Origin of the sequence: Gelidibacter gilvus, assembly GCF_004115975.1 — a bacterium.
In the GTDB taxonomy this organism is placed as follows: Bacteria; Bacteroidota; Bacteroidia; order Flavobacteriales; family Flavobacteriaceae; genus Gelidibacter; species Gelidibacter gilvus.
In genome coordinates, this window is sequence record NZ_SDDZ01000012.1 from 1 (window position 1) to 57671 (window position 57671).

46 protein-coding genes (1 of these 46 running past the window's edge) are annotated in these 57671 nt (G+C 35.7%); 20 read left to right on the forward strand and 26 right to left on the reverse strand.

Annotated features, from left to right (window positions below):
- Positions 1 to 110: 110 nt before the first annotated feature.
- From ESZ48_RS15290 to ESZ48_RS15340, 11 genes are all read right to left on the reverse strand, one after another.
- On the reverse strand, positions 111 to 1142 hold the full coding sequence (locus tag ESZ48_RS15290) for an ATP-binding protein (protein WP_129018378.1): 1032 nt from the start codon (positions 1140 to 1142) through the stop codon (positions 111 to 113).
- Positions 1143 to 1476: 334 nt separating this feature from the next.
- Positions 1477 to 3375 carry an ATP-binding protein gene (locus ESZ48_RS15295; protein WP_129018379.1) on the reverse strand — a complete coding sequence of 633 codons (1899 nt, stop codon included), beginning with the start codon at positions 3373 to 3375 and terminating at the stop codon, positions 1477 to 1479.
- Positions 3376 to 3380: 5 nt separating this feature from the next.
- Entirely contained in the window at positions 3381 to 4562 is a 1182-nt protein-coding gene (locus ESZ48_RS15300) for an SIR2 family protein (RefSeq protein ID WP_129018380.1), read from the reverse strand.
- A 108-nt stretch (positions 4563 to 4670) separates the two neighbouring features.
- Positions 4671 to 5873, reverse strand: a complete 1203-nt coding sequence (locus tag ESZ48_RS15305; protein ID WP_129018381.1) for a restriction endonuclease subunit S — start codon at positions 5871 to 5873, stop codon at positions 4671 to 4673.
- Complete coding sequence (locus ESZ48_RS15310; protein WP_129018382.1) at positions 5866 to 7413, reverse strand: class I SAM-dependent DNA methyltransferase; 1548 nt, start codon at positions 7411 to 7413, stop codon at positions 5866 to 5868. The genes ESZ48_RS15305 and ESZ48_RS15310 overlap by 8 nt, the downstream gene beginning before the upstream one ends.
- On the reverse strand, positions 7410 to 8099 hold the full coding sequence (locus ESZ48_RS15315; protein ID WP_129018383.1) for a hypothetical protein: 690 nt from the start codon (positions 8097 to 8099) through the stop codon (positions 7410 to 7412). The genes ESZ48_RS15310 and ESZ48_RS15315 overlap by 4 nt, the downstream gene beginning before the upstream one ends.
- Positions 8089 to 8613, reverse strand: a complete 525-nt coding sequence (locus ESZ48_RS15320; protein WP_223266477.1) for a hypothetical protein — start codon at positions 8611 to 8613, stop codon at positions 8089 to 8091. The genes ESZ48_RS15315 and ESZ48_RS15320 overlap by 11 nt, the downstream gene beginning before the upstream one ends.
- Positions 8614 to 8707: 94 nt before the next feature.
- Positions 8708 to 11014 carry an EcoAI/FtnUII family type I restriction enzme subunit R gene (hsdR, locus tag ESZ48_RS15325; RefSeq protein ID WP_129018384.1) on the reverse strand — a complete coding sequence of 769 codons (2307 nt, stop codon included), beginning with the start codon at positions 11012 to 11014 and terminating at the stop codon, positions 8708 to 8710.
- 90 nt (positions 11015 to 11104) lie between these two features.
- Positions 11105 to 11302, reverse strand: coding sequence for a helix-turn-helix domain-containing protein (locus ESZ48_RS15330; protein WP_129018385.1), 198 nt, complete (start codon positions 11300 to 11302; stop codon positions 11105 to 11107).
- A 210-nt stretch (positions 11303 to 11512) separates the two neighbouring features.
- Positions 11513 to 12268: a metallophosphoesterase gene (locus ESZ48_RS15335; RefSeq protein ID WP_129018386.1), complete on the reverse strand. Its 756-nt coding sequence runs from the start codon at positions 12266 to 12268 to the stop codon at positions 11513 to 11515.
- Between the two features lie 60 nt (positions 12269 to 12328).
- Complete coding sequence (locus ESZ48_RS15340; RefSeq protein WP_129018387.1) at positions 12329 to 12649, reverse strand: DUF6730 family protein; 321 nt, start codon at positions 12647 to 12649, stop codon at positions 12329 to 12331.
- A 1151-nt stretch (positions 12650 to 13800) separates the two neighbouring features.
- Here ESZ48_RS15340 and ESZ48_RS15350 point away from each other — a divergent pair.
- The 8 genes from ESZ48_RS15350 to ESZ48_RS15385 all read left to right on the forward strand — a co-directional run bounded on the left by ESZ48_RS15350 (position 13801) and on the right by ESZ48_RS15385 (position 23451).
- On the forward strand, positions 13801 to 15036 hold the full coding sequence (locus ESZ48_RS15350) for a hypothetical protein (protein WP_129018388.1): 1236 nt from the start codon (positions 13801 to 13803) through the stop codon (positions 15034 to 15036).
- A gap of 24 nt (positions 15037 to 15060) precedes the next feature.
- Entirely contained in the window at positions 15061 to 15909 is an 849-nt protein-coding gene (locus tag ESZ48_RS15355; protein ID WP_129018389.1) for a hypothetical protein, read from the forward strand.
- 138 nt (positions 15910 to 16047) lie between these two features.
- Positions 16048 to 16533, forward strand: a complete 486-nt coding sequence (locus tag ESZ48_RS15360) for an RNA polymerase sigma factor (protein WP_129018390.1) — start codon at positions 16048 to 16050, stop codon at positions 16531 to 16533.
- Complete coding sequence (locus ESZ48_RS15365; RefSeq protein ID WP_129018391.1) at positions 16534 to 17496, forward strand: hypothetical protein; 963 nt, start codon at positions 16534 to 16536, stop codon at positions 17494 to 17496.
- Complete coding sequence (locus ESZ48_RS15370) at positions 17489 to 18628, forward strand: tetratricopeptide repeat protein (protein ID WP_129018392.1); 1140 nt, start codon at positions 17489 to 17491, stop codon at positions 18626 to 18628. The genes ESZ48_RS15365 and ESZ48_RS15370 overlap by 8 nt, the downstream gene beginning before the upstream one ends.
- On the forward strand, positions 18607 to 22338 hold the full coding sequence (locus ESZ48_RS15375) for a CHAT domain-containing protein (RefSeq protein WP_129018393.1): 3732 nt from the start codon (positions 18607 to 18609) through the stop codon (positions 22336 to 22338). Before ESZ48_RS15370 ends, ESZ48_RS15375 begins: the two co-directional genes overlap by 22 nt.
- A 106-nt stretch (positions 22339 to 22444) precedes the next feature.
- Complete coding sequence (locus ESZ48_RS15380) at positions 22445 to 22846, forward strand: hypothetical protein (RefSeq protein ID WP_129018394.1); 402 nt, start codon at positions 22445 to 22447, stop codon at positions 22844 to 22846.
- 50 nt (positions 22847 to 22896) lie between these two features.
- Positions 22897 to 23451 carry an HNH endonuclease signature motif containing protein gene (locus ESZ48_RS15385; RefSeq protein WP_129018395.1) on the forward strand — a complete coding sequence of 185 codons (555 nt, stop codon included), beginning with the start codon at positions 22897 to 22899 and terminating at the stop codon, positions 23449 to 23451.
- Between the two features lie 57 nt (positions 23452 to 23508).
- Here the strand turns inward: ESZ48_RS15385 and ESZ48_RS15390 are convergent, their stop codons facing one another.
- The 10 genes from ESZ48_RS15390 to mnmE all read right to left on the reverse strand — a co-directional run bounded on the left by ESZ48_RS15390 (position 23509) and on the right by mnmE (position 31613).
- Positions 23509 to 23829 (reverse strand): DUF6730 family protein, encoded by a 321-nt coding sequence (locus ESZ48_RS15390; protein WP_129018396.1) that lies wholly within the window; start codon positions 23827 to 23829, stop codon positions 23509 to 23511.
- Between the two features lie 11 nt (positions 23830 to 23840).
- A complete protein-coding gene (locus ESZ48_RS15395; RefSeq protein ID WP_129018397.1) occupies positions 23841 to 24698 on the reverse strand; it encodes a relaxase/mobilization nuclease domain-containing protein in 858 nt (285 codons plus the stop codon).
- Positions 24695 to 25207, reverse strand: coding sequence for a mobilization protein MbpA (mbpA, locus tag ESZ48_RS19610; protein WP_223266478.1), 513 nt, complete (start codon positions 25205 to 25207; stop codon positions 24695 to 24697). Before mbpA ends, ESZ48_RS15395 begins: the two co-directional genes overlap by 4 nt.
- Positions 25191 to 26045 (reverse strand): toprim domain-containing protein, encoded by an 855-nt coding sequence (locus ESZ48_RS15405; RefSeq protein ID WP_223266479.1) that lies wholly within the window; start codon positions 26043 to 26045, stop codon positions 25191 to 25193. The genes mbpA and ESZ48_RS15405 overlap by 17 nt, the downstream gene beginning before the upstream one ends.
- Before the next feature lie 216 nt (positions 26046 to 26261).
- Entirely contained in the window at positions 26262 to 27461 is a 1200-nt protein-coding gene (locus ESZ48_RS15410) for a VapE domain-containing protein (protein ID WP_129018399.1), read from the reverse strand.
- Between the two features lie 36 nt (positions 27462 to 27497).
- Positions 27498 to 27785, reverse strand: coding sequence for a helix-turn-helix domain-containing protein (locus ESZ48_RS15415; RefSeq protein ID WP_129018400.1), 288 nt, complete (start codon positions 27783 to 27785; stop codon positions 27498 to 27500).
- 427 nt (positions 27786 to 28212) lie between these two features.
- Positions 28213 to 28506: a type II toxin-antitoxin system RelE/ParE family toxin gene (locus tag ESZ48_RS15420; protein WP_129018401.1), complete on the reverse strand. Its 294-nt coding sequence runs from the start codon at positions 28504 to 28506 to the stop codon at positions 28213 to 28215.
- Positions 28497 to 28724 carry a hypothetical protein gene (locus ESZ48_RS15425; protein WP_129018402.1) on the reverse strand — a complete coding sequence of 76 codons (228 nt, stop codon included), beginning with the start codon at positions 28722 to 28724 and terminating at the stop codon, positions 28497 to 28499. Before ESZ48_RS15425 ends, ESZ48_RS15420 begins: the two co-directional genes overlap by 10 nt.
- A 191-nt stretch (positions 28725 to 28915) precedes the next feature.
- Entirely contained in the window at positions 28916 to 30052 is a 1137-nt protein-coding gene (locus ESZ48_RS15430) for a tyrosine-type recombinase/integrase (RefSeq protein WP_129018403.1), read from the reverse strand.
- A gap of 151 nt (positions 30053 to 30203) precedes the next feature.
- On the reverse strand, positions 30204 to 31613 hold the full coding sequence (gene mnmE, locus ESZ48_RS15435; protein WP_129018404.1) for a tRNA uridine-5-carboxymethylaminomethyl(34) synthesis GTPase MnmE: 1410 nt from the start codon (positions 31611 to 31613) through the stop codon (positions 30204 to 30206).
- 144 nt (positions 31614 to 31757) lie between these two features.
- Here mnmE and ESZ48_RS15440 point away from each other — a divergent pair, with 144 nt between their 5' ends.
- On the forward strand, positions 31758 to 32903 hold the full coding sequence (locus ESZ48_RS15440; RefSeq protein WP_129018405.1) for a TlpA disulfide reductase family protein: 1146 nt from the start codon (positions 31758 to 31760) through the stop codon (positions 32901 to 32903).
- Positions 32904 to 32942: 39 nt separating this feature from the next.
- Here the strand turns inward: ESZ48_RS15440 and ESZ48_RS15445 are convergent, their stop codons facing one another.
- Complete coding sequence (locus ESZ48_RS15445; RefSeq protein ID WP_129018406.1) at positions 32943 to 33593, reverse strand: rhomboid family intramembrane serine protease; 651 nt, start codon at positions 33591 to 33593, stop codon at positions 32943 to 32945.
- Between the two features lie 63 nt (positions 33594 to 33656).
- Between ESZ48_RS15445 and ESZ48_RS15450 the strand changes: the two genes are divergently transcribed.
- Entirely contained in the window at positions 33657 to 34547 is an 891-nt protein-coding gene (locus ESZ48_RS15450) for a lysophospholipid acyltransferase family protein (RefSeq protein WP_129018407.1), read from the forward strand.
- Between the two features lie 496 nt (positions 34548 to 35043).
- Here ESZ48_RS15450 and ESZ48_RS15455 read toward each other — a convergent pair whose 3' ends face one another.
- Complete coding sequence (locus ESZ48_RS15455; protein WP_129018408.1) at positions 35044 to 36549, reverse strand: aminotransferase class V-fold PLP-dependent enzyme; 1506 nt, start codon at positions 36547 to 36549, stop codon at positions 35044 to 35046.
- Positions 36550 to 36575: 26 nt separating this feature from the next.
- A complete protein-coding gene (gene glmM / locus ESZ48_RS15460; RefSeq protein WP_129018409.1) occupies positions 36576 to 37964 on the reverse strand; it encodes a phosphoglucosamine mutase in 1389 nt (462 codons plus the stop codon).
- 142 nt (positions 37965 to 38106) lie between these two features.
- On the opposite strand from glmM, the gene ESZ48_RS15465 reads away from it, so the two are divergent.
- From ESZ48_RS15465 to ESZ48_RS15475, 3 genes are all read left to right on the forward strand, one after another.
- Positions 38107 to 38712, forward strand: a complete 606-nt coding sequence (locus ESZ48_RS15465) for an acyl carrier protein phosphodiesterase (protein WP_129018410.1) — start codon at positions 38107 to 38109, stop codon at positions 38710 to 38712.
- A 63-nt stretch (positions 38713 to 38775) separates the two neighbouring features.
- Positions 38776 to 42051 carry a S41 family peptidase gene (locus ESZ48_RS15470; RefSeq protein ID WP_129018411.1) on the forward strand — a complete coding sequence of 1092 codons (3276 nt, stop codon included), beginning with the start codon at positions 38776 to 38778 and terminating at the stop codon, positions 42049 to 42051.
- A 186-nt stretch (positions 42052 to 42237) separates the two neighbouring features.
- Positions 42238 to 42957 (forward strand): hypothetical protein, encoded by a 720-nt coding sequence (locus ESZ48_RS15475; protein ID WP_129018412.1) that lies wholly within the window; start codon positions 42238 to 42240, stop codon positions 42955 to 42957.
- Positions 42958 to 43326: 369 nt separating this feature from the next.
- On the opposite strand, the gene ESZ48_RS15485 is transcribed toward ESZ48_RS15475, so the two are convergent.
- Entirely contained in the window at positions 43327 to 43848 is a 522-nt protein-coding gene (locus ESZ48_RS15485) for a hypothetical protein (protein ID WP_129018413.1), read from the reverse strand.
- A 196-nt stretch (positions 43849 to 44044) separates the two neighbouring features.
- Between ESZ48_RS15485 and ESZ48_RS15490 the strand changes: the two genes are divergently transcribed.
- Entirely contained in the window at positions 44045 to 46066 is a 2022-nt protein-coding gene (locus tag ESZ48_RS15490; RefSeq protein ID WP_129018414.1) for a sensor histidine kinase, read from the forward strand.
- Between the two features lie 196 nt (positions 46067 to 46262).
- Positions 46263 to 46916: a response regulator gene (locus tag ESZ48_RS15495; RefSeq protein WP_129018415.1), complete on the forward strand. Its 654-nt coding sequence runs from the start codon at positions 46263 to 46265 to the stop codon at positions 46914 to 46916.
- 69 nt (positions 46917 to 46985) lie between these two features.
- On the opposite strand, the gene ESZ48_RS15500 is transcribed toward ESZ48_RS15495, so the two are convergent.
- Positions 46986 to 48689 carry an SBBP repeat-containing protein gene (locus ESZ48_RS15500; RefSeq protein WP_129018416.1) on the reverse strand — a complete coding sequence of 568 codons (1704 nt, stop codon included), beginning with the start codon at positions 48687 to 48689 and terminating at the stop codon, positions 46986 to 46988.
- Positions 48690 to 48928: 239 nt separating this feature from the next.
- Between ESZ48_RS15500 and uvrA the strand changes: the two genes are divergently transcribed.
- From uvrA to ESZ48_RS15525, 5 genes are all read left to right on the forward strand, one after another.
- Positions 48929 to 51772 (forward strand): excinuclease ABC subunit UvrA, encoded by a 2844-nt coding sequence (gene uvrA, locus ESZ48_RS15505; protein ID WP_129018417.1) that lies wholly within the window; start codon positions 48929 to 48931, stop codon positions 51770 to 51772.
- 120 nt (positions 51773 to 51892) lie between these two features.
- On the forward strand, positions 51893 to 52060 hold the full coding sequence (locus tag ESZ48_RS15510) for a lmo0937 family membrane protein (RefSeq protein ID WP_129018418.1): 168 nt from the start codon (positions 51893 to 51895) through the stop codon (positions 52058 to 52060).
- A gap of 440 nt (positions 52061 to 52500) precedes the next feature.
- Complete coding sequence (locus ESZ48_RS15515) at positions 52501 to 53190, forward strand: LOG family protein (RefSeq protein ID WP_129018419.1); 690 nt, start codon at positions 52501 to 52503, stop codon at positions 53188 to 53190.
- A gap of 321 nt (positions 53191 to 53511) precedes the next feature.
- Positions 53512 to 56295, forward strand: a complete 2784-nt coding sequence (locus ESZ48_RS15520; RefSeq protein WP_223266480.1) for a gluzincin family metallopeptidase — start codon at positions 53512 to 53514, stop codon at positions 56293 to 56295.
- Positions 56296 to 56716: 421 nt separating this feature from the next.
- Positions 56717 to 57671: the 5' portion of a S9 family peptidase gene (locus tag ESZ48_RS15525; RefSeq protein ID WP_129018421.1), read on the forward strand. Its footprint extends 1421 nt past the window's final position; 955 of the gene's 2376 nt are visible here — the first part of the coding sequence; it begins with the start codon at positions 56717 to 56719; its stop codon lies off the right edge, out of view.

Genomic DNA, 57671 nt, shown 5'->3' on the forward strand with positions numbered 1-57671 from the left:
TGCTTTCATTCCTGATTGCAATAGCTCTACTATTGTAAGCTTTAATTCATTGTTGTATTTTTTTGCCATAATTCAAATATATAATTTATGACCGTAAAAAGTCGTCCCAGCTAAACTAGACATTCCAATTCTCTGAATTCACCATTGGGAAATTCATTATCAAACAACAGAATTTTAAATAGTTGTACAAAAAACAAACGTTTAAATTGAATCTTCTTATAAGATATAGGAATTTCATAAATATCATAGCCAGTTATTATTGGTTCTGAAACTTTATATGGAAAAATATTATCAACGCTTACTATTTCATTCTCTAAATCGGAAAGATCTCTTTGATTTTGATATTTTATTTGTTTTTTAGGATCATTTTTTAATTCCTCTTCAGATATATATCTAAAATTCAATAATTGGTTATTCTCTGTGTTATCGATAGACAAATACATTTCGGTAGGTATTCGCCCTATTAATCTTTTTAATTCATCACTATAATTAATGATGAAATTTGATTCACGAATTTTTTCATTTTTATAATGAGCTGACAAAGAATCTGTTTTGTTCTCTTTTTTATCGATTCCATAATAATGTTTTAAATTATGATATAAATCATTGAACGCCAGATAGCTTGTAGATATATTTGAAAGATTACTTCTTACATTAATCATTCGGAAATCAAAAGAAGGATTATAATAGATATATCTATTTTTTTCCATACTATCAAACCTTAAATTACCTCTGCCCTTATCTAATGGCGCTTTCTCGTAATAATTCTCTTCATAACCTTGATTCTTGAGTTCTTGTAGATTTTCAATAGTAATAGATTTATGTATAAAAATCCATTTACCAAGTATTATGATGCCTATATTATTTTCACCAAAAAAAGATACCGATGAATTAGTAACGTGAGCCAAATTATAATTAATGAACTCTGCAAGATTTGTTTTTCCTGATCCATTTTTACCAACTATGCCTGTTACACCAAGAATACTATCTCCAAAAAAGCCTTTAGGAATAATATCATTGGAGTTAAAAATATTTAATTTCCCATCTTTAAATTCAAATTCATCTTTTCCATTATGATTAAAATTGAAACCTATTTTTTTAAGGTTTTTATAATCTTCAATCCAAATATATTTTAGTTCCATTTTAATTATATGTTTCATATAAATCTCTCAAAAAGTATTGACCATTTTCCGCAAATTGATTACAAATTTTATTTGAGTATTTTTTTTATATTGGTGTTTCTTGCATATACAAGAATTCTACAAATGTGAGTATCTCCTTTTGCATATTGTAGACTTTTGGGGAAGCCTACAATTCCATTTTCGGTTTTTTAATAATAAAGAATAAAATCTCTATATAAATAATTCCGCCTTCATTAGAATTTAAAAAATGCGACCACCTCCTTTTCTAACTCTGGCGTTACTTGTTGTTTTATTCTATATGTTTGTTCTCAGTCATGATAAATTATACTTATTTCTAAAATGGTAAATCATAATCTTCATCCTCTTCTTTTGCTATTACATCTCCATGATCAAGAGTCCAAGAATCAGTTAACTTAATAGTCTGGCTATTAGGCTCATATTTAGGGTCCAACTTATTCATTTTGACAACAACTGGTAGTTTTGCTGATAAGCCCGCCAGAACACAGGTTCCTGTTGGTAAAATTGGAAGTGATTCAAAAGATACATTATCTAGATATGAAACAGTTTTTTCGATAGCTTCGATATCTTTATTATTGATCAACCTATGTAAAAAATAATTATGCAATTGGGAAATAATGGTAGTAGAAATATCCGACGGCCTCTGACTTGCAACGGTTAAGAATGTACCAAATTTTCTACCCTCTTTTATAATTTCCTCAAAAACTTCTAGGCGATAATCTTTCCACGACTCGCTTTCTCTGCTTGAAGTATAAGACAAAATATTATGAGCTTCATCAATAATAATGTTTAGCGAAGATGATCGTGATTCCCTAAATGCTATTTTCTGTTTCTGGTAGGTTTTATGTGCTACTAATAAAGGAATAGTTTTTCGTATATCAACTTTGACTTCATTTAAATCAACAACTACTAAATTTTCACCATCAAAAATATCAGATGTTCCTGAATTAAAATTTATTACCTTAAATAAATCCTTAGTTTTACTCTTTAATTTATTTATTGCTGGAGAAATATGCTCATTTCTTGCTCTATTAACTAATAGATCTTCAATGATTTGTACATACAAGAAATCAATCAATAGTTCTAATTTATTATCTAAAAACTCATATTCCTCAATGGCATCATATGAAGATAGACTCTCAATGTCTTCCAATTCATCAAAACTATATGTACTACCTCTTTTTGGTTTAAAGCATGACTTGTTATCATGCCATTCGATCAAGTTTAATAATTCAACTTTAAAACCAACACTATGTCTTTCAATAATATTATTAAAGAAATCTAATAACTCGAACGCCCTTTCTTTATTTTTAGATTGTAAAATCGATACAAATTTATTTTTTAGAATTCCTATAAAATAAGATTGTGGTCTACCCTTACTCAAGGTTAAATTATATAGTTCAATCGCTCGTTTGATAAATGGTTTTTGAGTCTTTTCAGTAGCCTCTGAAAGAATAGATATCACTTCTAAGTCTATAATCGCAGATTCATTTAATGGTAATTTTTCATCATCAGTTATTTCTTCAATTTTTTTTCTCGTGGTTAATTTATATACTTTCTTTTTTTCGGTAATAGAGTTTAATCCCGAATACTCCCCATTAAAATCTATCAGCAAAAATTTGGCGTTTCTTTTAAATCCAGAGTTTTCTCCAAACTCCTTAAAAAGTGAATTATATAAACTAGCTAAAGAATAAGATTTTCCACTTCCAGTATTCCCAAAAATCCCTATATGACTGGCAAATAAACTATTTACTCCAATTTCAATATCTTTCGACGTTTCTGATGATAAAACACCGATTTTTATAGGCGTATCTCCTTCTTTTATAAAATTATGAACTGTATCATACTCCTCTTTAGTTAATATGTAGCATTTGTTGTCAATTAAGGGCAATTCTTTTATACCTTGATTAAACTCCTTCCCTTCTAAAAACCCAAGAGTTTTAATTTGTAATACACGTTTAATTTTTTCCTTCTCTTGTTTATATTCTTTCTTTAAATTAACTGATTTATCTTCTGTAATAAACTCAGACTCAATTATACCAATAATACGTTCAAACCCTTTATTAATCTTAATATAACTACCTACAGAAACGTTTCTTATTAATTCTCCATTATACAATAGATGGGGAAGATTTTTAGATTTATCTACAACAACTTCCACCGTTCTACCTTTTACACTGATTATAACACCAACTCTTAGGACAGCTTCTTGCATAACAATTATTTGTTTGATGGAATTGATGAAAGAATATTTGAAAAATAAGCATTCAATTTTTCTATTGTGAAGTAACCTTCTTCAGGATGTAAGTACTTTACATTGTTAAAGCCTTTAAACTTTTTTCCAAACTCTTCTTTTTGCGCAGAAGAACATAGGATATAAATTATTAATGTTGGATTTGAACTCGCTACTCGTTGTGTGATTTTCTGAATATGCTCATCTGCAAAAGAGAAGCCTAGAACGAAAAGAACCGAATTTTCCCTTTCTAAATGGTTGGCATATATTCGAAGCATTTCATAGTAATGCAGGTTTCTAGTTGTATCCTCAAACTTTTGCTTTGTAGGATTAATCATTACTATTTGATCATATAATTCTAAAAACCTTTTAATCGTTTCTTTTTTAGATTTATGAGATTCTAAAAATGAAAAATCATTCTTATTTATACTATTAGACAGAGTTTTATAGTTTATAAAGTCAGCTATGTTTGTCTGAGTTAACTCATATAGTTCTGTAAGTTTTTTAATGAAATAATCAGCAGTGATATTATATTCACTATCAGACTTTATTGTTGATTTTATCCAATTTAAACTACCGTGAATCTTGAATAAATTTATTAATGGTACTTCAGATTTATATTCATAATGCGTACTCAGCTTATGAGTTGTATTATGAAAGTTAACCGTATCAAAAACTAATTGTTTTCTTCCTCCAAAACCATCATTGAAACTGCACTTATTGAACTCTAAAGACTCTTCCAAAAACACATCTACGTTGGTTGTAAATATATTTACCTGTTTACTTAATAGCTGAATATCTCGCTTATTGAGTAATTCGTTAATATTGAAAACAAAATCATTATACGATTTCTTCACATTTTTAAATTCATCAGCCTTCCCATCTTCTGCTTCTGCGCAACTCTTAATATAATTACAATTATCTTCATCGTTAAAAAACAAATTACCGAATAGACATTTATTTAAGTACTCAAGAAAAACACTCGCTTTTAATAAGTCTCTGTTTTCAATTATCTTACCTTCATTAGATTCGTTTATAATAGTTATATTTATCTCTAAATCATTCAAGGTATCTAAAAACGGACGCGATGCTCCTGAGCCAATTAAAAAATTAAAATGCGAACTTTCAATAACTTTTTTAAACTCAGTTTCGATTTTATCTATATTCATATATTCAAGTTATTGGGTAATTTATTGATATAGACGCTTATGATGCAAATCGTCTATATCTAAATCATTTATATTTACCAGTTCTAATTAATTTCAATTTTATTCACTTTACAACTCTCCCTTAAAAGCCTTATCCAACAAACTGCTCTTTAAAGATCTTAAATGGGTCAGCTTTTGGGTTTCGGTTTTGGTTAATTCATCACATAATCGAAATGATTCTTTGATTTTATCAATTAAACGTTGTTGGATTTCTAAAGATACAATAGGTACTTCAATAGATTCTATCATTGACTTTGTAATGGCTTCTCTGGTGGCATTTCCAGCTGAATCATATAAAAGTTTAGACTTCATTTTAGGACTAATTAAGAAATAAAGTATAAACTCAGGAAAAATATTTTCATCCGTTCTTATAATACTAACGTGCTGATTAACTCTTGCAGGTAAATAGCTTGAATCTACAATGCAACATCTTGCTACTGACGCTCCGGTAATGTTTAATAACACATCATTTTCTTGAATTTCTACATTTTTCAATTTGTCTGCTTGTTCATCATCAATAAAAGCTAAATTTTTATCCTTGAAAAAACAATCGTGAACATTCATACTTCGTATTAAACTAATGCCACTTTGTTTATAAGAACTTTGACCTCCTCTTGGGGTAGAGCCACTACCAATTTTGGTAGTTAAGTTTTTTAATTTTTCCTTTTTTGAAGAAACCTTTTCCAACTTCCCAAACTCCTCATCCAACACACTTCCCATCAAAGCCTGGGTATGCGCTAGGTTTTCTTCCAACAAACCAATCGCCTTGTCTATATCAGCAAACAAAGCATCTAATTTTGTGACAATGCGTTTTTGCTCAGGTAAAGGGGGAAGGGGGAATTTAATCTTCCCTAATTTTTTGCCATTTACATTAGGTTGTGCCGCTCCGACTTCATGGGCTCTAATTTGTTTCCAATATGATTCTGATTGAAAATATAAATATAAATATTTCGGAAATACAATCTCTTGTGGCTGAACCCTAATCAAATAGGAAGCGAATATAGAAGGTTCATAATCTTCGATTAAAAATGATTTTCCGACAGTTGCTCCTGTTCGAGCAAAAAGAATATCATTTATTTCTAATTTGTACTTTTCTATATCCTTTTCCGAAGACACATCACTCATTGGTACAGTACTCCAATCAACACTTTGATTTTGAATATCTGTAATTCTTAAGTATTTATAATGACCTTTTTTAATAGTTTTCCCAGTATAACCATATTGAATCTTTTTGGCAATATCTTCAACTGTTACTTTCTTCCACCTACCCATCAATCAAGCTTTCAATTTGGTTCATTAAATTCGATATCTCCATGTCATTTTTCTTAATCGCCGTCAACAATTCCTTCGGACTTAAATGAACCACATTCACTACTTTATGTGGGTTTTTGGCGCTTAGGTCGTAGTCTTTTATGTCGGCAATGTTTACGGTCCAGTTATTGCACATTTTGTCTTCTGTTTTGACAGATTGCTTCGTCGTTCCTCCTCGCAATGACGTTTCTATTTTAGCATTGGTATGATTGCGTTCTTTTGGGTGGTGAAATAAATGCACAAATTCTTTAAAATGTTCATACAATATCGGTTTGTTTTTGGTCAGTTTATAGGGTGGTGTGACATCGTAATACCAAATATCATTGGTGGCACCTTTTCTGTCAAAATACAGAATATTGGTTTTCACGGCACTGTACGGCAAGAAAACACCAGCTGGTAAACTTACAATCGTGTGTACATTATAGCTTTCCAATAAGGTTTGTTTCACTTTGGTAAAGGCATTGTTGGTTTGAAACAAAACTCCTTCAGGAACAATAATTGACGCGCGTCCTTCCAACTTCAACATTTTCATAAAATGCTGTAAAAACAAAATCTCTGTCGCATTGCTTTCTACAGGAAAATTTTGTTGAATTTGCTTCTTTTCCTTTCCCCCAAACGGTGGATTTGCCAAGATCACATTATGTCGGTCTTTCTCTTGAAAATCACGAATGTTCTGGGTCAAGGTATTTCCTTTGAATACGTTTGGACTTTCTATACCATGAAGTATCATATTCATCATCCCCATGACATAGCCCAAGGATGTTTTTTCTTGACCAAAGAAAGTTTTGTTCTGAATAGTATCCCAATCGGAAGCGGACAATTTCTGTTTCTTTCCATCTTGGGTTAAATAGTCAAAGGCTTCCACCAAGAATCCACCCGAACCTACGGCTCCATCATAAATGGTATCGCCTACTTTGATGTCGGTGGTTTCCACCATGGCTTTGATAATTGCTCGTGGCGTATAAAACTCCCCCGAGTTTCCACCATCACTTCCCATGCCTTTTAGTAGGTCTTCATAGACTTTCGACAATTCAAATAACTCATCACTACTCTGGAAATCTAAAGCATCAATGATATCTAAAACCTCACGTAATGTGTGACCACTCGCGATGCGATTATCCAAATATTCAAAAATAGCACCAATCTTATAGGTTAAGGATTTCGGGTCGTTGGTGGTGGTTTTAAATGCTTTCAAATACGGAAACAAGGTATCGTTGACAAAGTCTATCAAATCATCACCCGTCAACGCTTGTTTGACATCCAGTTTTCCCTCTTCATCTTTAGGACACGCCCAATGTGGCCAACGTAAATCTTCACGCAAAACGTAATTATAGGTTTTACTTTCTAAATAAGCTTCATCTGCTTTGTTGTTTTCGTAATCGTTTAGAAATTTAAGGAATAGAATCCAAGAAATCTGCTCGGTATAGTGCATCGCTCCCGAAATCCCGTCATCACGACGCAGGATATCGGTAATTCTATTGATGTTGTTTTGTATGCTCATAACTGCGTAATGCTTTGTAAGGTTGCTTTTATAATTGCAGCGCGTTCATGCGCTGTCATTTGATTAATATGACATTCTATTATTTCTTGGCTATTAGGATGCTCAAGAATAAAGATGCTCATTAATTTTAATACATTTTTCACTTCGGAACTCGCCACATTAACTTCATCTAATAATTCTAAATTAGTGTCCAATACATAAATGATATCTTCAAAATCGTGACTCCATCTTGGATCAGTACCTCTGTTTTTAAATGCTTCCCATTTTGTGGCAAGGAAAAGTGATACAGGAAGCACAGAAATTTCCACATCATCAATACGCGTTTGGAAAGCTTTTGCAAAACCAGGCTTCAACCAAGGATTGGTAGGTCCAAGTGGCGTTGCTTCAAACGGAATAAAATCAATAAGAATCCCCTGGTAGATATAGCGGTATAAATGTGTTCCTTCGGGATCAGGATAAATACTTTTTTGCTGTAGCCGCTCTCTTAATGCTTCCATTTGTCCAAGACTCGATACTTGCACACATACATCAACATCCGTGGTTACTCTCGGTGGCTCTGCAGCTGCATCAGTAGCATAAATACTTATGATGGCACCGCCAATATACACGACTTCTGCGTTAAGATCACCCAAAGCATGCGCCACTTCGGCAACAATTTTTAAATTTATAAGCGTATTATTCCGCATATTGAAGGCGTTCTTTTAATAGGGATATTGCTAAATGCTGTTCACGTACTTTACCAACTCTAATGGCGTCAACAAGCGCTAATACTTCATGTAATTTTTTATCGTTCAAAACAGCTTTCGGAATTGTTCTATAAAGTGGCTGTATCGCCTGACCACGCATATTACCTCTTGCATAAGGCCATACGTAATTTTGGTCGCTTATGATTTCCTGATCTAATGGTGGCGCAGAATGTGCAGTTGCAACTCCTCTTACAATAGCACCGGGTTGCTGTGGAAAAACATATTTGATACCGTATTGTATAAATTCCAACAGACTTAGTACGTTCACTTTTTTACGGTTGGCATCTATTAATCCAGAGTATTTTGAGCGTGATAAACATTCTGATATTTCAGATTGACTGATACCCAAGGCTTCAGACAGGTCATGTTGAAACCAATCTTGCTCTCCCAACGTACAAATTTTTAAAAGGATCAAGATGTCCTGAGGCTTTATTGTGTTATTATTTTTCATCATATTGCGTATTCCGATATGCAATATTAATCATATTTTCAATATAAATAAGAATTTGCCGCTATATATCGCATATCGCGATATGCGATTAGTCGTGTTAAGACACTTGATATATTTGCTGCTGGAGTTTATAATAAGCTCCCAAAAGGACATCCATATTACCAAAAGCGTTTTTAGCGTCTTTTGGAGTTCCTAATTTTAGGGTTACCAAATCTCCCAATTTATCACGCCGTAATTCTTCAATGCCGAACTTCTCGTAATGCTTCAGAATGAATTCCAAAAACTCTTTGGCTTTAAGGTTTTTATAGACTTCAAAAACCTGCGGATCTCCTTTTACAAATTCCACACGTTGTTTTCGTGTCATCAATTCCGATGAAAAGGATATATGTGCCAACACATCAAAAATATCACAATCGGGCGTGGCAATCATATTTCGTAAATCGTTGAGCTGCTCTCTATCAAAACCTAAGTCAGCCAATTTTATCAATAAATCGGATCGGGAATCTGGATTTGCCCAAATGGAACGTAATTGTTCGACATCTGTATAAATACCAGGCAATTCCCCTATCAATTTTTCGAGAAATTCACGTGCCGTCAAAGGTCTTCCGTTTTCATCTATATAGCGTGTGTCCACGTCTGTGACTTTCAATCTACGTCCGTTGGACAACTCGACAATCAATTTTTCTTTTCGTTCGTAAGGCTCACGAGGATCGTCAACTTTGGGTTCTTTCGGTTCTTTTGGTTTTGGCTCTCCTCCTGTTCCACCTTCTTCTATTTCTTCTGCTTCGCCATCCCATGCGGTGTCGTAAAACAAATTGGTGGCTCCTACAAAATCTATAATCGTAAAAAAGTCTTTGCCATCAAAAACACGAGTGCCACGACCAATAATTTGTTTGAATTCTACCATAGAGCCAATTGGCGCAGTCAGCACGATATTTCGCACATTTCGAGCGTCCACTCCTGTAGTCAACATTTTTGAAGAGGTTAAAATCACTGGAATGTCTCTATCATTGTCTTGAAACATTTCCAACAATTCTCTACCGTGTTTTCCTTCGTCACTGGTTACACGCACACAGTAATTAGGATCGGAAACAGTTTTATGCTTATTAATATAATCCCTTAAATCAAGGGCATGGTCTTGATTGGCACAAAACACGATGGTTTTATCCATTTTGCCAATGTGTTCTAAAATCGTTCTTGCTTCAAGATCTGTTCGCTGATTGATGGTAATACTTTTATTATAATCCTTGATCTCATACCGATCTTTGGTCACTTCGCCCTGAATAATGCGACTGTCGTTGGTATGAATGTACTCATCGATATTGGTGGTCACTCGTTTTACTTTGTATGGCGTTAAAAACCCATCTTGAATCCCTTCTTTTAGAGAATATTCATAAATAGGTTTCCCAAAATACTGGTAGGTATCCACATTATCATCTCGTTTTGGTGTCGCTGTCATTCCCAAATGAATGGCAGGACTGAAATGATCCAATATGGCGCGCCACGACCCTTCTTCGTTCGCACTTCCGCGGTGGCACTCATCAATAATCACCAAATCAAAAAAGTCGCTTGGGTATTTCGAATAATAACCGCCAATATCCTCCCGATCGGCAATGGCTTGATATATGGCAAAAAAGATATAGGCATTGGTAGGAACAACGCCGTTGCGTTTGCGCACTTCTTCTCCATCAATCTTTATAACATCATTCTCATAAGGATTAAACGTATTGATTGCTTGGTCTGCCAAAACGTTTCTATCTGCTAAAAACAGAATCCTTGGACGTCTATCATTTCCATCTAAATTCCATTTGGCCTGCAATAGTTTATGCACTATTTGAAAAGCAATAAAAGTTTTTCCAGTACCAGTAGCTAAAGTTAAAAGAATACGATCCTGACCATCAGCGATACTTTCCATCGTTTTATTGACGGCAATTTCCTGATAATATCGAGGACCAAAATTTCCTGTGAGTAAAAAATGGATGTTATGTAACTGTTCTTTTAATTGATTGGTCTTCCCAAAAAGTCTGTCGTACAATTCTTTTGGCGTTGGAAAATTATCAATATAATCTCCCTTCCCTGTGCGCCTATCAAACTCATAAATTCGTACGCCATTAGTTGCATAAACAAAGTTTATATCGAGTTTCTCTGCATATTCCAATGCTTGTTGAAGTCCTTTAGTAGGATGATCATCTAATTTCTTAGCTTCGACAATGGCTAAGTTGGCGTTGTTGTATTTTAATAAATAATCTATGAACAGCCTCTTGCCTCGCTTGTTGCCAAGTAGTTTTCGACCATCCGTAAAATAGTATTCTCTAACAATATGAATTGGTTCCCACTGGCTATCAACCAATTTAGGGTCGATATAATTCGCCCTAGTATCTGATTCAGATAAAATATTCCCCATGCAATCAGGTTTAACTTAAAAACTTTTGGAAACATTTCTATTCCAATAATTCTATTTATTATGAAGTTAGCCTTGTAACTCCCAAACACTCTAAATTTCTTTAATAGTTAGTAAGAGATCCTTTGGCTCAACATTTAAAATAATCGCAATTTTAAACAAAACCTCCAAGCTAGGTTGTGCTCTATTCTGAACATAACCATTTACGGTATTAAAACTTTTACCCAACTGCCGAGCAAGCCAAACTTGCTTTATTCCTTTCTCTTCCAGAACTTCTTTAATCCGGTTCATCGTAAATTTTGTTTAATGTTATAAATATAGGATAAATAGGGTAGCAATACATCGTATTTCGTTATGTTTTCAGACAATTTAAAAAGTGTTTATTTGATAAAAATACCGCATTTAGCAGTCGTTTTATAATCTAATTGAAAGTAGTAATTTGAGAAGAGTACCATTAAGAGGTAGTTATCTCAATATTTTACTATGATATTTTTTGAACAACTAGCTTATTTCAATAACTTTTTCATAATTGAATAATTGATGTTCATTCAAACCAATATAACCTAATTGATTAGTTACCATTTTAGTATTTCCAATTTTAAAATCGGTTATGTTTCTATGCGAGTGACCATAAATCCAATAATCAATATCACTATTTAAAATGAAATCCGTTTTATCAACACAAAAGGCTTCATTAAGAAGACTACCTTTAAACTCGTTAACGTTACACTCCTCACTAGGTAAATGATGTGTAATAACAACTTTTTTGCCATCTTTTTTAATTTCTTTAGATAAGAAATTAAAAGCTTTGTCGTGAATAGTATTATAGTGATTGATTGTAAATTGCTCCTCTTTGAACTTGATTAATCTAAAATCGTTCATTCCTATTTTTATTTCATTAGCATTGTTCTCAATTTTAGACCAAAGTGTTGAAAAAATTAGATTGACATCTTCTATTTGAACGGACTTATTGTTTATTAAATGCACATTATTTTTAATATCAATTTGCTTAGATAACAATGCAGTTGAAACATCATATCCTCCATAATACTCATGATTACCAGGAATTAGATAAACGTGTTTAAAATCATTAGAAACCTTATTTATGAAATCTAATTTTGAAAAATCTCTATCTAAATAGTAAGTGTCTCCTGCAATAATGAGGGTTTCTGCTTTAGGAATTAGAGGGTTTGCTTGTAACCATTCGCGATTTTGAGGGAATTCTAAGTGTAGGTCTGAGCAGATTTGAATTTTCATGATGCTAACTTACATGTTTTAAAAGTAGTTTTTTTAGCTATGAATAAAAAACACCTTCTTTCACACATAATACATTAACAACAAAACCAAACTCCCAATTCCTAAAATTACACTAGCGATAAAAACCACCACCGCCCAATTAGGATAAATCTTAGCCTGTTTTACTTTAGTATCAAAGTGATCTTGAAACCGCTCTAACGAATTTAAATGAGCTTCCATTTGTTGCTGATGGGTTTCTATGGCAGCTTTATATTCCGTGAGATCCATTTTGATCTTCGTTTCCCTGATTTGGGTATTTATTATCTCCAGCTTTTCCACGGGGCTTTTAAAGTCTATGGTCTCATTGACTATGAGTGCGGTGAATTCTTCAAGTTTTGTCATGATTGTGTTATTAATAGGATAATCCCTGTTGTATGGTCTTCTTGATCATAAACTTGGTCAGTTTTAAAGCTAACTTGGGTGTCAATCCTACCGTGTTGCCAGCAAGCGTCACCCCAACGTTACTTGAAAAACAATATGACCCCACCACAATTGGAAAGCAGAAAACACGAGACTCTTCAACGTTATAACAAAGAATTAAAAGAGATTGCCAAAATCTGTGAAATCAATAAACCCATCAGCAGTTATGTTGCTATACATAGCTTGCAAATTGCTTAAAACAAAAAGGAGTCGCTACCGATATAATCCGCGAATCTATGGGACATCAAAACCTAACTGTTACCCAGGCTTATCTCAAAGAGTTTGATAATTCCGTTTCGGATGATGCTATCGAAATATTGGATTGAGAGTAAATTAGATTTTTGCCATAAAGTAAAATCCTTATTCTTTTAATTTTTGGTCTGTCTATTGGAAAATACTTTCGTTGTCATTCAAATACTTTAAAGACTATTTAATCCTCGTTTGGACTTTTGATATGTATTTACCTTTTGCATTACCATTTACCCGTCCATAAGCCCAAATGTGGGAGACCATTTTTACACCAATGGTGAAATATGGTTGCTTCGGTTCAATTTGCTTGTTAACAACCACCGAGATTATCCATTTTAAATTTAAACTCGTTGTGCGATTTCAGAACTTTATCCTTGCTATTTTCAAGCGCGAAATCCAATCGTCTCAACGGTCATTGTTAAAATTACATCTTGATATTGGTTTTCAACGTATTTGTTGATGAAGACATCATCTGCAACCGTCCTGATGAAATTCTTAAAGGGTAGAAGGCTTTGTGTGTCTAAATTCATATATAGAAAAAAGTAATTCCGGTTTGTTAGGAAGTCATTAAAGGTCTAAATATAGATTTTATTATGCATAATTTATTGGTTCATCCTATGAAATATGCCAAAACAGCAATCAAGACACTTCCATAACAGTCATCAATTGATGGTTAAGATATAATTTTTTGAAATTAAAAACACTTTCTAATAGAATGCTCCAATTGACTTACGGACAAATTTTAAAAAAATATTTTTTATTCTTGGGTTACCTCTTAATGGTTTCGCTATAAACGACTGTAAACAATCTAAAACAGTTTAAAAATGGAAACGCTACTAAACAATTTCAAAAGTAAAAAAACATCTAATGAATCAAATGCTTCAACAAACCAAAAGAAGGTCACAACTGTCAAAAGTTTTTCTGATTATGGACATAAGAGGTCTGGATTAAATAGTGGAGATGCCACTGCATTCAAAACACATTTGAGTTGGATTAAAGATGGCTATGTCGTTGATGAGAATTACAATGAGCAAGAAAGCACCGAAAAACGCAAAGACATTGAATCTCAAATAGAGACCAAAAAAGAAGAAAAACAGACGATTCAAGGCGATAGAAAAGTGATTGAAGATGTTCAAATTCCAAATAAAAAACAGGAACAAGTTGACCTCTCAAATAATATCACGCAGGTACAAAACGACCTTGACAATGAGATTCTGGAAACTGGCTATCAAAGCACGAATTATTATTTGTACACAGGTCTTACAATTTTCCTGTCTCTTTATTTATTGTTCTTCTATGCCTCTGCAATTTACTCGGCCTTTTTTAGAAGTGCAGGTTTATTGATTGAGACTTCTGGCGATGATTTAGCAATGGTTATCGGGTCTATCTTTGACATGAAAGGCATTTTGAATCCTTCGCCAAATCTTATCATGGTGTATTTAGGTTCATTTCTATTTTTTGCACTGGGGATCATTCCTCATACTATTAAAGGAACATACAAAAGCTTAAAAATTGGACTCTTCTTAATTGGTACTTTAGTAGTAGATGCATTAATAGCCTATAAAATTGACAATTCGATTCATGAGATAAAGGTATTATCTGGCATCGCTGAAGGCGAATGGCTATTCTGGAAAAGTGAAAATTTCTATCTCGTCTTGGCATTTGGATATTTGGCTTATTTGATTTTTGGTTATGTCTATCAGCTAATGATAGAAGAAAAAGTAAAGAAAAACCCTAGAAAGATAGCACAACGCAACATAAACGCATTGAAAGATAAAATCAAGGAGATCGACCTTATAATAAATAAATATCAAGAGGATATCGTTCATCTCGAATCAAAAATTATAATGCTGGAAAATAAAATAGACCTTCTAAACAAAAGACTGAATGAAGCGATGATAAATCCAGAGATTCTTTCTCAAAGCTTAAATAGTTTCTACATAGGTTGGATTCAATTTTTAAATGGTTCGTTGGACTATGATAATCAAAAAAAGGAATGCAACGACGTCTACCAGCAATTTATGGAAGACAACTTCAAAACTTTACCATCACTAAACTAATTAATAATTCTAAAAATAGTAAAAATGAAAAATTCAATAGTTACCTCAATCGTTGCTTTAATCTTATGCTTTAGCTCCAATGTTGTAAAAGCCGAAACTTTAAAACGCAGCCCAATAAATTACACGATTATTCTTGATTTGAGTGATCGTGTATTAAATGACAATCAACTGACTTATGATTTAGAACAAATAAAAGTCATGTTCGCTAAATTCAAACAGAAAGCAAAACAGAATTTAATAATCACGTCAAAAGACCGGTTTATTATAAAAATTATACCTCAAAAAAACAGTCCTCTCAATGTTAATTATTATGAAAATGCACTACAGTTACGACTGGACCAAATAAGTATAAAAGATAAAAATAACCGGCTTAATCAATTAGAAACCGAACTTCCTACAATCCTTAAAAAATTGGAACAGGAGGCGCAATATGGCAAAAAGGGTTCTGACTATGCAGGCGTTGACTTATGGGCTTTCATGAGCGATAATAAAGACCACTTAACGGCTTTAGATTATGACAACACAGTAATAATTATGACTGATGGTTATTTGGACTTTGAAAACAATGACCATGTTTTGAGAAATGAAAACCAATTCACAAGCACAAAATTTATCAATTCCTTGACTATGCAAAATTGGAAAGAAGATGCCGAAGCTAAAAATTATGGTATCATCCCAATTCAAATGAAGGTAGATGCCACTTGGATTGTTTCCGGAATCAAAAGCAAGAACACGAATGATTTGATGCAGATAAGTAAGCTTAAGTTTTTCTGGAATAAATGGATAAAAGAAAGTACAAACTCCAATCCGAAGTTTATTAATTACAGTACTAAAAGCCAGATACTTTCTGAATTGAACTCCATAATGAATTAATAAATTCTGTTATCTTTAACTCATCAACCAATTTGTTTAAGATAATAGATGCAAGCCAACGAACTTAATGAATTAAGAAGCGACAGAACTCAAATCAAAACCGTTTATCTAAGATGCAAACCTAAATGTTTTGGGTTTATGATTAAGTGTTTTGGAGCCAATAATATCGATGACACAAAGATGTTCACTATTTTTAATGATGCAGTCATCGTCCTCTATGAAAAAATAGACGACCCGAGTTTTAACTTGACTTCATCTATACAGACCTTTCTTAATTCTGTTTGTAGAAATATAGCTCTCAATGAATTTAAAAAAGAGAAAAAGCTCTATAAAACTACAGACCAAGATATAGAAAACATGGATTACGAAACTCAAATTACAGATGTTCTTGAAGAGCCAACCGCAGATAACCCTTATGAAGTAGCAATTCAAAAAGCGTTTACCATTATGAAAGAAAAGGGAGGCAATTGCCCTGAAATTCTTGCAATGTTCTGGTATCAGAAAGCGTCGATGGAAGATATTGCATTAAAGTTTTCATATTCAAATCCGGCAAACGCAAAAAACCAAAAAGCCAAATGCCAGAAAAGACTAAAAGAGATTGCTTTACAACTTGTACAATTATAAATGACAACACTAACAGACATAACAAAAAACACCTATCTTCTGACATTTGGCCATGAGGCAAATTACGATTGGAACATAATTACCACAGTATTTATAGAGTCTTCAAATGTTGCTAACGATTTAAGCGTGAAACAACTTTTAAATCAGAATGAAACCGAAGAACAAATACTTTATTGGCAGGATTTATTTTTTATGGAAATTGCAGAGCTTGAAAATGAATTGGAAATAGATAATGATATTTTCGAAAAAATCAAATCAAACACCATATATCAAGCAAATCAAAAATTTATTGAGCATCTTCCCAAAGCTACAACAGTCTTGGGTAGAGAGTTGTTCATTGATAGCTTGATAGAAAATGAGGATGCAGATGTGCTAATTCCTGACAACATTTTAGAAAATGCACTAAAAAAAAAGTCACGTGACGATTTAAGGAATGAGTTTGAAAAATGGAACGAAGAAAACGAAAAAGCAAATGTTCCAAAAGGCAACAAGACATTCTTATTTATAAAGTATTTAGCAGCCGCTTGCTTTTTAGGTATCATGTTGACAGTAGGATACAATACTTTTTATAAGAATAATTCCATATTTGATAATACTGAATTTGTGAGTACGGTTCAAAAAGAAGTCATTAAAAATAGAGGTCTTGGATTTACGGATGACAAAGACAAATCATTTGTTATTATTCAAATAGTCGATTATAATAAAGCCATTTCTTCTGAAGAATCTACTCCTAAAAATTTAATTGCTGATAGTTATTCATTTCATCATAAAACATTGCAGTTAGTACTTAAAGAAAACTCTGACCAGATTGAACTTATAGAATTTGAGAAGGACAAATTCTATGTTGCAATAGATAACAAATTTTATAAATTAGCAGATTCTGAAAAGTTTATAAAATTGCAACAAATTAATGACTCTCAACTCATTGAGAACTTGGATCAAATACTTTTTGAAAATGAATAAAACAGGTTATGTCGTTATATTTCTATGTTGTCTATTTCAATTGATGTTTTCAGCAAATAATAATGATGACGAAGAAAAGGTCAAAGAAATTTTCAATAAGATTGTCCTGGCGTATGGAAGTCCAAAAAGTGCTCCGCAACTCGTTTTTAGCGATAACGAAATGTCAACTCCAGCAATTTATTACGCTAAACCTGATGCTCGTATCGTCGTTGATCGCAAGTTTTTTGACATTTGTAAGTCTTTGAATGAATATGCTGTTGATGCCATGGCAATAGTTTTAAGCCATGAATTAGCGCATTATTTTAATGACCACACCTTTTGTAGTGATTTCGCCTTTGCTATTCGAAATGACAATAAAGATTTAAGTAGCAAACTAAAGAACCTATCTAAATCAGAAAAAATCGCGCTTGAAACTGAAGCCGATTTAAAAGGATTGTTTTATGCAACAAGTGCAGGATATAATCCATTTTCCATTTATGAGGAACTGCTAAATAAGATTTACAAATTTTATAAATTAGAAAATAATGTAGATGGCTACCCAACCAAAGCAGAAAGAGTCGCCATAAGTGGCACGGCGCAACAAAAGATTGCGCAACTCTATGTCGTTTTTCAACAGGGCATCACAGCAGGAAAAAACGGAAAATATGATGAAGCTATAGAAAAATTTGAAACGATAAACAGGCACTTTCCTACTAGAGAAAATTATAATAATATTGGAGCTTATTATACGCTTAAGGCGTTAAGCTTTTATCCAATCAGTAGAGCCGCATATTTAAAGCCAGAGCGTTTTTCTTACCCATTACAAGTGGAAGAACAGAGCAGATTGGTAATTCAAAAACAAACAAGAGGCACAACTTCAGAAGCGCAAGAGATTATAAATACGTCTCTCTTAAATGCTCAAAAAGCATTTGAAAAAAGCATTGCTTTAGACCCAAACTATCACAATAGTTTTATCAATTTGGCTTGTGTTTACGACCTATTAAATAATCCTGAGGCTGCTTTAGGAACAATAAAAGAACTACCACAAAATATTCAAAAACAAAAACGAGCCAAAAGAATTAGTGCAATAGCTTATTACCATATGGACTTAACTCAAAAAGCAGAAAAATTATGGGAAGAGCTTGGGTTATAATATTATTATTCAGCTTATTTAACTATTCAAATACGCAAAGTCAAAATAAAGAACAGAAATACAATCTACACAAACTATTATCTGATTTCTATACTAAAAATGTAAACGAAGATGCGGCAGGGTCATTAAAACTGACTGCCTCTATAGACAGCATTCTCAAACTTGATAAATTATTAGATAATCAATCTTTGGCCATTTATAACAATGCTAAAGGCTTTTCTTATTATGTTAACAAGCTTAATCCTACTGAATTCTTAAACATAGCCGATTCATTAAACAATTTACTGGTCGCACCAAAAAAAGATATAGAAGTTTATTCCACTTATTTAACAGCAAGTTATTATTATGATCAAAAGGAAGATTCTAAAGCGAGAACTGCTTATTTAAAGTTAATTCAGATAAAAAATATTCCTAAAACATTTACATCTATTATTTCCGAAGCTTACGATAAAATTTTTTTTATGGAAAGAGTTTCTGTTAATAATAAATTATTAGATTCTTCAACTGCTAAAAAAACCTCTGTAAAACTTATAGAGTTTAAAAAAACCATAAGAGATACTCTAAATATATCTTATGGAAAAGCATTAAATTATCTTGATAAAAAATCAGAAGCTGAAAAGTTATTTATAGCTATTACCAAACTTCCTGAAAATGACTTTAGATATAATAAGTATGCCAAGTTTCAAGCATTAGATTGGTTGACTTTATATTACTACACCTCTCTCGATTATAATATAAATGATATTATAAATGCAAAAAAACTCATTCATGCTTCTGAACAGCTACTACTTGTTGTAAAAAACACCGATTTTTTGGAACTTCATAATATCTATTCAATTTTTGGCGATTTAGTAGTTGCAGGCATAATAACAAAAGATTCTAATAGAGTAATAAAATACGAAGGAAAGATAAATGATGTTTTAATTAGTAAAGATTATCCCGAAAAGGTTAAATTCAATCTGAATAGATTCTATTATACTATTCATAAACTCAAAATGTATTTTGAATTTGATAAAAATTATGAGAGAGCAAAATTTTATGCATTTAAAAATGCAGAGCTTACCAAATATTTATTTGGTGAAATATCCATTGAACACGAACAAGAATTGAGGTCATATGCTAGTATAGTTAAGCTTAAAATGTTCAATTACGATGAAGCTGATAAAATATTATTAAAAAGAGAAAGTATAATTAAGCAACTCTACGGAGAACATTCTAAAGAATATTTGGAAATACTTTATTACAAGTATGGTGCTTACCTAAATACGCTTGATTATAGAAAAGGTTTGGAGATTTTAGAAAAAGCGATTGTCATATTGGAAAAAATAGATTGTACAACCACAGAGATTTGTGAAGAAATCAAGTATAGTTATTTAGAGTGTTTAAATCATAATCAGTTGTACGAAAAGTCGCTTGAACAAATGGAAGTACTACATTTCGTTGAAAATCCTGAATTTTTATTTCGTACATCTCGAATAAGACGAAACTCATATTTTGGATTGAAACAGCTACTTAATTTAAATTTTGAATATGAATGGTTGTTGGAGCAAATTGCTAGTAAGGAAAATGTGTTGATAAACGACAAGGACTCCAGTAGATATTTTTTTAGTTTTCTTTTGGACTATCAGGAGCATTTGCGTTCCACAGGTAGATTAAATAAGGCAACAGAGCTATCTACAAAATATATGGATTTATTTAATCTCAAAAATGATTTAGAACGAATCGATTTTTTGATTAATTATTTAAACATTCTTGTTCAAAACAATCAATGTAGTCAAGCACTTGAATTTATAAACGATAATATAATTTTAAAGTTTACAGAAATTACTACACCAGAAGCGAAAGCGATGAAGCAATACAATTTCGATTTTACGAGAGGTAATATTTATAGTTGTTTACAAAAGTATCCCGAAGCCATTAATGCTTATCAACTCGCTATTAAATATGAGAAAATAAATACTAGCCACTTATACTCTCAAATAATAAACCTTTACAACCTTATTGGAAATACAGAAAAAGCAAAGGAATACCTTAAAGAATATGAAAAAAAAATAACTAATATAGATTCATTAGATATTGACGAGTTATATCTAATTGCGGATTTGTTTATACGAACCAATGAAAGAGAAAACCATTTAAAGTATTTGCTTCCTCTTTCTGAAAAAATTATAGATGAAATATGCCGAAAAGCTTTTTTTAGTTCAAGCGACAATAAGACAGATAAAATTATTCATAATGATATTTTAAGATTTATTTTATCACAAAATTATGGAGACCTCTATAACTCAAAACTTGCAGGTAATGCTGTCATTATATCAAATCTGTATAAAAGGAGATTAGAATATTACGCCCAAATTAATTTGGAAATCCAGAAATTAAAGTTTCTTAAAAATCAGGACGCTATGAGGCTTGAGCAATTGGAAAACGAGTATAACAAAAATCCGACAGAACAATTGGAAGAGGAAATCGGACAAATTAGAACTAAACTCATAAGTTCTGGGTTATTTGATTTTGCAGGATTGTGCAACATAAGTTTCCAAGATATTTATGAATCAATAAACGAAAACGAAATTGTTTTTAATATGCTTTCATATAAGTATAGTAATAGTGAAAAAGATAATTTTTATATAAATTTTAATGTCAAAGAATTAAGTCTTACATCTACTTTTATAAATCTTGATGACCATTTCAGTTTAGAGAAGGACAGTAATATTAATTCAAAATTTTTCGATTACATAAATGATGAGATTTTTAAAAATAATAAAGTCGCTGGGGACTTAATAAATACCTTTTATATAATCCCATCTGGAAAATCCAATCTTATAAACTTTAGCGCTTTCTCGCTTTCTTTAGAAGAAAAACTTAATAGAAAATTCAAAATCCACGTAATAAACTCTTTGAGTGATATTCCAGGACTAAAAAACGAAGTTCAGCGTAAAGTTGATAACCTAATACTTATTGGAGATATTGACTATGATAAAGTAAAAAGGCCGCCAACAACAAATCATACAGAAATTACTAGAGGACTTAATTTAGCTCAATCAATCGCAAAATCCGGCATTCCTTTATGGAGTTATTTGCCAGGTACAAAAAAAGAAATTGATGATATTACAAAAATTGCATTAAAAAATAATGTTGATACTTTTATTTTGAGCAATGATGAAGTTACAGAGTCAAAGCTGAAAAAAATGACAATTAATCCTTTAAAAACCAATATTGTTCATGTTGCCACGCATGGCTATTTTTTTCCCGATAATAGTGATGATCACAATGAAAACTATTTTGCTAATCATAAAAATCCTTTATTAAGGTCCGGTTTAATTTTGTCAGGAGCTAATGATAACTGGAATAATAATGTGTTTGTTGATCCCAATAGCGATGGAATTTTAACTTCGGAAGAGATTTCATTTATGGATTTAAGCGGTGTAGAATTAATAGTATTGAGCGCATGTGATACAGGTCTAGGAGATGTTTCAAACCTAGAGGGTATAAATGGATTACAGAGAGCTTTTAAACTTGCAGGAGCTCACAAATTAATTATGAGTTTATGGAAAGTTCCAGATGAAGAAACAGCAGAGTTCTTTAATTACTTCTACGAATTTCTTTTAGATAAAAATTTTTCTATTAATGATGCTTTTAGAGAAACTCAAAGGGTCATGAAAGAAAAATATTCTCCATATTATTGGGCATCATTTGTTCTTTTAGAATGAATTCCAGTTAGATTTTAAATTTTATTGCTATTTCGTTTTTTTTGAGGGTTACCTTTTCAAGATTAAGCTATTAAGTAGAACTAATAATCTTTAAAAGAAACTCACTATGAAAACTTTATTAAAAAAAACAGCATCAAACCAAGTTAATCTCATTTTAGAATCCATAATAAATTGGGATGCCAATGGCATCCTTAATTTGTTAAATGATGATAAGACTTACCAAGACCTAACTCCCAAAGAATTTGTTTTAACAATCGTAACAGAGTTTATGTTTTTTAAGCGTGCTGGCGATACTCAATTATCATTGACCACGAATTTGTGTCATGGCTGTAATTGCAGACAACCTATGTTTGTCTTTAAAGGAAATAAAAGTGGCAGAGAATACGCGCTTTACTTCGAATTTGATGACAACGAGATTTTGGATATTTATAAATGTAATTGGTACGGAAACATATCATTTGACGAAATTTCTTTTGAAGAAAAAGATAATTTAAGGGTTACCTTTTAATAGAATCGCTATTAACGGATAAATAAGTATAACTTTTAAACTAAATCAAAATGAAAAACGTTCATAACATTTTATCAGCCTTAGCAATTTTACTTGCTTTCACATTTTCAAATGCCCAATCTACCTATACCGTTGGAAGTACGGAATATGTTTATGGAGAATATTACAGTACAACCGGAAAACCTAAAGTAGTACGAAGCTCATCAAATAAGAAGTATTTTTTGAAATCAAGAGGATACGAAAGCACTCCTTACGGTTATGAGGTTGACCACATTATTCCATTGTCACAAGGTGGAAGTGATGACCCATCTAATATGCAATTATTAACAGTTAGTCAGCATCAAAAGAAAACCGCCAGAGAAAGAACGCAAGTTGCACAAACAAACACATACAACGTTTATAAGGTTAATTCTCCCGCTTATTATTCAACACCGACGGTCAAGCCAGAAAAGATTCAATATTCAACTCCAAGTTATACTACTCCTGTGTATACTTTACCCACATACAATAATTCATCTAGTTCTACTAGAACCATTTATACAGGTTCTCGAGGAGGTCAATACTACATTAATTCTAATGGAAATAAGACGTATGTAAAAAACTAGCTATTCTTAAATTTGGAAAATCAAGTCAGGGTTAAGCAATTTATGTTTAACCCTGATTTAATAAAATTTTCCTATGAAATTTAATAGAAGAACAAAATTCAATATAACACTCACAATAAAAACCCCTACTGCCCAATTAGGATAAATCTTTGCTTTCTTTATAGTGTCTTCGAACCGATATTCAAAATTTTTAACAGCCTTTAAATGAGCTTCCATTTGTTGTTGATGGATTTCTATGGCAGCTTTATATTCCGTCAGATCCATCTTGATTTTCGTTTCTTTCAATTGTGCATTTATTCCTTCCAACTTTTCCAAAGTGTTTTTAAAATCGGTGGTCTCATTGACTAAAAGCGCGGTGAGTTCTTCAAGTTTTGTCATGATCGATACATTTAATAAGAGAGTCCATGTTGTATAGTTTTTTTGATAATAAACTTGGTCAGCTTAAAAGCTAATTTGGGTGCCAGGCCTACTGTATTTCCTGCCAACGTTACCCCAACGGTACTGTTTTTTAAACTCTTGATGCCTTCAAGTTGGCCCATTTGTTTGCCAATATTCCCAATGGACATGTTCCGGTGCACTTCACTGCCCTTTAGATTATGTCCATCAAATTCAAAGCGGAACCCTTGTATATTGTTTTGTTTGTTTATGGTTGGGATGACCTTGACGCCATTGGTCTCCATGGCTTTGATATAGGCATCAAATGATTTCGGTTTTAAATGGGCCATAGCCAGGTCATGTCTGCGCTTGATCTCTGTGCGTATGTCCTTCAGATTGAATTCTTTTTCAAATTGCACTTGCTTAACTGTAGTCAATCCCATTTGTTCTGCCACTTTTTCAGCTGCCAACTGGCTGCGCTTCCCTATAAAACTATCATTGTAAGCCACGCCCCTAAAATCAATCCTATTGACATATAAATGGATGTGCTTATGTTCCTTGTCCTTATGCACAAAGGCGATGGCCTGACGCTCTCCGAGTTTCATTTCGTGGATGAACCTTTTGGTGATGTCCTCTAGTTTGTTTTTGTCCAATTTCCTACCGTCCTCTATCGTGGGGCTGAGGATAAAGGACAGGGTGTTTTTTGTACAGTTATGATTCTGGTCCTGGAGCATTTTAAATTCCTGTGTGATTTCGGCTGGGGAATCGCCATGCAGAAATTCCTTGAGCACGATCTCGGCATCCTTTTCCTGGTTCCACCCATAGGCCATCGATGCCCTGGTGTGTGATATGCTTTTGCCCTTTCCTATCATGATTGAAACTTTTTGAGGTGCGCCTTGATTTCATTGGCCAGGGCATATACCGATTCGGTCAGTTTGGGATTACGTTTTCTGTACATGTTCCCGATGGCCTTAAAGTTATTGTGGTATTTGATCATCATCTTATAAAGTTCGATGTGCTCCTCGCTAAACCGTTCGGTAATGTCCTTATCGAATACGGCACGCCGGATATACGCGCTTAGGCTCAATCCTGAAGACGATGCCTTAATAGTTAAGAGCTTCTTTTCGTAAAGGGAACATCTAAACTTGACCAGATCACTTTTCCCCCTAAACACTCTTTTTTTTTCTTTGCGACCTTCGGGAGCAAACGAGAATGTGGCCACAGACACACATCTCGAATTCCTACCCAGAATAATTCCCATTCCATTGGCATCCATTTCCAGATCCAATTCTACACTTTCAGAATGTTTGAGTAATTGGGCAGGAATCTTTAGATATTGCTGCTGTTCATTATTTCGTTCAATCTCATCCTTTTCTTTCATGGCATAAAAAATCGTTTAAATCCTTGTGGTTTTTATAGGCATCACATTGATCATTTATATGACTATATTTCTTTGTCAAATAAAGTGTTGCATTTTGTCCAGCCGAATCATTATCCAAATAGAGATCGACAATTTCATAATTTGAAATATGTGTTTCAACATTTTCTATAAATGCAATGGAATTTAAAACCATGACATCTGAATCTTTTATTAAAGAGCCATTCATAACGGCCAACGATAATAAATCAAACATCCCTTCCAAGATGATTAGATGCTTGCTGTTTCTTTGGAGATGGGTATATGATTTTGGGCTACTGCTACTCTTAAAAATCCTATTGCGCAGTTCCCATCCATTTTTGTTATTCTGTAAACCAATAGCAAAAAATTGCTTGTCCTTAAAAGTGTACCAAACTTCACTACAATAAGTATTGGCAATCTGTAATGGAATCGCTCTAAAATTCAGGTACTGAATCAATGCCGGATGTTTGATGTTCTGAATTTTAGTGATGGTTATCCCAATGTCATTCGTGTTGAAATGTTGTTGCTGTTGAAAAGAAAAAGAAGACCAATCTTGATTCAAATACGCCAGAGCTTCCTTCACAGAACATTTCAAAATCCTACAGACCAAATCAATCACATTGCCTCCTATTCCTTCACCATGGTCGTACCATCGGTTCATGGTCTTGGAGACTTTAAAAGAGGCTTGGGTTTCTGACCTGAAAGGACTCAGAAACCAAGCTTCTTTTTCCGCTGTCCTTTGGGGAAAGTGCCCGAGTTTTGCCAGCGCCTTTTCGATGGGAAAAGCTCGGGCGCTTTCACAGTTTATTTTTCTTTTCATCAGCTTCTTCTTTTATAACTTAATATTTACCTACCTAGTTACCTATGCCAGTAATCATAAGGCATATAACAAAAGGTAAGTTCCTTTTTATGTTACCTATCTTACCTGTTGAAGTCGTTAGGTAAGATTGAGGTAACTTCTTTTTAAATGATCTTACCTAAATAAACCCAAGCATTCTTTGGGCATTAGATCCATTAGGTAAGTAGGTAGGTTGTTTTATAGTTTTTTTGGTACTTCCAGTTCCCAAGGGCTGTTTTTAAAAATCGCTTTTGCCAAATAACCGTACACTTGTCTTTGGGGATGCTTGACTTTTTGAAAGTTAAATCCCGAGAGTGCCCTTCCAAGATTGATGTGGTTCAACCGCACGTTGAGACAAGACAAGGCAACCATAACATCTGTGGCCGTCACAAAATCTTCAATGTCGTCGGAGCTTTCGTAATACTTGGCAACCATCTCCTGTTCGGAAGTCAGCTTTGTATACCGTTTGTTGCGCTCTTCATTTTCGTTTACATCTTTTGCGGAGAGTTCAGGATTAAAGGTTTTATCAATGTATGCAAGATGGTACGCCTGAGTCCATACGTCCTTTATATTTACTTCATTGGAATAGGAGAAATCGATCACGTCCTTTAGTTCAAAACAAAGCCATCTTACCGATCCTGTTTCATCATTTAGAAACAAGGACATATTGGTGGAACCCATAAACGAACAGATTCTGGGCAATGTGGTGTTTTTCCGATCGTAGGGTAAACGCTCATTAATAAAGGTCTTGGAGAAAAAGGCTTTCAGTGCGTTGACATCATTTTTTGACAGTACGGCCAATTCATCCAGATTGTATAAAAAATTTCGACATAACTGGATCCTGGCATCTTTGTCATTGCTGATGTCCTCGGCCATATATTCTGCAAGTTCCGGTGGGCATAAAAATCGGCACCAAGTAGATTTCCCTGAGCTCTGTCCTTTATGGCTTATGATAAGCGCCTGTTTATTGAAGTAACCAGGTTCCAAGGCACACTTTATGGATCTTACCAACCATTTTTTAAAGTGATACAGAAAGACCTCAGGTTCGTAGATGGGCAAATAGGACGCTAATTTTGAAATATGGTCCACTCCGTCCCACTTGGGTAACGACTTAAAATACTCCTGAATGGGATTGTGTTTTTTAATAAGTTCGGACTTTATGAGTATTTCAAGCTTGGCAGGATTTATCTCAACACCTGCTTTGTTCAGTTCGATGATCAAAGAATTCAAATTGATGTAATTCCATTCTTTATGACCTTTTAACGATATCTGAAAATCGTGTGAGATCTCATTATAGAGGATATCATATTTTCCAGATAGATAGTCGATCGCATAATCGAAAATTGTTTTCTTTTTGGGATCCTTAACAATATATAATTGCTGTTTATTTGTTTCCATAGAAGTTAGCTTTAGTGAAATAGTATATTTCGCAGATCAAAAGCGGATATTCCTTATGGCATAGGCCACTGCCTCACTTTCTATGTCGTGTTGCGATTTTCGCTTGTTTTGAAGTAGCCATTCAACAAGTTTGCGCTTCTCAAAAAAGAGCATCTTGCCGTTGGGTTTGGAGTGTGGAATTTTCCCTGAAGAAGTCAATTTGTAAAGATAGCTTCGGGATATGCCTGTATAATCACAGGCTTCGTTAAAGGTTAAGACCTCTTTGTGGCCTACCAATAGTTTTTCTAAACGATCAAATCGTTCCAATATTAATTGATTGTCCATTTTTAATTGTTTTTAATGATTAAAATGAACAAAAGCGCTTTTGTTTTCCCTTATGGGATGATGGAAATAAAAGTATAAAAAGAGGCTGTTGAAAGGAAACAGAATCGTGCAAAGTTATACACAAAAACTTATGAACGAGCAATTTAGACCAAATGAAACCAAATGAATTGACGAAAATTCAATTTAGCTCTTAATGATATCAAATGGTCATAAATGACACATCATAAAACAATTGGAAAACAGCCTTTTTGGGTGTTATTTTGAGTTATTAACAATGAATGTTAATCACGCTTAGCCTTTATGAAGTTTAAAAACGCAAATATTCTGATTTGGGCACTTTTAAAAATATGGAATACATTGAAACTCGAAAGACGTGAACTCAGAAAATGTAGTATAATAAAAAAAGGAAAATCGCTTTACGCAGAATCTATTCGATATCTTTTTGTTTAGTTCCTCTGAAATTGATGATTTCAATAAATCCTTTTTCAAATTGTATTCTGTAGATAATGTAGTTGTTTTTATCCACCAATCCTTTGTGAACATTTTTATGTTTTCCTGTTGGTGGACAAATTTTGGGATACTTACTAATACGGGTTAAAAGATCTTGTAGATTTTGTTCTAAATTAAGAATTTCAATGGCTGTCCATTCTTCTTCCAAATATTCTATAACCTTATCCAGACCTCTATTTGCTTGAGGTGTCCATTTTATGATTAATGCCATTTATCAAAACGTTTCATAACAGTCTCATTAGCTATATAAATGCCTTCATCTGCCTGATTTAAACCTGTGTTGATTTCTTCTTGTTCCTCTTTAGACATCTCATTCCACCAATCTCCTTGCTCTTCATCAAAGACCTTTTTAAGTTTTGCTAAAAGGCTTTCTTTTTGTGTTTGCAGTAAAAGATGCATCAATTCTAATTTCGTGGCTTCTATATTCATAATCACAACTTTTAGTAATACAAAGGTAATTTAATGTTTTCTATTATGTAAATCGCATCAGCGATATAATAATTGTCATTTATTAAGTTTATGACAACTATTATAAAAATTTTAGCAAGTTCGGCAAACGTTCATAAAACATATTTCCGTTCAACTTTACCCAAACTTGATAGATTCAAAATTCAGATATTCTAATCAAGGGACAAATTTAAGACCGGAATACTGTTTGCCGCTTCCTTCATTTTTGTATCGATTATTTTGGCATAAATCTGTGTGGTTCTTATTTCTCGATGGCCAAGACGTTTGGACACCGTATAAATATCCGCGCCATTCTCTAATAATAGGACCGCATTGGTATGTCTTGCACTATGAAATGTAATATGCTTTGATACGCCTGCACGATTGCACCAGCGCACTATTTCGTTATTATAAACTGCTGAATACTTTAGACCTACAAATACGCGATCATTGGGAGCGCAACGCTCGCCTAACAATTCTCGGGCTTGATCTGAGATATAAAGATATTCCACACCGTCAGTTTTCTTTTGTCTAAAGTTTACCCGGCTTACCCCATCTTCATCACGTACCTCTGACCAAGTCATCGCATTAATATCTGACCATCTTAAACCTGATAAACATGAAAACAAAAAAGCACGTTTTAAAACTTCATATTTACACTCGGTGTTGGCTAAGGTTTGTAACTCTTGAAAAGTCAAATATTCGCGTTGGCTTTCTGCTTGCTCAAAGGACTTTACTTTTGTAGCATAGTTAAGTGCTAAATAGCCTTCGTCAAAAGCAGCTCTAAGGGTCGCTTTAAATTTGTTGAAGTAGGTGTATTTTGAATTTAATGATAACGGCAATTTACTTTTGGTACGCGCTTCTTTGTCGATGTATTTTCGAACTCGGTTAACAAAAGCTTCATCAATATCGTCAAAAGTAATGTTTGGAGATATACAACGCTCAAAGTGTATGAGTGCTGCCGACCAATTCCCATAATTTTTAGGACTATCATAGCGCTCTTCTGCTTTTTCTCGAAAGAATTCTAAAAACCGTCTGATCCCTTTTGAGGTGGTTTTAAGATCAAACTTGCCCTGATAGTATTCTGCTTCCCGAATAGCAAGAATCTTTTTGGCTAAGGCCATAGTTTCCTTGTTCTCTTTTCTTTCAATCGCGTTCTTCGGTTCACTATGCAAATACATTTTCAGATTTTCATAGTCGCGAATGTGTTTTCTTTTACCTTCTGGGGATATCTCTGATCCCTTATAGTACTCTATTAGCAAGCTAATTTTCCCACTTGGCAGTTTCCGTTCTTTTAGTTTTATTTTCATTATGTGGTACGTTTGTACTACATAAATTTAAAATGTAGTACATATGTGGTACCAAAAGTAATACTAAAAGAAATAGAAAGAAAAACTTTAACACTACAACCATCTGTATATCAAGCAAAAGAAGACATTGTGCAAGTATTGGAAACCAATTTTATTTGCCGATGCAAAAATTCGCAAATATATTCCCCAGTAAATCATCATTGGTAATCTCACCTGTTATTTCACCAAAGTGATACAGTGCCTGGCGGATGTCAATGGCCAATAAATCGCCTGAAAGCTCCGAATCCAAGCCGTATTTCACTTTCTGGATTTCTTCGAAAGCTTTTAGGAGCGCATCGTAATGTCTCGTATTGGTCACGATGGTTTCATTGTTTCTGAGTGCACCAGTGTTGATAAGATTAAGCAAGGTATCGGTCAACTGCTCTACTCCAAATCCGGTTTTAGCAGAAATAGGAATGAGGTGCGCCGTGTGCGGTGCAAGGTGGGTTGTAATATTGGCAAGTTCACTATCTGAAATCTGATCGATTTTATTAAGCACAACCAATAGTTGTTTCTGTGGAAATTGGTTCTTTATTTTCTCTATTTCTATGATAAAAGATTGAATCGCATCATTTCCAACGGCCAACTGACCACTGCCGATTAAAAACAACACGACTTGGGCTTGTTCAATCTTTTCAAAAGTTTTCTTGATGCCGATACTCTCGACGATATCTTCAGTCTCACGAATTCCCGCCGTGTCAATAAATCGGAAGCTCATCCCTCCTATCACCATTTCGTCTTCAATGGTATCTCTTGTGGTCCCAGCGATTTCAGATACAATGGCGCGTTCTTCATTGAGTAACGCATTCAATAAGGTGGATTTCCCAACGTTTGGCTCGCCAACAATGGCTACCGGAATTCCGTTTTTGATCACATTTCCAACGGCAAAGGAATCGATCAGGCGTTTTAGCACATGAATGATCCTGTTCACCAATTTATAAAACTCATCACGATTGGCAAATTCGACGTCCTCTTCAGCAAAATCGAGCTCGAGTTCAATCAAGCTGGCGAAATTCAGCAATTCATCACGCAAGTTTTTAATCTCATTACTAAACCCACCCCGCATTTGTTGCATGGCAATTTTATGGGAGGCTTCATTGTCACTTGCTATTAAATCGGCTACGGCTTCCGCCTGACTTAAATCCAATTTCCCATTTAAAAAAGCCCTTAAAGTATATTCTCCAGGGTTCGCCATTCGGCAGCCATTTTTCAAGAACAACTGAATGATTTCCTGTTGGATATAAAGACTTCCGTGACAAGAAATCTCAATCACATCTTCTCCAGTGTACGAATGGGGATTCTTAAATATCGTCACCAAAACCTCATCAATCACTCTTGGATCATCAACAATATGACCTAAATGTACGGTATGCGATTTCTGTTCCGATAGGTCTTTCCCCGAAACCGATTTGAAAAACCGTGAGCCTATAGAAATAGCATCCTTTCCTGAAAGTCGGATGACTGCAATAGCACCACTTCCAGAAGCTGTGGCCAAAGCAACAATAGTATCATTAGCGATCATAACACTTCATTTTCCTGCAAAAATATCGTAAAATTGCCATCTTTAAGAGTAAATGTTAAATTTCTTAAGGTTTGACGAGTGCTCTCCAAACAGTCTAGTCTGTTTTATCTTATTATATTTGTGCACCCATAAAAAATTATTCAAATGAAAAGAGTCCTTAGTGTTTTCATAATCTTCATAGTATTGAACTCCTGTAAATCCGATCCGAAAATGGAATTGGACGGTTATGTTATCAATGGAACAGCTCCTGGTATCCATAATGGCGTCAGGGCCTATTTAAAAACTGTCGATAATCAACGACGTGAAATCATTCAAGATTCGGCCATTATCGTGGATGAAAAGTTCACTTTTAAAGGTGACATAGACTCGCCACAACTTTGGCACTTGACCATTAACAGTTTGAATGGTGGATTGCCTATACTTGTTGAAACTAAAGAAATTACCATTTCAGTAGATCCAAACAATCTGGGAAGTTCCACCATAACGGGCTCAAAAACTAACGATGCCCTAGCCACATATCTGCATGACGTCAAGGAATTGAGCACTAAGCGCAATGCCTTATTTGAAGAAAATAAAGCGCTCGCAAACTCGGAAAACACTTCAGAAAACGCCCGAATTGCCAACGAAATAAAAGATATCAATCAGCAATTGGCAGACTATCCGCAGAATTTCATAAGTGAACATCCCGATAATTATTTTTCGCTGGTTTTGTTAGAATCCTTGGTGGCCTCACCAAATATGGATCTTGATGAAATGGAACGAAAGCTCAACGCCATGTCAACTGAATTAAAATCTTCAGAATACGGTAAACGTATCGCCAGTCAATTGGAAACGAAAAAGCTTCAAATGGCGCAGTTTAACGCTTTAGATATTGGCAATATAGCTCCAGATTTTTCCGCACCAGATCCTGACGGAAACCTCCTTGCTTTGAGCAGTATTAGGGGAAAAGTGACCATTATTGATTTTTGGGCGTCATGGTGTGGCCCTTGCCGAAAGGAAAACCCGAATGTGGTTAAAGTTTATCAAAAATATCACGATAAAGGATTGGAAATTATCAACGTATCCTTGGACAGACCCGGCCATAAAGACCGATGGCTAAAAGCGATTAAAGACGATAATTTAACCTGGCACCACGTCTCAAACCTTAATTATTTTAATGATCCAATTGCCAAACTGTACCATATCAATGCCATTCCGGCCACCTATATCTTAGATGAGTCCGGAACAATTGTTGCCAAAAACCTGAGAGGTGCTGCCCTAGATGCCAAGATTGGAGAGCTTTTAAACTAAAATGGAATAAGATTGCGGTTTTTATTACCTACGTGGTACTTATAATTTTCCCGTTTTATGCATCACAAACAACACTACAATAGGGATGGCCAGCAAACCAACCATCAGTAAGTCCGTTTTAAATAGCGAAGGGTAAAGGATCAAGGTGGCTACAAATCCACCAATGGCACCACCAAAATGCGCATCATGCCCAATATTTCCCAATTGTTTCTTCATGCCGTAAATGGAATAAATGAGGTACAAGATTCCAAAAACGTAGGCAGGTATTGGTAACGGAATAAACAAAATGCCCAACTGCATATTGGGTTGCAATAAGATGGCAGAATAAAGGATTCCAGTAACGGCCCCACTCGCTCCTACAGCACTGTAATGAAATTCATCTTTGTGGAAATAGAGCGATAGCAAATTCCCTAAAATCAAACTTGCAATATAAATGATCAAAAAATGAACCGTTCCTAAATAGAGAATCACTACCGGAGCAAAAAAGTAAAGGGTAAACATGTTGAAGAAAAGATGCATCGTGTCTACATGCAAAAATCCGGAACTGAAAATCCTGATTTTTTCACCGCGCCTAATTCCGCCAACGTTAAATTTATAGCGTTCAAAAAAACCGCGATCGCTAAATCCTTTAAACGAAATAATTACATTCGCTGCAATCACTACAATGGTTACCAAATCTAAATTACCCATAAACTCCAAACGTATTATTTATATTAAAGCATATCTTTGCAGGTGCAAATCTAATATTAAAAAATGCAATTTCTTGTTTACATCTTAGTTTATCCACTTATTTGGCTGATATCAATCCTCCCATTTCGATTGCTTTATGCTTTTTCTGATGGTCTTTATATTATTATCTACAAACTTGTGGGCTATCGAAAAAAAGTAGTCCAGGATAATTTAAGGTTGGTTTTTCCTGAGAAACCAGAAGCTGAAATCAATGACATTACCGAGAAATTTTACCATCATTTTTGTGATATGATGCTGGAAGCCATCAAATCCCTGACTATTTCTGAGGAATCGATGAGAAAACGTTTCAAGTTTGCCAATGTCGAACTTCTAAATGAACTGGGTGAGCAAAACCGAAGCATCGTTTTGATGTGCGCTCATTACGGAAGTTGGGAATGGATCTTCATTCTTCAAAAATACGTGACGCACAAAGGTTACGCGGTGTACAGCCGTTTGGGAAATAAATATTTTGATGCACTAGTAAAACGTATTCGTGCCAAATGGGACAGTACCTTAATCACCACAAAAGAGACCATTCCTACTCTGACCAAATCAAAACAAGAAGGCGAGCTGACCATCAACGGATTTGTTTCAGATCAAACCCCTATGATCTCCAGAGCATTTCACTGGAATGAATTTATGGGCATCAAAGTCCCCATCCATACCGGTGCTGAGATGTTGGCAAAACGATTGGACATGTCCGTGGTGTTCTTTAGGGTGAAACGTATTAAACGCGGGTATTACGAGACGACGTTTGAAACGCTTGCCTTAAACCCAAATGATTATCCAAATTACGAAATCTCGGATATGTTTACCGAAAAAGTCGAAAAACAAATCCGTGAAGCGCCTCAATATTACCTATGGACGCACAGACGTTGGAAACATAGGGATAAAGTACCTGCGGAATTTCTTTAATAAGACTATAAAAGGACTATAGACCGCTTTGCTAATAGATTTTAGACACTAGATAGTCTTTACATACGTTCGCAAGAAGCACACAGTTTCTATCTCAAATTATTGGATTAAAAAAGGTATAATGGATTTGAATTTCTTGCGATAGGCATACGGGAAATACTATTTCACAGAGTTACACAGAGGAGACACAGAGTTACCCAAAGAACGATGATATCAAAAAAATAAGTGAGAGTGAGAATCAGAATGATTAACATCACCAATCTGAGCGTACCGGCAGGTCAGCGTTCCATCTGAAATTCTAAAAGTGTAGTTCGTGAAAATTAGCCTCCAAAAATAAATCAGCGAAAATCAGCTCCATCCACGTGACCCGCCTGAACGAACGGGCAGGTCAGCGTTTTATCTGAAAATTAAAAAGTGTAGTTCGTGAAAATTAGCCTCCAAAAATAAATCAGCGAAAATCAGCTTCATCCGCGTTCTCAGCGTTTTCAGCGTTCCATCACATTTCAAACCAGTCATCAACTGGAAGTTCATACTTATCTTCCAATAGGTTAGATTTATGTACAAACTCATTGGTTGCAGGAATATATTGGTATTCCTTAGCCCAGGTCTTATGATGTTTGGCAAGCTCTTTTAAACTATCACAAACATAAATGGTTTCCTCAGTGGTGGTGGTCGGATGAATGGACATTCTTATCCAACCTGGTTTACGGGTCAATTCACCTAACGAAATCTCGTGGGTCAAAGCATTGGAAGTCTCCATATCCACATGCAACAAGAAGTGCCCATAAGTACCTGCACAACTACAGCCACCACGGGTTTGGATGCCAAAACGGTCATTTAAAAGTTTGACGCCTAAATTGTAATGCAGCTCATCAATATAAAAAGAAATCACACCCAAACGATCTTGATGCTGACCGGCAAGAATATTGATATTTTCAACAGGATTTAGCTCGGCAAAAATATAATCAATGATTTCATGTTCCCGTTCCAAGATGTTAGCCACACCCATTTGCTCCTTTAGCTTAATTGCCAAGGCTGTTTTAATGGTTTGCAAGAATCCTGGGGTGCCACCATCCTCACGATCTTCAATATTATCAATGTATTTATGTTCTCCCCACGGATTGGTCCAACTTACGGTACCGCCCCCTGGACTATCAGGAATCATGTTTTTGTACAATTTTTTATTGAAGATCAAAACGCCAGAAGTTCCAGGCCCTCCAATAAATTTGTGTGGTGAAAAGAAAATGGCATCCAAAGCTTCGTCTTCATCTTCTGGGTGCATATCAATATCAACATAAGGTGCAGAACACGCAAAGTCAACAAAACACACTCCGCCATTTTGATGCATCACTTTAGCAATCTCATGATAAGGAGTCTGAATCCCGGTAACGTTAGAGCCACCAACAACTGAAGCGATTTTAATGGGACGATCCTTATACTGTTCCAAAAGAACTTTAAAATTAGCCATGCAGAACAGACCATCTTCCCCAGGAGGAATGACCTCTACTTTAGCAATAGTTTCCAGCCACGATGTTTGGTTGGAATGGTGTTCCATATGCGTGATAAAAACTACAGGTTTCATGGCATCTGGAACAATCGTATGTTTTCTCATGTTTTCAGGCACTTTCAAACCCAAAATCCGCTGAAATTTATTAATGGCCTCAGTCATGCCACTGCCACAACAAATCAATACATCATCGTCGTTGCTGTTGACATGGTCTTTTATAATGTGTTTTGCCTTATGATAAGCCTTGGTCATCGCCGTCCCGGAAACGGTTGTCTCCGTATGGGTATTGGCCACATAAGGTCCAAAGACATTCATCAATGTTTCCTCAATAGGTCGGTATAAACGTCCGGAAGCCGTCCAATCCGTATAAACGATTTTCTGTTTTCCATAAGGCGTCATAAATTCTTGATCAATACCAATAATATGTTGCCTGAACTGTTGAAAGTAGCGTTCCAGTTCGGTGGTTTTTTTATTGGATATTTCGGTGGTTATCATGGGATTATATTTAAACGGCAAAGGTACTAAATATTTGCGACAGCCTTGATTTCAGAAATGATCTGATCCGCAAGCGCATCGGCTTCCTCCTGCGAAAGTGCTTCCGTATAAATCCTGATAATTGGCTCTGTATTACTCTTGCGTAAATGGACCCAACTTTTTTCAAAATCTATTTTAACACCATCAATAGTGGTTAGTTTTTCATTTTGATAACGTTCTTCCATCGTTTTCAAAATCCCATCCACATCCATTCCTGCTGCCAAATCGATTTTCTTTTTACCCATATAATAATTTGGATAGGTTGCTCGAAGCGCGCTTGTGGTCATTTCTTTTTCTGCCAACAGACTCAAAAACAAAGCCACTCCAACTAGCGCATCACGTCCATAATGCAATTCTGGGTAAATGATCCCTCCGTTTCCTTCACCTCCAATGATGGCGTTATTCTTCTTCATTAATTCCACCACGTTCACCTCTCCTACAGCACTGGCCTCATAACTGCCGCCATGTTTTTCCGTAACATCCCTTAAGGCTCTTGTAGAACTCATATTGCTTACTGTATTGCCGGGAGTTTTGCTCAACACATAATCTGCACAAGCCACTAAAGTGTATTCTTCTCCAAACATCTCGCCTTTTTCATCTACAAACGCCAAACGGTCCACATCAGGATCAACCGCAATACCAAAATGTGCTTTCTCTTTGACTACCATTGCTGATAAATCTTGCAAATGCTCTTTTAAAGGTTCTGGATTATGGGGAAAATGGCCCGTAGGTTCGCAATACAATTTGACGGCTTGTACTCCCAAACGTTCCAATAACAAAGGAATGATAATCCCTCCCGAAGAGTTGACGCCATCTACAACCACTTTAAATTTAGCGTCTCTAATGGCTTTTTTATTGACCAAAGGCATTTTTAGAACTTCATCAATATGAATATCCATATACGCCTCGTTTTTGGTAATTTCTCCAAGATCATCTACTTCTGCGAAGGTCATTTGATCGGCTTCGGCAATTTCTAAAATCCGTGCACCTTCGGCAGCATTTAAAAATTCACCTTTGGCATCAAGCAGCTTAAGCGCGTTCCATTGTTTTGGATTATGACTGGCGGTTAATATAATCCCCCCATCGGCATGTTCCATAGGTACGGCAATCTCAACAGTTGGCGTGGTTGACAATCCCAGATCAATGACGTGGATACCCAAACCAACCAAGGTGTTCATCACTAAGTTTTGGATCATTTCACCAGAGATCCGAGCATCGCGACCAACGACCACACGGTAATTTTCCTTGTTGCGTTGTTCTTTTAACCAGATCCCATAAGCTGATGCAAATTTTACCGCATCAATAGGCGTTAAATTATCGCCCACTTTACCTCCAATAGTGCCTCGTATTCCTGAAATTGATTTGATGAGTGTCATATTTTAAATTTTAAATGAAAAGCAAATATACAATTACAAAATTGGAAATTTTATGATGGGCTTGTCGAATTTTATGATGAGCTTGTCGAATTTTGTGATGAGCTTGTCGAATTACTAAAATCCTATTCCGTAAATTAGGCCAATGAATTTTTTAGCCCATATTTATCTTTCAGGAGACAACGAATTAATCGCCATTGGAAATTTTATGGCAGATAGCATCAAAGGAAAACACTACAAAAAGTATCCTGATGAGCTTCAAGTAGGCATACGTCTCCATCGCGAAATTGACACCTTTACTGATGCCCACCCCACCGTCAGATTAAGCACCAAACGCTTACATGAAAATTACAGCCACTACAGCGGTGTGATCGTGGATATTTTATATGACCACTTTCTTGCGAAAAACTGGTCGCACTACTCGCCCATTCCTTTAGCTATTTATGTAGACGATTTTTACGAAACATTGAAAACACATGCCGAATTTCTGCCCCCGCGCGCTCAAAAGATGGTGCCTTATATGATTGCGGGAAATTGGCTGTTGAATTATGCGAAAATTGAAGGCATACAAAATGTTTTGATTGGTATGAACAGACGCACCAACAATATTTCAGGGATGGATAAAGCTACCGATGAGCTTAAAGAATTCTATCATGAATTTGAGGCCGAATTCACCAGTTTTTTTGAAGAACTGCGTGTGTTCTCAGAAGAAAAATTAGCCACATTAAAACAGATGTATGCTTTGGAATAGCCTGCCGATTTCATAAATTTATATAACTTACACTTTAAAGATATTTTTTTAATCCAACCCATCATGAAAAATTCCCTCGTTATCTTCGCCTTGCTTTTCTCACTTTCGATATTTTCTCAAGGCACCCAATTGCTGAGACAGCCCAGCATTTCAAAAACCGAAGTTGTTTTTATTTATGCCAACGATTTATGGAAAGCACCTCTAAATGGAGGTACAGCAATGCGATTGACCAGTGGCGAAGGCTACGAATCCAATCCGCATTTTTCCAAAGACGGCAAAACAATTGCTTTTACAGCAGAATATGACGGGAATTCCGATGTGTATATCATGCCTTCAGAAGGTGGCGAACCAAAGCGTTTGACCTTCCATCCCGATGGTGACTATGTTGAAGGATGGACGCCAGACAACAAAATTCTGTTTCGTTCAGGTCGTGAAGGCAAACCAACTGCATCCACAAAACTATATACTATTGGAACTGAAGATAGTTTTCCAGAAGCTCTAGATTTACAAAGAGCTGCCTACGGCGATATTTCTGCCGATGGAAAGTTTATCGCCTATACGCCAATTACTTCCTGGGATCCTGAATGGCGCAATTATCGCGGCGGACAAGCCATGCCCATCTGGATTGTGGATTTAGAAACAAAAGATTTGATCACCACGCCACAATTGGATAAAGAGCGTCATTTAGATCCGAAATGGTTAAACGGCGTGGTATATTATTTATCAGAACGTGATTATACCAGTAATATCTGGTCCTTCGATCCGAAAACCAAAACTGAAAAACAAATCACCTTTCACAAAAAATTCGACGTTAAAAGTTTAAGCGCCAATCAAAATCAAATTGTTTATGAACAAGGTGGCTATCTCCATCTTTTAAATGTGGAAACTTTAGATACCAAACAATTACATATCACGGCAACAGGCGATTTGAATTTTGCCAGACCGCGTTGGGAAGACGTTGCTGCAAGCAGTTTAAGCAATCCACAAATCTCTCCTAAAGGCATGCGCGCTGTTTTTGAGCATCGCGGAGACATCTTTACGGTGCCCAAAGAACATGGTTCTTGGCGCAATCTCACCAACTCATCAGGAGTGGCCGACCGCAGCCCCGTTTGGTCTCCCAAAGGTGATAAAATAGCCTGGTTTTCTGATGTCAGCGGGAATTACAAAATGGTTGTAGCCGATCAAGATGGTAACAATCAAGAGGAAATTACCCTGCCCAATGCCACGTTCTTCTTTAAACCTGAATGGTCCAATGATGGCAAATACATTGCCTATACAGATACCGATTATAATATTTGGGTGCTGAATCTAGAGACTAAAAAAGCAGTTAAGGCAGATACGGATCGGTATGCGCATCCTGAACGCTCCATGAATCCGGTTTGGTCCCCTGACAGTAAATGGATTGCCTACGCCAAACAATTGGAAAGTCATTTTAAGTCGATTTTTGTTTATAATGTAGAAACCAATGAGAACATTCAAATTACAGATGGAATGGCCGATGCCATAACCCCGGTTTGGGATGCTTCAGGAAAGTATATTTTCACTTTGGCAAGTACCAATTACGGACTTACCTCAGGCTGGTTGGACATGAGTTCTTATGATGTGAATGTGACCCGTGGGCTTTATGCCATCGTTTTAAACACTAAAGATGATGCGCCTATCCTTCCAAAAACGGATGAAGAGAAGTCCAAGAAGAAGGACGATAAAACAGAAGCTAAAAAAGACGACAAAAAGAAGAAGGATGATTCCAAAGACAAAGATATCGTAGCTGAAGTCCCAAAAATCGTCATTGATAAAGAAAATATTTTCAATCGCATTGTACCTCTTCAACTTAAACAAGCTAATTATGTTGGATTGATAAAAGGACCAAAGACTATTGTTTTTGTTGCAGAAACTGTTCCTAATGAAGAGGCACAGAAAATACACAGTTATAGTTTAGAAGATGGAAAAGCCACGGATTATGCGAAAAACATTTCCGAGATGGTCGTTTCTTCCGATCGTGAAAGTGCATTGATCAGACAAAACAACAACTGGAGCATTGTCGCTACCTCTAAACCACCAAAAGATGATGAAAAGCTCAAAATGGATCTTAAAATAAAAGTTGATCCAAAGGAAGAATACCATCAAATGTATAAAGAAGGCTGGCGTTATATGCGTGATTTCCTTTATGTAAATAACGTGCATGGTGCACCTTGGGATACGGTTTATGAATGGTATGCGCCGTGGATTGACCATGTGCGCCATAGAACAGACTTGAACTATGTGATCGATATCATGAGTGGCGAAGTATCCATTGGACATTCCTACGTGTCTGGTGGTGATATGCCCAAAATTGATCGTGTGCCAGTGGGATTGTTGGGCTGCGACTTTGAATGGACCCCAGATGGCTATCGCATCAGTAAAATTTTCACTGGTGAAACTTGGAATCCAGATACCTACTCACCTTTAGGTTTGCCGGGAATCCACGTGAAGGAAGGCGATTATATTATTTCCATCAATGGTAAAATGGTGAATCCAAATGAGAATATTTACAGCCTATTGGAACAAACTGCAAATCGAGAAACCACGATTGAAGTCAACAGCAAATCGACAAAAACTGGTGCCAAATCATTTTTGGTAAAGCCTGTGGCGAATGAAAGAGGTCTGCGTTATATGGACTGGGTGGAAGGCAACCGTAAGAAGGTGGACGAACTTTCTAATGGTAAATTGGCATATGTGTATGTTCCGAATACGAGTCAGGGCGGATTTGCATCCTTCAACAGATATTATTTCTCACAACAGGATAAAAAGGGTGTTATTATTGACGAGCGTAATAATGGTGGCGGATCGGCTGCTGATTATATGATCGATATTATGTCTCGCGAACTTTTTGGATACTTCAATAGCAAAACAAATGACAACCGACCATGGACAACGCCAATGGCCGGGATTTGGGGACCAAAAGTAATGTTGATTAATGAACGCGCAGGTTCGGGGGGTGATTTACTTCCTTATATGTTTAAAGCGAAAAAAATCGGACCGTTGATTGGCACCAGAACTTGGGGCGGATTAGTGGGCACTTGGGATACACCACCTTTTATTGATGGCGGACGCATGGTCGCACCACGTGGTGGTTTTTATGATGTCAATGGCGAATGGGCCGTTGAAGGCGAAGGTGTAGCCCCGGACATTGAAGTCATTCAAGAACCAAAATTAACGATGAATGGAAGGGATCCACAATTGGAACGTGGCGTCAAAGAAGCTTTAAAACTTTTGGAAACCCAAGAATTTGAAATGAAACCAGAACCAGCGGCGCCGGTAAGATGGAAACGTCCTGCTGGTTACGAAAAGGAAAATTAGGAGTTGTATCACAGAGATTCACGGAGATTTAATAATTACTGATAGTCATAAGATAAAACTCTGCGTAGCTCTGTGAAACCCTGCATCGGCAGTAGGCAGGTCTGCGAAACTCTGAGTAACAACCCAGCGAAACTCTGTGTCACAACCCCGTGAAACACCTATCTTCGCAAATTAAACCCACATCAATTGGCTAAACCAAAAAAAATACTAAAAATAATTGCTGGGGTGATTGTGTTCTTCACACTCCCTACCCTTCTCTTCTTCGGTTTTTTATATCTTAAATATGATGAGGATTTACCATCAGGGATAAAAGGTGAACAAGCAGAATTATTGGCAACTAAAATGCTCAATGCTTTAGATCATGAAGCTTATAAAAGCACAAACTACATTGAATGGACTTTTAGTAAACGGCACCATTATAAATGGAACAAGGCCGAAAACACATGCCAAGTGTATTGGAAATCCTATCGCGTAGATCTCGATTTGAACGATCCATCCAAAAGCGAGGCGTTTCATAACGACCAAAAAGTGGACACGGATTCTTCTAAAAAACTCATCGAAAAAGCGGTTTCCAACTTTAATAACGATTCGTTTTGGCTTGTGGCACCCTATAAGGTTTTTGATTCTGGAACTGAACGGCGTATAGTGACTTTAGAAGATGGATCAGAAGCACTTTTAGTGACTTACACTTCAGGTGGAACAACGCCCGGAGATTCTTATTTATGGCACTTGGATGCTTCTGGAAAACCAACGAGTTTCCAGATGTGGGTGGACATTCTACCCATTAACGGATTGGAAGCCTCTTGGAACGATTGGACTACAACTGAAAGTGGTGCGCAATTACCAAGCTTTCATAAGTTTATGGTCTTTGGGTTTGAGATTACGGATTTGATAGGAAGGGAATAGTGTTCCCGACTACACAACTGCTACGAGCGGACAACGTCAGTGTTCAGTGTTCAGTGTTCAGTGTTCAGTGTTCAGTGTTCAGTGTTCAGTGTTCAGTGTTCAGTGTTCAGTGTTCAGTGTTCAGTGTAAAATAAAATATCGTAAGTGAATTCCAAAACTATTTTAGACATTTTATCAGAAAGCATAAACATTTCAAAAACTATATCACAAAGGGACCACAAAGTAGTCACAGAGTTACACCCTTTAAGAGACAGTCCCAAAAAATTCTGAGATGGACCACCACTCACCATTCAACACTCACCACTCCCTACTCACCACTCATAACCAAGGCCCAATTACCAACTGCGACTGAATACTGCCAACTGAAAACTACCCTCTCTGTCCCACAAAATTATGGTCCTTAAGTTTAAACAACACATTGAACGATGTTAAACTCCCGTAGCTTCTGGTGATGTACTGCTGCAAATCAATTTTTTCCTGTTCTTCAAGATTGCTGCTATTGATCTTTTGTTCCATCACACGAAGTCGGTCACGAACCATGGTGATTTTATGAAAAAACGTATCGATAGGAATTTCGGTTGGTTTTAATTTGGTGTCGCCAGGTTGCATAATGAGCTTCCCACCTTTCCATTTATCGCCAATGTTGACCACTTCGCTCACATCACTCCATTTTTTCAAGATGGCTTTTAAAGTACTTTCCACTTCATGAAAACTGATGGTATCTACATCATCTTCGGCGGCTTCAATCACTTCAAAGTCGCTATCCAAGTCTATTGTTTCCAATCCGCTATCAATAAACGTCACCCAATAATGTTTTGAGGTCACGTTGGTGACGACGCCTTTGCCAAATTCTGGGTGATTAATTCTAGAACTGATTCCTAATAATTGCATGTCTTGAGTTTTAAATTTTGAAATACAATAATAACAAATCTGCTGCTATTCCTCCATTATTTTTGAAGTAGAAGTACTCCTGACTTCGTAATTTGTTAACAAAAAATGAGATGATTTCATTTTTTACAGATCTAAAACACCACATTTATCTTTTTTTATCTTTTTAAAATTTATTTTTATCCAAACCGCAAGCCTAATGAGATTATATATCTTAAGCCTACTCTTTATTATTCCGATATTTTCCAAAGCACAAGACAGAGATTTAGAGCAAAATAAAAGTATTTGGGAAAACGCCCATAAAGAAACTTCCAATCAGGATCGCTTAAAATATCTGGATAGTTTGGCTGGTGAAATTAGGTACGACAGCACTTTTAATAGTGATTCTATTTTTCGTGTCACGATTTCTTTTGCCCAAAAAATGGATTCTGTGGACATGGCCATGAAACACGCGATCAATTTTATCAATTACCACAATTATGGAACTAACGATTATAAAGAGGCCAAAAAGATAATCAAGGCGGCTTATCCCCTATTACCTCAAGTGTCAAAACCGAATATTTTAGATGATTTTTATTATGAAGCAGCTTATGTTTATTATGAGTCAAGACATTTTGAGGAAGCCATAAAACTTTTTGACAGCGCTTATGTTTATGCCAAAAAATACAAGTCTAAATATGTAGAACTCTCCAAATTTGCAATAGCGATGGCACATGTAAACAATGGAAAATTTGGCGAAGCTTCTTTAGAACTTCAAGAAGCAGCAACCCTTTTTCAAAATAAAAAGGACACGCTCATGTGGCTGAATACAAAAAACTCCATGTCAATTCTTTACAGTAAAAACGGATTTTATGAAGCAGCAAAAAAAGAAAGGAATGAGCTCATAAAATTGGCCAAAATATCCAATTCCTTCCCTAATTTGCCTATCATCTATTATAACAATGCAGCTGACGACAATAAAATGAATTTACAAGGCAGTCGTATTAAAAATCTGAAATTGGCATTGACAGAAAATCAGATTTCAGAAAACAAAGATTACTTTGAACCTGCATTAAAATCGGGGTTGGCGGCAGCTTTGGCAGAAAGTGACAGCCTTCAGCAAGCAGAAAAACTCATAAAAGAATTGGAACTTGATGATGAAAATACTTCAGGACAAAACGCCCATTATTTCTTAAACGCCAAAATGAGAGTGGCGTTTGCCCAAAAGGATTATGAGAACGCTTTGAAGTATGGTTTGACGCTTTACAATCTCAAAATTGGCGGAGATCAATATGAGGAAATTCAAGAATCGGAATTATTTCTGTCTGAAGTCTATCAAAATATAGGAAATAAGGAGAAAGCTTTTTCACACTTTAAAAATTACACTAAAATTAAAGATTCGATTGGCAGTATTCAAAAAACGCGTGTTTTAGCCTATTACCAAACGATTTATGAGACTGAAAAACGCGATTTAACCATCCAAAATCAAAAAAGCAATATCGCCTTGCTCAATTCTGAAAACAAAGTAAAAAATCAGTGGTTGCTGTTTGGTGGCATGGGATTATTGGGCCTATTTGGTTTTGTAACGATTGTTCGTTCAAATAACAATACTAAACGACGACAAAAATTACAGGAACTGTTCACACAGGACATCATTAATACCCAAGAGCAGGAACGCACTCGATTGGCTTTCGAACTGCATGATTCTGTAGGGCAACAGCTCATGCTTTTAACCCGAAAACTAAAAACTATTGATGATCCGTTATTTGGAACTTTGGCGAATGATACTTTGACCAATCTTCGTACTATTTCACAGGGCTTATATCCCGCAACATTAGAGCGCTTAGGCTTTACGTCAGCTATAGAAGATTTAATCAATGAATTGGATGAAAACACCGAGGTCTTTTTCACCTTGGAACTGGAGAACGCCGACAAGCTCATTACCAAAGATAAAGCCTTGCACTTATACAGGATGCTTCAAGAATCATTAAACAACGTGCTAAAACACGCCGAAGCCAAAGCCGTATTTGTAAGTATAGAAATCTTATCGAACACGATCATCATGACTATAAAAGACAACGGAAAAGGATTTGATTATCATAAAGCATTGAACACCTCCAAAAGTTTAGGAATGAAATCGCTTGTGGAACGTTGTAAAATAATTTCGGCGAAATTGGAGGTGGAATCCAGCTTAGGCAAGGGCACCACGCTTATGATAAAGCTACCTATTACAAATGCCTAGTTAAAAACTAATTCATAAAATTTGAGGTTTACAGTAATACAGAAGTTCGGGAACTTCAAAATATCACTGTTAATTTACCCAATAAAGAAATCAATCTATAGCGCGGTAAAGTAGATCAAATGCTGAATTATTTGAATTTAAATACTACTATCCATTCATTAAAATGTATTTTTACATAAGATAAAACCTACATCCCTTGAAAACCGCTACCCCGAAGAAAAGCACCACTATCGTTATTGCTGAAGACCATCCGATTATGTTAAAAGGTCTAAAACAAGAACTTGAACAAGCAGGATATCAGATTATTGGTACGGCAGAAAATGGCATGGAAGCGGTAGGTACAATCACTGATTTAAACCCTGATATTGCGCTATTAGATATTGAAATGCCGTTGCTAAACGGTTTTGAAGTGATGGCAAAATGTATAGACATTTTAAATTTAAAAACACGTTTTATTGTGATGACCTATCACAAGCAGAAAAACTTTGTTTTACAAGCTAAAAACTTGGGCGTTCACGGATATCTTTTAAAAGAGGATAGCATAGAAGAAATTGAAAACTGTATTGCGACAGTTCTCAATGGCACAGTTTATTATAGTAAATCCCTGGGGACTGATCTTGAAGCAAATGCCGAAAGTGAACTCAAAAAACTGACATTGTTAACACCTTCTGAACGCAAAATCATTCAACTGATAGCTCAAGATAAAAACTCTACTGAAATCAGTGATATGCTATGTGTTTCGCCAAGAACCATACAAAAACACCGCACAAATATTATCGAAAAGCTGAATCTCGATCCTGCAGCAGATAACCTAATCAAATGGGCCAAAGAATTTAAGGGATTGGATTGATGATTTGTAAATAGAAAAGTGTGGATAATCCTTTAACCATCCACACCGTCCTATTACCTAAAAATGGTCTTAATCTTTTACAATTTTCATCACCGTCTTTTTAGCCTGATGATCAAGGATTTCTAGAAAATACAAGCCATTGGGCTGATGTAGTTCCAAATCAATTTTCTTTGTGTTGTGAAATTTGTCTTCCATAAGCACTTGTCCCGTAATAGAAAGCAATCTTACGGAAACCTTAGGCTGCTCAATTTTAAAAGTAACTGAAAAGTCGCCTTTTGTAGGGTTGGGATACAGCTTCAAACCATCGGAGAACGCGGAGTCCAGCCCCATGGTTTCCATCGACAGTTTTTGTATAAAACCATCATAACCCCCGTTAGAGGTCAGTTTACCATTACTTTCACCGATATTAAAATCGGCTAAAAGTTGAAAATATCCAACAGTGTAAATTTTTCCTGAGGCGTCAATAACTGTAGACATAGCGTTATCTATACCTGAACCTCCCATCTGTTTAAGCCAAATATGCTGGCCATCAGAATCAAATTTTTGAATAAACATATCATAATTTCCATGAGAGGTTAAACTCAAGTTTCCAGCGCCTGAGTCAAAACTAGCTTGATTATAGAAGTTTCCAGTAACGATAACGTTGCCATCAGCATCGTTCGTGATGGATGTCCCCGCATCACTTCCTAGTCCGCCCATATAGTTCGCCCATAAAAAATTCCCGTTGGTGTCCAGTTTTTGAACAAATATATTTGAACTGCCTGTAGTCGTCATATTATAAGTACCTTCACCTGGGTCAAAATCTACAGTTTGCATATAATGACCTGTTGTATAGACATTTCCCTGAGCATCTACAGAAATGGAAGTTCCTTTATCGACACCTTTGCCTCCCATTTGTTTTACCCATATAAAATCGCCATTTCCATCAATTTTCAGAACGAAGATATCCTCATTACCTGCCGAGATTAAAGTAGCATCACCCGCTCTAGAATTAAAATCTACCGTGCCTTTAAAGTCCCCTGTCATATAGATGTTATTACCTGAATCTAACGCTATAGAAAGGGGGTATTCTGACAAAACACCTCCAATTTGCTTCATCCAAATAAAATCACCGTCAGTATCTAGTTTTAGCAGAAACATATCGGAATCACCATTTGAAGTAACATTATAGACGCCCTCTCCTGGATCAAAATCTACTGTTTCACGAAAAAACCCGCAAATATAAACGCCACCGGTCGAATCGGTGCGAATGGCATATCCATAATCATTTTCAATACCACCCAAATGTTTGACCCATTGAAAATTGCCGTTGGTATCATGTTTAGTTATGAAGGTATCATAACTGCCAATTGCAGTTAAATTTGCAGGTTCACCATCAGGGTTAAAGTTTACAGTTGCAGCAAAAATCCCTGAGGTGTAAACGTTTCCGGCAGCGTCAGTAGTGATAGAAAGAGCATATTCTTCAGAGAGACCACCAAATTTTTTAACCCAAAGCAAATTGCCATCCCCATCCAATTTTTGAATATAGACGTCCGTATATCCGTTGGATGTAAAACTGGACGTGGTCGTTCCTGGGTCCAGATCAGAGGTTCCTGAAAACTGTCCCGCAACGAAGAGATACCCATTTAAATCAGGGGTAATTGTAGAGGCTACCACTGTACCATTGCCACCAATCTGCTTTACCCATTCAAAAGTCGGGTTCTGAGCGTAAAGTGACATGTTTACTATAAACAGGCTCGTCATAAGAGTGAAAAATGTAATTTTTAAATTCATAATGCGTTGATTTTAAAGTTAAAATGTTCTATTTATAGTTACCATCGGTAAAAAGATAAAATGTCATCATAATATTCTTACTTTTTTCAACCCTCCAATAATTGCTTAGATCACTCTTGACCTGTCATCTTCCAATCAACATTATTTAACAAAACTCTAAATATCAACTCCTTCATTTTTTACTTCATAATCTGTACCTTTGCAAACTTGTCTGTAAATCAGGCAAGATAGCTATGTATATGAGTAAATTTGAAGAGACTATAGAGGTTCAAGGCGCACGCGTTCACAACCTAAAAAATATAGATGTTTCCATTCCCAGAGAAAAACTAGTAGTTATTACAGGACTTTCAGGAAGTGGAAAATCGTCATTGGCTTTTGATACCATTTATGCCGAAGGCCAACGGCGTTATATCGAAACATTTTCGGCCTATGCACGTCAGTTTTTGGGTGGTTTGGAACGTCCTGATGTTGATAAAATTGATGGCCTGTCGCCAGTCATCGCTATAGAACAGAAAACGACTAGCAAATCGCCACGTTCCACTGTGGGCACCATTACTGAGATTTATGACTTCTTACGGTTGTTATACGCTAGAGCGAGTGATGCTTATAGTTATAACACTGGCGAAAAAATGGTGAGTTATACCGATGAGCAAATCAAAAGCTTGATCAAAGAAACGTTTAACGGCAAGCGCATCAATATTTTGGCGCCCGTGATCCGTTCAAGAAAAGGACATTACCGCGAATTGTTTGAGCAAATTGCAAAACAAGGCTTTGTAAAAGTTCGAACGGATGGTGAAGTGAAAGACCTGGTCAAAGGCATGAAATTGGACCGTTATAAAAATCACGATATTGAAATTGTCATTGACCGACTCAAAATTGACGACACCGATGATAATGATAAACGTCTCACCGAGTCTATCAATACTGCCATGTATCACGGGGACGATATTTTAATGGTTTTAGATCATGATACTGACGAAACCCGCTATTTTAGTAGAAGTTTGATGTGTCCTACTTCGGGAATTTCCTATCCAAATCCTGAACCCAACAATTTCTCGTTCAACTCGCCAAAAGGTGCGTGTCCAAAATGTAACGGCATTGGAAAACTGTATCAGGTGAATGAGAAAAAAATCATTCCTGATGATAATCTTTCCATACAAGCTGGTGCACTCGCCCCACATGGACCATACAAAAACAGTTGGATCTTTAAACAGTTTGAAACCATTGCACAACGGTTCAATTTTCAGGTGACCGATCCTTACAAAAGCATTCCTGAAGAGGCAAAAAAGATGATCTTGTATGGTGGCAGCGAGAAGTTTTCAGTAGAAAGTAAAACTTTAGGCGTTACACGCGATTATAAAATCGATTTTGAAGGGGTCGCTAATTTTATAGAAAACCAATTTGCTGCTGCAGAAACAACGTCGTTGAAACGCTGGGCAAAAGAATATATGGACAAGGTGGAGTGTGATGAATGTCATGGCTCACGCTTGCGCCAAGAATCGCTTTATTTTAAAGTGAACGGATTGAATATTGCGGATTTGGCCGCTATGGATATTGTTGATTTATCGGAATGGTTCTCTAATTTGGCGTCTCATATCTCTGAAAAGCAATTGCTGATTTCGGAAGAAATTATCAAAGAAATCAGAACCCGATTACAATTTCTATTAGATGTAGGTTTGGAATATCTTTCACTTAATAGAAGTTCAAAGTCCTTGTCTGGAGGTGAAGCACAACGGATCCGTTTGGCGACTCAAATTGGGTCTCAATTGGTGGGTGTACTTTATATTTTGGATGAGCCGAGTATTGGATTACACCAGCGTGACAATGAAAAGTTGATCAAATCTTTAATAGCACTTCGTGATATTGGTAATTCTGTTATTGTTGTTGAGCACGATAAAGACATGATTGAAAGTGCGGACTATGTCATTGATATTGGTCCAAAAGCCGGAAAATATGGCGGAGAGATCATCAGTGTTGGAACTCCTGAAGAATTAAAAACCCATAACACACTTACTGCAGACTATCTCAATGGTACCAAACAAATTGAGATTCCGAAGAAACGGCGTGAAGGCAATGGCAAATTCATTGAACTGAAAGGTTGCACAGGAAACAACTTGAAAAATATTTCCGTAAAATTCCCGTTGGGAAAAATGATTGGTGTGACCGGTGTTTCCGGAAGTGGAAAATCGACCTTAATAAACGAAACCCTTTACCCTATTCTGAATGCCTATTATTTTAACGGCGTTAAAAAACCAATGCCCTACAAGAGCATCAAAGGTTTGGAACATATCGACAAAGTCATTGACATCAACCAATCGCCCATAGGACGTACGCCAAGAAGTAATCCGGCAACCTACACCAAGACTTTTGACGAAGTTAGGAGTTTGTTTGCGAAAATTCCTGAGGCCATGATTCGTGGTTATAAACCTGGACGTTTTAGCTTTAATGTGAAAGGCGGCCGTTGCGAAACCTGTCAAGGAGGTGGTTTAAGGGTTATTGAAATGAATTTCCTTCCAGATGTTTATGTGGAATGCGAAACCTGCCATGGGAAACGTTTTAATCGAGAAACCTTAGAGATTCGTTACAAAGGAAAATCCATCAGTGATGTGCTGGATATGACCATTAATGAAGCGGTTGATTTCTTTGAGCATATTCCGAAAATCCACAAAAAACTACAAACCATTAAAGATGTTGGCTTGGGTTATATCACCCTTGGTCAACAAAGTACCACCTTGTCTGGAGGTGAGGCACAACGCATTAAACTAGCTACGGAATTGAGTAAACGTGATACAGGAAACACTTTTTATATTCTTGATGAACCAACCACCGGTTTACATTTTGAAGACATCCGCGTGTTGATGAATGTGTTGAACAAACTCGTCAACAAAGGCAACACCATTTTAATTATTGAACATAATATGGACGTCATCAAAACTGTGGATTATATTATTGATATTGGCTATGAAGGCGGCAAAGGTGGCGGCCAGGTTATTGTGGAAGGGACGCCAGAAGAAGTAGCCAAACACAAGACGAGCTATACGGCACAATTCCTCAAAAAAGAGCTTGAAAGCTATCAAAGCTAGTAGAATTCCAATCTGTTTTTTTATAAGTTTTATGAAAAATGTTAAAGATTTATTCATAACAGCGCATAATTGCGTCAAAATCTTTAGTACATTAGTAAGATAACTTTAAAACTAACAATTATGAGAGGTATTCTTTGGCTTGTAGCCGTAATTTGTATTGTAGTGTGGCTTTTAGGATTTTTGGGTGTTGTAGAGGGATTAGCTACTAACAATTTGATCCACATTCTATTGGTGATCGCCGTCATTGCTATTCTTTACAATATCATTGCTGGTCGTAAACCACTCTAAATCAAGATTAGAATAGGATAACAAGACATGAACTTATAAAGAGGCAAATCTTACGATTTGTCTCTTTTTTTTGTTTAAATTATTAAAGGTTGCTACTTTTAAAACTCAAGTAAATCGAGCGGTAACAGCGTATTTTACAGGAGAGAATTTAGATTGGAACTATAGCTCGCCATTAGTAATTTGGAAATTCCTAACAAAACGGTTTTAAAACCGATTGAATGGAAGTTATTATGTTATTTTCCATTAAATTTGTCTGTTTTGGCGAGTTGCTATATAGCTGACTGGGCATTAGGGTGTAGGCATTAGGGATTTGGGATTAGGGATTAGAAGTGAGGGATGACGGAGTCCGATAACTGTAACTGAAGACTGAAGACTGAGAGCCGAGAACAAGCTATCAAGAATAAATAAAAATAATCAATAAAAAATAGATCAAACATATAATGAGATTAGAAAAACATAGTAAAGCTTGGAATGAAATAAAAACCAACGATTCTTGGGCCATTTTTAAAATAATGGGTGAGTTTGTCAACGGTTATGAAAAATTAAGCAAAATAGGACCTTGCGTTTCTATTTTTGGTTCAGCACGTACCAAGCCAGATCATAAATATTATAAATTAGCAGAGGAAATAGCGAAAAAAATTGTGGAACACGGTTACGGTGTCATCACTGGTGGTGGTCCCGGAATTATGGAAGCAGGAAATAAAGGTGCGCATATTGCAGGCGGCACCTCGGTGGGATTGAACATTGATCTGCCTTTTGAACAACACGACAATCCATATATAGACGCTGATAAAAGCTTGGATTTTGATTATTTTTTTGTGAGAAAGGTCATGTTCGTAAAATACTCTCAAGGTTTTGTTGTGATGCCTGGAGGCTTTGGAACCTTAGACGAATTGTTTGAAGCCATCACACTCATCCAAACCAACAAAATTGAAGAATTCCCTATTATATTAGTGGGTACTGAATTTTGGAAAGGTCTTTTGGATTGGGTAAGAACCGCAGTTTTGGACTCTTTTAGTAATATCAGCGAGAAGGACTTGGATCTCATCCATTTGGTAGATACACCTGATGAAGTACTGACCATTTTGGACAACTTCTATAAAGAATTTGAACTGAGCCCGAATTTCTAAGTAATGCAATCCTATATTCTTTTAGACATTAATTTCAACCTGAACCCTTAATGAAATATAAAACATTGAGGGTTCATTTGAAAGTTATTATTGAAAAATAGGTCCTAAACTATGGAATTGCCATTGCAAGTTTTAAGTTCCTTTTCGTAGATTTAAAACCATAAACACCTAAAATTCGTTATATATCTCACCATGATTTATTCTTTTGTAAAGAACCTGCACACCATGGTTTCATTACAAAAATCTTAAACCTTTAAAGTTTATTATAACCCATTGAAAAGACGTTTTCTTTTAAGTTTTATACTGTTTTATTCGGCATTTATGATCGGTCAAAATAAGATCGACATTGATGCACGCTTTAACATGCAACAAAAGAACGCAAAAATAGCGCAAACCCTTAGCTACCAAAACACTACAAATGACACGTTGAGTAAAATCTACCTCAACGATTGGAGCAACAGTTTTTCCACAAAACACACACCTTTAGCCAAAAGGTTTGCAGAAGAATATAGCACCAAATTCCATTTTGCAAAAAATGATATGCGTGGCTTTACAAACATCACCTCCTTAAAAGACAGTGCAGGTCAAGAACTTAATCACACAAGATTAAAATCCCATCCAGATGTTTTAGAAGTAGAATTATCTGAACCTTTATTGCCCAACGCATCGTATCATATTGAACTGTCTTATAATTTACAATTTCCAGATGATACGTTTACCGATTATGGTGCCACCTCTAACAATGAGCTCAATTTAAAATATTGGTACATTACCCCTGCTGTTTATGATGGCGAGTGGCATTATTACAGTAATAAAAACTTGAACGACCTTTATGTGCCAAAAGCGGATATCCATCTGAAAGTGGAATTTCCAAAGAATTACGGTATCTATTCTGAACTCACCATTCAAGATGTCGAACAAAATGACAGCACCCAAACCTTCTATTATTATGGAAAGGATCGTGTGGACAGCAAGCTGTATATTAATAGATTCCCAAAATTCAACTTTGTACAAACGGATAACTTTACAATTATCACCGATTTGGAGAATGAAGGTATTATGCCGGCGGATCGTGCCATCATCACCGATAAGATCACTCAATTCATCACAAAAAACTTAGGGAAATATCCTCATAATTATCTTTTGGTCACCGATATTGAATATAAAACTGACCCGCTATATGGGTTAAACCAGTTGCCAAAATTCTTTAATCCCTTCCCTGGGAATCTACAATATGAATTGAAGCTTTTAAAAACAACACTAAACAACTACCTTGATAATACATTACTCTTGAATCCGAGAGAGGACTATTGGCTCAAAGACGCGATCCAGATTTATTTTCTGATGAAATATGTTGAAGACAACTACCCTAATCTTAAGCTATTGGGGACTTTAGCAAATATTTGGGGGCTCCGGTCATTCCATGCAGCCGATGTTGATTTCAATGAGCAGTACAATTTGTATTTCATGCAAATGGCGCGTTCAAATCGAGATCAGTCCCTAACCTTGCCCAAAGATCAATTGTTGAAATTTAATGCCAATATCGCAGGAAAATATAAAGCAGGCATCGGACTGAAATATTTGAATGACTTTGTTGATTATGATATTGTTGAAAAAACTATTTTCGAATATCTCGGAAATTTCAGACTCAAACCGACAACAAGTGCCGATTTTGAAACCCTGTTAAAAAAGAACACCACCAAAGATGTGGATTGGTTTTTTAAGGACTATATCGGCAGCAGAAAAAAAATAGATTTCAGGATTAAAAACGTAGTAAAATCTGAAGACTCAGTCACCTTTACCATTAAGAACAAACGAGAAAATAATGTTCCTGTCTCTCTTTTCACCTTAAAAAATGATTCTGTCCTTTCAAAAACGTGGATTGAAAACATACAAGGATCCAAAACCCTGACCATCCCGCGCAATGATGCCACAAAGTTGGTTCTAAATTATGACAATATCATTCCTGAATACAATCTTAGGGATAATTGGAAATCATTAAAAGGCTGGTTTTTCAACAATAAACCCCTGCAATTCCGACTTTTTAAAGACATAGAGGACCCCAACTACAATCAAGTGTTTTTTATGCCCTTGGTAGAATACAATAATATTTATGACGGTTTCACCTTAGGCGCCAAGGCTTATAACAAAACTTTATTGATGAAAAACTTAAGTTATCAAATCACACCCAAATATGGCTTTAATTCAAAAACCCTCACAGGGGGCGCCGTTGGTATCTATACACAACATCTTGAAGATCAAAATTTATTCCGAATTAACTATGGGTTGGGTGCCAGTTACGCCTCATTTGCGAAAGATGCCTTTGTTACAAAAATAAGCCCGAGCGTCTCTTTGTATTTTCGGGATAATGACAATTTCAGGTCTAATAAATCCAGTTATATTAATGTTAGGTATTTGGACATTTCTAGAAACGTTAAGGATAAATCAACAGTTGTTGTAAAAGATCCTGATTATAGTGTTTTCAATATAAGATACATCAATGCCCACACCGATTTGATTGATTATTCTAAATTTTACTATGATTTTCAGATAGCTAAAAAATTTGGTAAAATCGCCCTAAATTATGAATGGCGAAAATTGACCGAGGGCAATAGACAATTGAATTTCAGGTTTTTTGCAGGCACATTTCTCTATAACAATACCGATGAGAATTCAGACTATTTCAGCTTTGCGTTGGATAGACCGACAGATTATTTATTTGACTATAACTATTTGGGACGTTCGGAATCTTCAGGGATTTTTAGTCAACAGATCATCATTGCCGAAGGTGGTTTTAAATCCAAATTAGAAACGCCTTTTGCCAACCAATGGATGACCACCGCCAATATGAGCACTACACTATGGCGCTTTATTGAGGCTTATGGTGATGTTGGATTGGTTAAAAACAAGGCAGTCAATCCAAAATTTGTTTTTGACTCAGGAATCAAACTGGATTTGGTCACCGACTATTTTGAGCTCTATTTCCCGATATATTCAAGTTTAGGTTGGGAAGTTGATGAACCCAACTACAGCCAGCGCATCCGAATAAAATTTACCGTAGATCCGGAGGTACTTTTAGGGCTTTTTAGACGGAAGTGGTATTAGGAGAAAGTTGCTTGCCCGTCCGCAGCTTTTGCGGAGGCGGGAAGCTTTTGTGGAGGCGGGAAGTTGCCTGCCCGTCCGAAGCATTTGCGAAGGCGGGACGTTGAAGTCGAAATTGAAATTGAATTTAAAATTGAAGATTTTACATTTAACTAGATACTAAAGAATTTTGAAGTTAAATCTTGCACTCCGAACTTTAAACTCTGAACTTTAAACTCTGAACTTATTAATATCGGTTATTCTTTACCATCGGGACTTATCGTCAAAACTTATTGAAAATTCATAAGTTTGTGACAGCACCTAAATCCTAAGTTTTAAATTAGTAAACCTGAACATAGAAACATCGAAATATAACTATCGAAATAATTGACAACCGACCACATTCCATAAACTATAGACCACAAACATTTAACAAAAAACACCAATGACTAAATCCATTTTCTTCAGCCTTCTCTTTTCGTTTCTTTTCATCAATCTTCACGCACAACAAAGTGAGCTTTCAGTAGAAAAAATAATGCAAGATCCAAAATGGATGGGTACGTTTCCTTCCAACGTGAAATGGGATCAAAACAGTAACGGCATTTATTTTAATTACAACAAAGATGCTGATCCTTCAGATTCTTTATATCGCGTGCAATTGGCAAATCCTAAAAAGATTGAAAAAGTAAGTTGGACGGAAGAAAAAGATATCGATTTTTCGAGAGGCACCTATAATAAATCAAAAACCAAAAAGATTTATTCTAAAGGCAACACTTTGGTCATTTTGGATATCAAATCAGGAAAGGAAATAGAGTTGTTGCAATTCCCTAAAAACATCGGCAGTCCAAATTTCTTGGCCAATGAAGACTGGATTGCTTTTGAAGCCGATAATAATGCCTATATCTATTCACAAGAAAGTGGCATCCTAAAAAAATTGACCCAAATACAATCGGGAGACGAATCGAAAAAGAAAGATCCAAAATCGTCGGACAAAGCCTCTTATTTGGAAGCAGAAAACCTCAAATTATTAAGCGTTGTAAAAGAGCGCGAGGACAAAAACGAAACTTCAAAAACCATAAGGGAAGCACGAAAAGGAAAAGAGACCTACACCTATTATACTGGCGATAACCACGTGAACAATCTCCGCATATCTCCTGATGCCAAATACGTGACTTTCATGCTATTTCAACGTGGAAAGAGCGCCGCTACCATCGTTCCAAATTATATTGATGCGTCTAGTTATACAAAAAATTTGAACACACGCTCCAAAGTTGGCGATGACGAAACTAAAGCGGAGTTGGCCATTTATAATATTGAAAAAGATACTGTTTATAAGGTTCAAACCAATTCTCTGCCTGGAATTACAGATTTACCAGACTATGTAAAAGACTATCCAGACA

Bases quoted from the DNA above. Each gene is read 5' to 3' on its own strand.
- ESZ48_RS15440 (WP_129018405.1), top strand. From the start codon at position 31,758: ATGAAAAGAGTCCTTAGTGTTTTCATAATCTTCATAGTATTGAACTCC.
- ESZ48_RS15335 (WP_129018386.1), bottom strand. From the start codon at position 12,268: ATGAAAATTCAAATCTGCTCAGACCTACACTTAGAATTCCCTCAAAAT.
- ESZ48_RS15370 (WP_129018392.1), top strand. From the start codon at position 17,489: ATGAATAAAACAGGTTATGTCGTTATATTTCTATGTTGTCTATTTCAA.
- ESZ48_RS15450 (WP_129018407.1), top strand. From the start codon at position 33,657: ATGCAATTTCTTGTTTACATCTTAGTTTATCCACTTATTTGGCTGATA.
- ESZ48_RS15320 (WP_223266477.1), bottom strand. From the start codon at position 8,613: ATGATGAAAAATAATAACACAATAAAGCCTCAGGACATCTTGATCCTT.
- ESZ48_RS15470 (WP_129018411.1), top strand. From the start codon at position 38,776: ATGAAAAATTCCCTCGTTATCTTCGCCTTGCTTTTCTCACTTTCGATA.
- ESZ48_RS15430 (WP_129018403.1), bottom strand. From the start codon at position 30,052: ATGAAAATAAAACTAAAAGAACGGAAACTGCCAAGTGGGAAAATTAGC.
- ESZ48_RS15465 (WP_129018410.1), top strand. From the start codon at position 38,107: ATGAATTTTTTAGCCCATATTTATCTTTCAGGAGACAACGAATTAATC.
- ESZ48_RS15340 (WP_129018387.1), bottom strand. From the start codon at position 12,649: ATGACAAAACTTGAAGAATTCACCGCACTCATAGTCAATGAGACCATA.
- ESZ48_RS15425 (WP_129018402.1), bottom strand. From the start codon at position 28,724: ATGAATATAGAAGCCACGAAATTAGAATTGATGCATCTTTTACTGCAA.
- ESZ48_RS15365 (WP_129018391.1), top strand. From the start codon at position 16,534: ATGACAACACTAACAGACATAACAAAAAACACCTATCTTCTGACATTT.
- hsdR (WP_129018384.1), bottom strand. From the start codon at position 11,014: ATGGGGAATATTTTATCTGAATCAGATACTAGGGCGAATTATATCGAC.
- ESZ48_RS15375 (WP_129018393.1), top strand. From the start codon at position 18,607: ATGGGAAGAGCTTGGGTTATAATATTATTATTCAGCTTATTTAACTAT.
- ESZ48_RS15385 (WP_129018395.1), top strand. From the start codon at position 22,897: ATGAAAAACGTTCATAACATTTTATCAGCCTTAGCAATTTTACTTGCT.
- ESZ48_RS15420 (WP_129018401.1), bottom strand. From the start codon at position 28,506: ATGGCATTAATCATAAAATGGACACCTCAAGCAAATAGAGGTCTGGAT.
- glmM (WP_129018409.1), bottom strand. From the start codon at position 37,964: ATGACACTCATCAAATCAATTTCAGGAATACGAGGCACTATTGGAGGT.
- ESZ48_RS15360 (WP_129018390.1), top strand. From the start codon at position 16,048: ATGATTAAGTGTTTTGGAGCCAATAATATCGATGACACAAAGATGTTC.
- ESZ48_RS15330 (WP_129018385.1), bottom strand. From the start codon at position 11,302: ATGAACCGGATTAAAGAAGTTCTGGAAGAGAAAGGAATAAAGCAAGTT.
- uvrA (WP_129018417.1), top strand. From the start codon at position 48,929: ATGAGTAAATTTGAAGAGACTATAGAGGTTCAAGGCGCACGCGTTCAC.
- ESZ48_RS15315 (WP_129018383.1), bottom strand. From the start codon at position 8,099: ATGCGGAATAATACGCTTATAAATTTAAAAATTGTTGCCGAAGTGGCG.
- ESZ48_RS15490 (WP_129018414.1), top strand. From the start codon at position 44,045: ATGAGATTATATATCTTAAGCCTACTCTTTATTATTCCGATATTTTCC.
- ESZ48_RS15295 (WP_129018379.1), bottom strand. From the start codon at position 3,375: ATGCAAGAAGCTGTCCTAAGAGTTGGTGTTATAATCAGTGTAAAAGGT.
- ESZ48_RS15305 (WP_129018381.1), bottom strand. From the start codon at position 5,873: ATGGGTAGGTGGAAGAAAGTAACAGTTGAAGATATTGCCAAAAAGATT.
- ESZ48_RS15415 (WP_129018400.1), bottom strand. From the start codon at position 27,785: ATGGACAATCAATTAATATTGGAACGATTTGATCGTTTAGAAAAACTA.
- ESZ48_RS15410 (WP_129018399.1), bottom strand. From the start codon at position 27,461: ATGGAAACAAATAAACAGCAATTATATATTGTTAAGGATCCCAAAAAG.
- ESZ48_RS15455 (WP_129018408.1), bottom strand. From the start codon at position 36,549: ATGATAACCACCGAAATATCCAATAAAAAAACCACCGAACTGGAACGC.
- ESZ48_RS15510 (WP_129018418.1), top strand. From the start codon at position 51,893: ATGAGAGGTATTCTTTGGCTTGTAGCCGTAATTTGTATTGTAGTGTGG.
- ESZ48_RS15355 (WP_129018389.1), top strand. From the start codon at position 15,061: ATGAAAAATTCAATAGTTACCTCAATCGTTGCTTTAATCTTATGCTTT.
- ESZ48_RS15485 (WP_129018413.1), bottom strand. From the start codon at position 43,848: ATGCAATTATTAGGAATCAGTTCTAGAATTAATCACCCAGAATTTGGC.
- ESZ48_RS15520 (WP_223266480.1), top strand. From the start codon at position 53,512: ATGATCGGTCAAAATAAGATCGACATTGATGCACGCTTTAACATGCAA.
- ESZ48_RS15445 (WP_129018406.1), bottom strand. From the start codon at position 33,593: ATGGGTAATTTAGATTTGGTAACCATTGTAGTGATTGCAGCGAATGTA.
- ESZ48_RS15350 (WP_129018388.1), top strand. From the start codon at position 13,801: ATGGAAACGCTACTAAACAATTTCAAAAGTAAAAAAACATCTAATGAA.
- ESZ48_RS15405 (WP_223266479.1), bottom strand. From the start codon at position 26,045: ATGAAAAGAAAAATAAACTGTGAAAGCGCCCGAGCTTTTCCCATCGAA.
- ESZ48_RS15380 (WP_129018394.1), top strand. From the start codon at position 22,445: ATGAAAACTTTATTAAAAAAAACAGCATCAAACCAAGTTAATCTCATT.
- mbpA (WP_223266478.1), bottom strand. From the start codon at position 25,207: ATGAAAGAAAAGGATGAGATTGAACGAAATAATGAACAGCAGCAATAT.
- ESZ48_RS15500 (WP_129018416.1), bottom strand. From the start codon at position 48,689: ATGAATTTAAAAATTACATTTTTCACTCTTATGACGAGCCTGTTTATA.
- ESZ48_RS15300 (WP_129018380.1), bottom strand. From the start codon at position 4,562: ATGAATATAGATAAAATCGAAACTGAGTTTAAAAAAGTTATTGAAAGT.
- ESZ48_RS15290 (WP_129018378.1), bottom strand. From the start codon at position 1,142: ATGGAACTAAAATATATTTGGATTGAAGATTATAAAAACCTTAAAAAA.
- ESZ48_RS15310 (WP_129018382.1), bottom strand. From the start codon at position 7,413: ATGAGCATACAAAACAACATCAATAGAATTACCGATATCCTGCGTCGT.
- ESZ48_RS15390 (WP_129018396.1), bottom strand. From the start codon at position 23,829: ATGACAAAACTTGAAGAACTCACCGCGCTTTTAGTCAATGAGACCACC.
- ESZ48_RS15515 (WP_129018419.1), top strand. From the start codon at position 52,501: ATGAGATTAGAAAAACATAGTAAAGCTTGGAATGAAATAAAAACCAAC.
- ESZ48_RS15395 (WP_129018397.1), bottom strand. From the start codon at position 24,698: ATGATAGGAAAGGGCAAAAGCATATCACACACCAGGGCATCGATGGCC.
- mnmE (WP_129018404.1), bottom strand. From the start codon at position 31,613: ATGATCGCTAATGATACTATTGTTGCTTTGGCCACAGCTTCTGGAAGT.